54 protein-coding genes and 2 pseudogenes (2 of these 56 running past the window's edge) are annotated in these 56299 nt (G+C 74.7%); 41 read left to right on the forward strand and 15 right to left on the reverse strand.

Translation table 11 applies throughout. From position 1 onward, the window contains the following. From ACQPYN_RS10840 to ACQPYN_RS10880, 9 genes are all read left to right on the forward strand, one after another. On the forward strand, positions 1-341 hold the 3' end of the coding sequence (locus tag ACQPYN_RS10840) for a class I SAM-dependent methyltransferase (RefSeq protein ID WP_433036681.1). Its footprint begins 382 nt before the window's first position; the window shows 341 of its 723 coding nt (coding positions 383-723); its start codon lies beyond the left edge, outside the window; the stop codon is at positions 339-341. A gap of 157 nt (positions 342-498) precedes the next feature. Further along, positions 499-1749 (forward strand): glycine cleavage T C-terminal barrel domain-containing protein, encoded by a 1251-nt coding sequence (locus tag ACQPYN_RS10845; protein WP_433036683.1) that lies wholly within the window; start codon positions 499-501, stop codon positions 1747-1749. Positions 1750-1758: 9 nt separating this feature from the next. Further along, positions 1759-2577: a methylenetetrahydrofolate reductase gene (locus tag ACQPYN_RS10850; protein ID WP_433036685.1), complete on the forward strand. Its 819-nt coding sequence runs from the start codon at positions 1759-1761 to the stop codon at positions 2575-2577. A gap of 30 nt (positions 2578-2607) precedes the next feature. Next, positions 2608-5097, forward strand: a complete 2490-nt coding sequence (locus ACQPYN_RS10855; RefSeq protein ID WP_433036687.1) for a GcvT family protein — start codon at positions 2608-2610, stop codon at positions 5095-5097. A 7-nt stretch (positions 5098-5104) separates the two neighbouring features. Beyond that, positions 5105-5860, forward strand: a complete 756-nt coding sequence (locus ACQPYN_RS10860) for an electron transfer flavoprotein subunit beta/FixA family protein (RefSeq protein ID WP_433036689.1) — start codon at positions 5105-5107, stop codon at positions 5858-5860. Positions 5861-5876: 16 nt separating this feature from the next. Beyond that, positions 5877-6860 carry an electron transfer flavoprotein subunit alpha/FixB family protein gene (locus tag ACQPYN_RS10865; protein WP_433036691.1) on the forward strand — a complete coding sequence of 328 codons (984 nt, stop codon included), beginning with the start codon at positions 5877-5879 and terminating at the stop codon, positions 6858-6860. A 54-nt stretch (positions 6861-6914) separates the two neighbouring features. Then, on the forward strand, positions 6915-7508 hold the full coding sequence (locus tag ACQPYN_RS10870) for a hypothetical protein (RefSeq protein WP_433036693.1): 594 nt from the start codon (positions 6915-6917) through the stop codon (positions 7506-7508). Next, entirely contained in the window at positions 7505-8659 is a 1155-nt protein-coding gene (gene rlmN, locus ACQPYN_RS10875; protein ID WP_433036695.1) for a 23S rRNA (adenine(2503)-C(2))-methyltransferase RlmN, read from the forward strand. The genes ACQPYN_RS10870 and rlmN overlap by 4 nt, the downstream gene beginning before the upstream one ends. Continuing rightward, entirely contained in the window at positions 8656-9987 is a 1332-nt protein-coding gene (locus ACQPYN_RS10880) for a GNAT family N-acetyltransferase (protein WP_433036697.1), read from the forward strand. The genes rlmN and ACQPYN_RS10880 overlap by 4 nt, the downstream gene beginning before the upstream one ends. On the opposite strand, the gene ACQPYN_RS10885 is transcribed toward ACQPYN_RS10880, so the two are convergent. The 3 genes from ACQPYN_RS10885 to ACQPYN_RS10895 are packed head-to-tail and all read right to left on the reverse strand — an operon-like array spanning position 9896 to position 12851. Then, the gene (locus ACQPYN_RS10885; RefSeq protein WP_433036699.1) at positions 9896-10642 is read right to left on the reverse strand and encodes a maleate cis-trans isomerase family protein; all 747 of its coding nucleotides are present in this window, start codon (positions 10640-10642) and stop codon (positions 9896-9898) included. The genes ACQPYN_RS10880 and ACQPYN_RS10885 overlap by 92 nt on opposite strands. Further along, entirely contained in the window at positions 10639-11550 is a 912-nt protein-coding gene (locus ACQPYN_RS10890) for an ABC transporter substrate-binding protein (protein WP_433036701.1), read from the reverse strand. Before ACQPYN_RS10890 ends, ACQPYN_RS10885 begins: the two co-directional genes overlap by 4 nt. A gap of 44 nt (positions 11551-11594) precedes the next feature. Then, the gene (locus ACQPYN_RS10895; RefSeq protein ID WP_433036703.1) at positions 11595-12851 is read right to left on the reverse strand and encodes an MFS transporter; all 1257 of its coding nucleotides are present in this window, start codon (positions 12849-12851) and stop codon (positions 11595-11597) included. Positions 12852-12958: 107 nt separating this feature from the next. On the opposite strand from ACQPYN_RS10895, the gene ACQPYN_RS10900 reads away from it, so the two are divergent. Then, complete coding sequence (locus ACQPYN_RS10900) at positions 12959-13873, forward strand: LysR family transcriptional regulator (RefSeq protein WP_433036705.1); 915 nt, start codon at positions 12959-12961, stop codon at positions 13871-13873. Positions 13874-13944: 71 nt separating this feature from the next. After that, positions 13945-15450 (forward strand): serine/threonine-protein kinase, encoded by a 1506-nt coding sequence (locus tag ACQPYN_RS10905; RefSeq protein ID WP_433036707.1) that lies wholly within the window; start codon positions 13945-13947, stop codon positions 15448-15450. A 22-nt stretch (positions 15451-15472) separates the two neighbouring features. On the opposite strand, the gene ligD is transcribed toward ACQPYN_RS10905, so the two are convergent. Then, the gene (gene ligD / locus ACQPYN_RS10910; protein ID WP_433036709.1) at positions 15473-16453 is read right to left on the reverse strand and encodes a non-homologous end-joining DNA ligase; all 981 of its coding nucleotides are present in this window, start codon (positions 16451-16453) and stop codon (positions 15473-15475) included. On the opposite strand from ligD, the gene ACQPYN_RS10915 reads away from it, so the two are divergent. Then, positions 16452-17834, forward strand: coding sequence for an FAD-dependent oxidoreductase (locus tag ACQPYN_RS10915; RefSeq protein WP_433036711.1), 1383 nt, complete (start codon positions 16452-16454; stop codon positions 17832-17834). The genes ligD and ACQPYN_RS10915 overlap by 2 nt on opposite strands. Positions 17835-17895: 61 nt before the next feature. On the opposite strand, the gene ACQPYN_RS10920 is transcribed toward ACQPYN_RS10915, so the two are convergent. After that, entirely contained in the window at positions 17896-19869 is a 1974-nt protein-coding gene (locus ACQPYN_RS10920; protein WP_433036713.1) for an amino acid transporter, read from the reverse strand. Then, complete coding sequence (locus ACQPYN_RS10925; RefSeq protein WP_433036715.1) at positions 19866-20168, reverse strand: DUF2631 domain-containing protein; 303 nt, start codon at positions 20166-20168, stop codon at positions 19866-19868. Before ACQPYN_RS10925 ends, ACQPYN_RS10920 begins: the two co-directional genes overlap by 4 nt. 78 nt (positions 20169-20246) lie before the next feature. On the opposite strand from ACQPYN_RS10925, the gene dxr reads away from it, so the two are divergent. The 3 genes from dxr (at position 20247) to ispG (ending at position 24038) form a co-directional block, all read left to right on the forward strand. Continuing rightward, positions 20247-21425, forward strand: coding sequence for a 1-deoxy-D-xylulose-5-phosphate reductoisomerase (dxr, locus tag ACQPYN_RS10930; RefSeq protein WP_433036717.1), 1179 nt, complete (start codon positions 20247-20249; stop codon positions 21423-21425). A gap of 65 nt (positions 21426-21490) precedes the next feature. Beyond that, the gene (locus tag ACQPYN_RS10935; RefSeq protein WP_433038831.1) at positions 21491-22786 is read left to right on the forward strand and encodes a M50 family metallopeptidase; all 1296 of its coding nucleotides are present in this window, start codon (positions 21491-21493) and stop codon (positions 22784-22786) included. Between the two features lie 88 nt (positions 22787-22874). Then, the gene (gene ispG, locus ACQPYN_RS10940; protein ID WP_433036719.1) at positions 22875-24038 is read left to right on the forward strand and encodes a flavodoxin-dependent (E)-4-hydroxy-3-methylbut-2-enyl-diphosphate synthase; all 1164 of its coding nucleotides are present in this window, start codon (positions 22875-22877) and stop codon (positions 24036-24038) included. A gap of 38 nt (positions 24039-24076) precedes the next feature. On the opposite strand, the gene ACQPYN_RS10945 is transcribed toward ispG, so the two are convergent. Next, a complete protein-coding gene (locus ACQPYN_RS10945) occupies positions 24077-25072 on the reverse strand; it encodes an NAD(P)-dependent alcohol dehydrogenase (protein WP_433036721.1) in 996 nt (331 codons plus the stop codon). Positions 25073-25156: 84 nt separating this feature from the next. On the opposite strand from ACQPYN_RS10945, the gene ACQPYN_RS10950 reads away from it, so the two are divergent. From ACQPYN_RS10950 to ACQPYN_RS10970, 5 genes are read left to right on the forward strand one after another with little or no spacing between them, the layout of a single operon-like run. Continuing rightward, a complete protein-coding gene (locus tag ACQPYN_RS10950; protein WP_433036723.1) occupies positions 25157-25825 on the forward strand; it encodes a TetR/AcrR family transcriptional regulator in 669 nt (222 codons plus the stop codon). Next, positions 25822-26685, forward strand: a complete 864-nt coding sequence (locus ACQPYN_RS10955; RefSeq protein WP_433036725.1) for a hypothetical protein — start codon at positions 25822-25824, stop codon at positions 26683-26685. The genes ACQPYN_RS10950 and ACQPYN_RS10955 overlap by 4 nt, the downstream gene beginning before the upstream one ends. Then, positions 26670-27824 (forward strand): alpha/beta hydrolase family protein, encoded by a 1155-nt coding sequence (locus ACQPYN_RS10960; protein WP_433038833.1) that lies wholly within the window; start codon positions 26670-26672, stop codon positions 27822-27824. Before ACQPYN_RS10955 ends, ACQPYN_RS10960 begins: the two co-directional genes overlap by 16 nt. Before the next feature lie 50 nt (positions 27825-27874). Next, on the forward strand, positions 27875-28708 hold the full coding sequence (locus ACQPYN_RS10965; RefSeq protein WP_433036727.1) for a GNAT family N-acetyltransferase: 834 nt from the start codon (positions 27875-27877) through the stop codon (positions 28706-28708). Positions 28709-28734: 26 nt separating this feature from the next. Beyond that, positions 28735-29109 carry a DUF3054 domain-containing protein gene (locus tag ACQPYN_RS10970; RefSeq protein WP_433036729.1) on the forward strand — a complete coding sequence of 125 codons (375 nt, stop codon included), beginning with the start codon at positions 28735-28737 and terminating at the stop codon, positions 29107-29109. Between the two features lie 184 nt (positions 29110-29293). On the opposite strand, the gene ACQPYN_RS10975 is transcribed toward ACQPYN_RS10970, so the two are convergent. After that, complete coding sequence (locus ACQPYN_RS10975; RefSeq protein ID WP_433036731.1) at positions 29294-29533, reverse strand: hypothetical protein; 240 nt, start codon at positions 29531-29533, stop codon at positions 29294-29296. 256 nt (positions 29534-29789) lie between these two features. Here ACQPYN_RS10975 and map point away from each other — a divergent pair, with 256 nt between their 5' ends. The 5 genes from map to ACQPYN_RS11000 all read left to right on the forward strand — a co-directional run bounded on the left by map (position 29790) and on the right by ACQPYN_RS11000 (position 34407). Beyond that, positions 29790-30647 (forward strand): type I methionyl aminopeptidase, encoded by an 858-nt coding sequence (map, locus tag ACQPYN_RS10980; RefSeq protein WP_433036733.1) that lies wholly within the window; start codon positions 29790-29792, stop codon positions 30645-30647. A 79-nt stretch (positions 30648-30726) separates the two neighbouring features. Then, complete coding sequence (locus tag ACQPYN_RS10985) at positions 30727-31737, forward strand: dihydrofolate reductase family protein (protein ID WP_433036735.1); 1011 nt, start codon at positions 30727-30729, stop codon at positions 31735-31737. Positions 31738-31770: 33 nt separating this feature from the next. After that, the gene (locus tag ACQPYN_RS10990; RefSeq protein ID WP_433036737.1) at positions 31771-32238 is read left to right on the forward strand and encodes a hypothetical protein; all 468 of its coding nucleotides are present in this window, start codon (positions 31771-31773) and stop codon (positions 32236-32238) included. 55 nt (positions 32239-32293) lie between these two features. Then, positions 32294-32869, forward strand: a complete 576-nt coding sequence (locus tag ACQPYN_RS10995; protein ID WP_433036739.1) for a pyridoxamine 5'-phosphate oxidase family protein — start codon at positions 32294-32296, stop codon at positions 32867-32869. Next, entirely contained in the window at positions 32863-34407 is a 1545-nt protein-coding gene (locus tag ACQPYN_RS11000) for a cobyric acid synthase (RefSeq protein ID WP_433036741.1), read from the forward strand. Before ACQPYN_RS10995 ends, ACQPYN_RS11000 begins: the two co-directional genes overlap by 7 nt. A gap of 51 nt (positions 34408-34458) precedes the next feature. Here the strand turns inward: ACQPYN_RS11000 and ACQPYN_RS11005 are convergent, their stop codons facing one another. Continuing rightward, complete coding sequence (locus ACQPYN_RS11005) at positions 34459-35682, reverse strand: saccharopine dehydrogenase family protein (protein WP_433036743.1); 1224 nt, start codon at positions 35680-35682, stop codon at positions 34459-34461. A gap of 82 nt (positions 35683-35764) precedes the next feature. Next, positions 35765-36214: a nitroreductase family deazaflavin-dependent oxidoreductase gene (locus ACQPYN_RS11010; protein WP_433036745.1), complete on the reverse strand. Its 450-nt coding sequence runs from the start codon at positions 36212-36214 to the stop codon at positions 35765-35767. Between the two features lie 109 nt (positions 36215-36323). On the opposite strand from ACQPYN_RS11010, the gene ACQPYN_RS11015 reads away from it, so the two are divergent. Then, the gene (locus ACQPYN_RS11015) at positions 36324-36992 is read left to right on the forward strand and encodes a TetR/AcrR family transcriptional regulator (protein WP_433036747.1); all 669 of its coding nucleotides are present in this window, start codon (positions 36324-36326) and stop codon (positions 36990-36992) included. A 93-nt stretch (positions 36993-37085) separates the two neighbouring features. Next, positions 37086-37358, forward strand: a complete 273-nt coding sequence (locus tag ACQPYN_RS11020; RefSeq protein WP_433036749.1) for a hypothetical protein — start codon at positions 37086-37088, stop codon at positions 37356-37358. A gap of 10 nt (positions 37359-37368) precedes the next feature. On the opposite strand, the gene ACQPYN_RS11025 is transcribed toward ACQPYN_RS11020, so the two are convergent. Further along, positions 37369-38004 (reverse strand): TetR/AcrR family transcriptional regulator C-terminal domain-containing protein, encoded by a 636-nt coding sequence (locus ACQPYN_RS11025; protein ID WP_433036751.1) that lies wholly within the window; start codon positions 38002-38004, stop codon positions 37369-37371. A 65-nt stretch (positions 38005-38069) separates the two neighbouring features. On the opposite strand from ACQPYN_RS11025, the gene ACQPYN_RS11030 reads away from it, so the two are divergent. Together ACQPYN_RS11030 and ACQPYN_RS11035 are read left to right on the forward strand one after the other, a co-directional pair. Further along, entirely contained in the window at positions 38070-39053 is a 984-nt protein-coding gene (locus ACQPYN_RS11030) for an ATP-binding cassette domain-containing protein (protein ID WP_433036753.1), read from the forward strand. After that, positions 39053-39919, forward strand: coding sequence for an ABC transporter permease (locus ACQPYN_RS11035; RefSeq protein WP_433036755.1), 867 nt, complete (start codon positions 39053-39055; stop codon positions 39917-39919). The genes ACQPYN_RS11030 and ACQPYN_RS11035 overlap by 1 nt, the downstream gene beginning before the upstream one ends. A 16-nt stretch (positions 39920-39935) precedes the next feature. Here the strand turns inward: ACQPYN_RS11035 and ACQPYN_RS11040 are convergent, their stop codons facing one another. Next, positions 39936-41324, reverse strand: coding sequence for a mycothione reductase (locus tag ACQPYN_RS11040; protein WP_433036757.1), 1389 nt, complete (start codon positions 41322-41324; stop codon positions 39936-39938). Positions 41325-41621: 297 nt separating this feature from the next. Here ACQPYN_RS11040 and ACQPYN_RS11045 point away from each other — a divergent pair, with 297 nt between their 5' ends. The 10 genes and pseudogenes from ACQPYN_RS11045 to ACQPYN_RS11090 all read left to right on the forward strand — a co-directional run bounded on the left by ACQPYN_RS11045 (position 41622) and on the right by ACQPYN_RS11090 (position 51137). Continuing rightward, on the forward strand, positions 41622-42476 hold the full coding sequence (locus ACQPYN_RS11045; protein ID WP_433036759.1) for a S1 family peptidase: 855 nt from the start codon (positions 41622-41624) through the stop codon (positions 42474-42476). Positions 42477-42740: 264 nt separating this feature from the next. Then, positions 42741-44786 carry a VWA domain-containing protein gene (locus ACQPYN_RS11050; protein WP_433038835.1) on the forward strand — a complete coding sequence of 682 codons (2046 nt, stop codon included), beginning with the start codon at positions 42741-42743 and terminating at the stop codon, positions 44784-44786. Between the two features lie 55 nt (positions 44787-44841). Next, positions 44842-45456 carry a cob(I)yrinic acid a,c-diamide adenosyltransferase gene (gene cobO, locus ACQPYN_RS11055; protein ID WP_433036761.1) on the forward strand — a complete coding sequence of 205 codons (615 nt, stop codon included), beginning with the start codon at positions 44842-44844 and terminating at the stop codon, positions 45454-45456. 2 nt (positions 45457-45458) lie between these two features. After that, complete coding sequence (locus ACQPYN_RS11060) at positions 45459-46847, forward strand: cobyrinate a,c-diamide synthase (protein ID WP_433038837.1); 1389 nt, start codon at positions 45459-45461, stop codon at positions 46845-46847. After that, the gene (locus ACQPYN_RS11065) at positions 46844-47701 is read left to right on the forward strand and encodes an alpha/beta fold hydrolase (protein ID WP_433036763.1); all 858 of its coding nucleotides are present in this window, start codon (positions 46844-46846) and stop codon (positions 47699-47701) included. Before ACQPYN_RS11060 ends, ACQPYN_RS11065 begins: the two co-directional genes overlap by 4 nt. 62 nt (positions 47702-47763) lie before the next feature. Then, positions 47764-48053, forward strand: a pseudogene (locus tag ACQPYN_RS11070) (cobalamin biosynthesis protein). A gap of 52 nt (positions 48054-48105) precedes the next feature. Next, positions 48106-48573 carry a LapA family protein gene (locus tag ACQPYN_RS11075; RefSeq protein ID WP_433036765.1) on the forward strand — a complete coding sequence of 156 codons (468 nt, stop codon included), beginning with the start codon at positions 48106-48108 and terminating at the stop codon, positions 48571-48573. Between the two features lie 8 nt (positions 48574-48581). Then, a complete protein-coding gene (locus ACQPYN_RS11080; RefSeq protein WP_433036767.1) occupies positions 48582-49661 on the forward strand; it encodes a cysteine--tRNA ligase in 1080 nt (359 codons plus the stop codon). Positions 49662-49799: 138 nt separating this feature from the next. Beyond that, a complete protein-coding gene (locus ACQPYN_RS11085) occupies positions 49800-50399 on the forward strand; it encodes a hypothetical protein (protein WP_433036769.1) in 600 nt (199 codons plus the stop codon). A 396-nt stretch (positions 50400-50795) separates the two neighbouring features. Next, positions 50796-51137, forward strand: a complete 342-nt coding sequence (locus tag ACQPYN_RS11090) for a hypothetical protein (RefSeq protein WP_433036771.1) — start codon at positions 50796-50798, stop codon at positions 51135-51137. 152 nt (positions 51138-51289) lie between these two features. Here the strand turns inward: ACQPYN_RS11090 and ACQPYN_RS11095 are convergent, their stop codons facing one another. Next, on the reverse strand, positions 51290-51964 hold the full coding sequence (locus ACQPYN_RS11095; protein WP_433036773.1) for a hypothetical protein: 675 nt from the start codon (positions 51962-51964) through the stop codon (positions 51290-51292). A 68-nt stretch (positions 51965-52032) separates the two neighbouring features. Here ACQPYN_RS11095 and ACQPYN_RS11100 point away from each other — a divergent pair, with 68 nt between their 5' ends. Beyond that, positions 52033-53793 carry a proline--tRNA ligase gene (locus ACQPYN_RS11100; protein ID WP_433036775.1) on the forward strand — a complete coding sequence of 587 codons (1761 nt, stop codon included), beginning with the start codon at positions 52033-52035 and terminating at the stop codon, positions 53791-53793. Here the strand turns inward: ACQPYN_RS11100 and ACQPYN_RS11105 are convergent, their stop codons facing one another. Both ACQPYN_RS11105 and ACQPYN_RS11110 read right to left on the reverse strand, forming a co-directional pair. After that, positions 53794-55035 (reverse strand): MFS transporter, encoded by a 1242-nt coding sequence (locus tag ACQPYN_RS11105; RefSeq protein WP_433036777.1) that lies wholly within the window; start codon positions 55033-55035, stop codon positions 53794-53796. It abuts the gene before it with no gap. Continuing rightward, on the reverse strand, positions 55032-55700 hold the full coding sequence (locus ACQPYN_RS11110) for an HAD-IA family hydrolase (protein ID WP_433036779.1): 669 nt from the start codon (positions 55698-55700) through the stop codon (positions 55032-55034). The genes ACQPYN_RS11105 and ACQPYN_RS11110 overlap by 4 nt, the downstream gene beginning before the upstream one ends. 54 nt (positions 55701-55754) lie before the next feature. Between ACQPYN_RS11110 and ACQPYN_RS11115 the strand changes: the two are divergent. Next, a pseudogene (locus ACQPYN_RS11115) lies at positions 55755-56299 on the forward strand (ROK family protein) (its annotated part continues 223 nt past the right edge of the window); the annotation flags it as partial.

Consider the following 56299-nt stretch of genomic DNA (forward strand, 5'->3'; position numbering starts at 1 on the left):
CGGGGCTCGCCGAGGCCTCGCGCGTGCTGCGTCCCGGCGGGGTGCTCGTGATCGTCGACCTCGACGCCACCCGCCACTCCTACGGCGCGTGGATGCGAGCGTCGGCGCCCCGCTACGACCCGAACGCCGCCGAGCGCTTCTTCGCCGGCGAGGGGTTCGCCGTGCGCCGCGTCGACACGCAGTGGCGCTTCCCGGACCGCACGACGCTCGCCGACGTCCTGCGCATCGAGTTCACCCCCGCCGTCGCGCAGAAGGCCGTCGACGGCACCCCCGGGCTCGCCCTCTCGGTGGGCTACCGGGTGCACACGCGTCGTGAGCCCGCCGGGCTCCTGCGGCCCTGACGCGCGTCCGGATATATCAGTCCTTCAGTACCCCTTGACGTGATCTCGCTCACGGTCGCAGACTCGTTGCGTCAACGACAACCGGTTGCGTATACCGCAACATCGTCCGAGCGGTTCAGTGGAGGTGCCTTCGGACGCACGATGAAGTGGAGTGCCGATGACGGACGTCCTGCCCAGCCGGGCCGCGGTCGACATCGCGCCGGGACCAGCCCCGACGGTGGTCACCGATCCGGCGGTCCTGCTGTATCCCCGCCTGCGGAAGTCGCCCTACTTCTGGAAGTCCCGGGCGCACGGCGTGGCGATGTACAGCGTCTACAACCACACCTACCACCCCCGGCACTACGGCGACCCGGTCGCCGAGTACTGGGCGCTGCTCGAGGGCGTGACCCTCTGGGACGTCGGCGTCGAGCGCCAGATCGAGATCACCGGGCCGGACGCCTTCGCGTTCACCAACATGCTCGTGCCCCGCGACCTGACGAAGTGCGCCGTCGGGCAGTGCAAGTACGTGTTCATCACCGCCCCGGACGGCGGGATCATCAACGACCCGGTCCTGCTGCGCGTCGAGTCCGACCGGTTCTGGCTCTCGCTCGCCGACTCCGACGTCGGGCTCTGGGCGACGGGGCTGGCCCACGCCGGGGGCTGGGACGTGTCGGTCCGGGAGATCGACGTCGCTCCGGTGCAGGTCCAGGGCCCGAAGGCCAAGGCCCTCGTCACCGACCTCTTCGGGGCCGACGTCGCCGAGATGCCCTACTACCACCTGCGCCACGCCGTGCTGGACGACATGGAGGTCGTCATCAGCCGCACCGGCTACAGCGCGGAGATCGGGTACGAGATCTACCTGCACCACGCCACCCGCGACGCGGGGAAGCTGTGGGACCGGGTGTGGGAGGCGGGCCTGCCGCACGACCTGCGCCCGATCGGCCCGTGCCACATCCGGCGCATCGAGGGCGGCATGCTCGCCTACGGCTGCGACATCACCCTCGACACCAACCCGCTCGAGGTCGGCTACGACTACACGTGGATGGTCGACCTCGACCAGGAGGCCGACTTCGTCGGCAAGGACGCCCTCATCCGGGCCAAGCAGCGGGGCCTGGACCGCTCGCTGGTCGGTGTGGAGATCGGCGGGGCGCAGCTCGGCACGTTCAACGACGGGTCGATGATCGAGCCGTTCACGGTGCGGGACGGCTCGGGTGCCGTGGTCGGTTCCGTGACCAGCGCCTGCTGGTCACCGCGGCTCGAGCGCAACATCGGGCTGGCGATGGTCGCCACGCCGTCGACACCGCTGGGGACGGCGCTGGTGGTGGACGCCGGCGCGGGGGACGGCGGGACGCTGGGGCGTGACGTCCGCGAGGCCGTCGTGGTCGAGAAGCCCTTCGTCGACCCGCGCAAGCAGACGCCCAAGGGCTGAGTGGCCGTCATGGAGCCGGGGACCCTCGCCGCGCTGCTCGACCGGCCGCGCTACGAGGTGGCGCCGGTCGCGGGCGTGCTCGGGGCCGCCGCCGATCTCCCAGCGGGGGCGACGGTGGCCGTCACCGCCTCGCCGAGCCGGGGCCCGGAGGCGACGGTGGCGGTCGCCGAGGGGCTCGCCGGCCTCGGGTTCGCCCCGGTGCCGCACCTCGCGGCGCGCAGCCTGCGCGACCGCGGTGAGCTCGCCGGGTACCTCGACCGGCTCGCCGGGGTCGGCGTCCGCGACGTGTTCGTCGTGGGCGGCGACGCCCGGGAGCCGGCCGGGGAGTTCCCCGACGGGCTCGCGGTGCTCCGGGCGATGGAGGACCTGGGCCGGCGGCCGCCGCGGCTGGGCGTGCCGTCGTACCCGGACGGCCACCACCGGATCGCCACCGACGTCCTCTGGACCGACCTGGCGGTCAAGGCACGGCACGCCGACTACACCGTCACGCAGCTGTGCTTCGACGCCGATCTCGTCGGGGCGTTCGTCGACGAGGCCCACGGGCGGGGGATCCGCCTGCCCGTGATCGCCGGCGTCCCCGGCGTCGTCGACGCCGCGCGCCTGGTGCGTGTGAGCGTCCGCATCGGCGTCGCCGACGCCGTGCGCTTCGCCCGCTCGCACCGCGGGACCGCGGGCTCGCTGCTGCGGTCGCGCTCGCACCGTCCCGACGACCTCGTCGAGGCCCTCGCCGCCGGCGGGAGCGACCTCGCGGGGCTGCACGTCTTCACGTTCAACCAGATCGAGCCGACCGTGCGGTGGCTGACCGAGGCCCGCCGCGCGGCCGCCTGAGGCTGGACACCACGCTGGGAAGGACCCGCCGTGACACCGTTCCCTGACCGTGCCCAGGTCGTCGTGATCGGGGCCGGCATCGTCGGCAACTCCGTGGTGCACCACCTCGCGCGGCTGGGCTGGCGCGACATCCTGCTGGTGGACAAGGGCCCGCTGCCCGACCCGGGCGGCTCGACCGGCCACGCGTCGAACTTCGTGTTCCCCGTCGACCACTCGCGCGAGATCACGCAGCTCACCGCGGACTCGTCGCGGCAGTACGCGGAGCTCGGGACGCTGACGACGTGCGGCGGCATCGAGGTCGCGCGCACCCCGGAGCGCGTCCAGGAGCTGCACCGGCGCATGTCGTCGGCGCGCGCGTGGGGCATCGACGCAGAGCTGATCACGGCGGGCGAGGTGGCGGAGAAGGTCCCGTTCCTCGACCCGACGGTCGTGCTGCGGGGGTTCTGGACGCCGTCGGTGGCGGTCGTGGACCCGCTGCGGGCCGGTGAGCTGATGCGCGAGCGGGCCACGGCCGCGGGCGCGCTCACCGTGTCGGCGATGACCGAGGTGCTGGCCGTCGACACCGACGACGGGCGCGTGACCCGGGTGCGCACCGACCGCGGCGACGTCGACACCGAGTACGTCGTCGTCGCGTGCGGGGTGTGGAGCCCGCGCATCGCGGCACTGGCGGGGGCGGCGATCCCGCTGACGCCCGCGGTGCACCAGATGATCGACGTCGGCCCGATCGCCGAGCTCGCCGCCACCGGGCGGGAGATCGCGTTCCCGATCGTGCGCGACATGGACCCGCTGATGTACGAGCGGCAGAGCGGCGCGGACCTGGAGATCGGGTCGTACGCCCACCGCCCGATCCTCTGCGAGCCCGACGACATCCCGTCGCTGGCGGCCGCGGCGCTCTCGCCGACGCAGCTGCCGTTCACCCCCGACGACTTCGACCCGCAGATGGAGGCGGCGCTCGAGCTGTTCCACCCCGTCCTCGACCGCCCCGACGCCGGCATCCGGCACGCCATCAACGGGCTGCTCTCCCTCACCCCCGACGGGCACCCGCTGCTGGGGGAGACCCCGGAGGTGCGCGGCCTCTGGTCCGCCGCCGCCGTGTGGATCAAGGAGGGGCCGGGTGTCGGGCGGCTGATCGCCGAGTGGATGACCGAGGGCGCCCCCGAGATCGACGCGGCCGCCTCCGACATCGCCCGCTTCGCCCCGCACGAGCGCACCCGCCACCACGTGCGCGCCCGCGCGTCCGAGGGCTTCAACAAGACCTACGGGATCACGCACCCGCGCGAGCAGTGGAGCTCCGACCGCGGGGTGCGCCGCTCGCCCTTCCACGAGCGCGAGGTGGCCCTGGGCGCGGAGTTCTTCGAGGTGGCGGGCTGGGAGCGCCCGCAGTGGTACGCGTCGAACGCGCCGCTGGTGGCGGAGCTCGGCGTGGCCGACCGCCCGCACGAGTGGGACGCGCGCTGGTGGTCGCCGATCATCAACGCCGAGCACCTGGCGATGCGCCGGGGTGCGGCGATGATCGACCTCAGCGCGTTCTCCCAGTTCGACGTCCGCGGCCCCGGAGCGCTCGCGTACGTCCAGCACCTCACGGTGGCGCAGATGGACCGGCCCGCCGGGCGGGTGATCTACACGCCGGTGCTCGGCCCGGACGGCGGGTTCCGCAGCGACCTGACCGTCGTGCGGCTCGGCGACCGGCACTTCCGGGTGGTCACCGGCGGCTCCGACGGCGCGCGGGACCTCGCGTGGTTCCGACGCCACCTGCCGGGCGACGGGTCGGTCTCGCTGACGGACGTGACCTCGGCGGTCGGCACCCTCGGGCTCTGGGGTCCGCGGGCCCGCGACGTCCTCGCGGCCGTCACCGACGACGACGTGTCCGACGCCGCCTTCCCGTTCGCCACCGGGCGCACGATCACGATCGGCTCGATCCCGGTCCTCGCGCTGCGCCTGTCCTACGTCGGCGAGCTCGGGTGGGAGCTGCACGCGCCCTTCGAGTGCGGCCTGCGGCTGTGGGACGCCATCGCCGAGGCGGGCGCGCCGCACGGCCTCGTGCCCGCCGGCATCGGCGTCTACGGCGCCACCGCGCGCATGGAGAAGGGCTACCGGCTCGTCGGCCACGAGCTCGACGCCGAGCACGGGCCGGTGGAGGCAGGGCTCGCCCTGCCCGGCCTGAAGTCCCAGGACTTCGTCGGCAAGGCCGCGTACACCAAGGCCCGCGAGGGCGAGCCCGAGGCGACGCTGTGCACGCTGACGCTCGACGACACGTCCCGCTTCCCGCAGGGCGGCGAGCCGGTCCTCACGCCCGACGGCGCCCGTATCACCGACCGCCGGGGCCGGCCGTCGTTCGTCACCAGCGCGGGCGCAGGCCCGTCGCTCGGGACGTACCTGCTGATGGCCTACCTGCCGCCCTGGCACGCCGTCGAGGGCACCGGGCTGCTCGTCGAGTACCTGGGGGAGCGCTACCCGGTCACGGTCGCGCGGGCCGGCCGGACGCCGCTGTTCGACCCCGACGACACGCGGATGAGGTGACGGGCCGATGGACGTCCTGGTCTGCGTCAAGCGCGTCCCGGCCGTGGGCGCGGAGATCCTGCTGACCCCCGACGCGACGGCGATCGACACCCGCCACCTGGGCTTCACCATCGGGCCGCACGAGGAGTGCGCGGTCGAGGAGGCGGTGCGCATCGCCGAGCGCACCGGCGGCTCGGCGGGCGTGCTCACCGTCGGGCCGCCCGAGACCGAGGAGCAGCTGCGCTACGCGCTGTCGATGGGCGCCGACCACGCCGTCCGGGTCGAGAGCCCCGAGACGGACCCGGACCCCGAGGCCACCGCAGCGGCCGTGACGGGCGCGCTGGGCGAGCTGCCGCCCTACGACCTCGTCCTGTTCGGCGAGGCCTCGGCCGACGCCGGGCACGCGCAGGTCGGGTTCCGGGTCGCCTGCGCGCTGCGGCGCCCGGTCGTCGGCGGGGTGAAGGGGATCGAGCTCGGCAGGGAGACGGTGACGCTGCGCCGCGAGTCGCCCGACGGGGTCGAGGTCCACGAGGCGCCGTTGCCCGCCGTCGCCGCCGTGCTGGAGGGCCTCAACCTGCCCCGTTATCCGACGATCAAGGGCCGGTTGCGGGCGAAGAAGGCGCCGATCCGCGTCCTGGACGGCCCGGGAACGACCGGTGGCCTGCGCACCCTGCGGCTGCGCCACCGGCCCGAGGCGCGGGCGCAGACCGTCGTGCTGGGCCGCGGGGCCGCGGCGGCGCCGGCGGTCGTGGACGTGCTCGCCGAGCTGGGGATCGTGCCCTGAGGGAGATGGTGCACTGATGGTGCTGGTCGTGGTCGAGAGGGACGGCGACGGGACGCTGACCGAGGGGTCCGCCGAGGTCCTCGCCGCCGCGCGGGACCTCGCCGAGTCCCTCGGCGTCCCGGTGGAGGCCGTCGCGGTGGGAGAGCCCGGGGATCTCCCGGACGACCTCGTCAAACGGGGGGTCGGGCGTCTCCACCTGCTGACCCACGAGCTGCTCGACGACGGGTCGCCGTCGTGCCTGGGCGAGGCGCTCGCCGGGCTCGTGGCCGAGCTGCGCCCCGCCGCCGTGCTCGCTCCGAGCACCGACCGGAGCACCGAGGCGATGGCGTGGGCGGCCGCGGAGCTGGGGATGCCGCTGGCCACCGCGTGCACGGAGGTCCGCCCCGGCCAGAACGGGGACGACGGCGCCTGGGAGGTCACCCGGGAACGGGCGGGCGGGATCCTGCTCGAGGACGCGGCCCTGACCGCGCCGATCCGGCTGTGCACGCTGCGCCCCGGGAGCCCGGCGCCGAGCGAGACGGCCGCGGCGGACCAGATGACGGTGCACGTCGTCGTCCCGGAACTGCGGGCGGTGCCGCGGGCCCGGCTGGTCGAGCGCCGGGAGCGCGCCGCCGGGATGACGCTGACCACCGCCCCCGTGGTGGTCGCGGGCGGGCGCGGGGTCGGCAGCTCCGAGGGCTACGCGGTGCTCGAGGAGCTGGCCGGTCTGGTCGGCGGGGCGGTCGGGTGCTCGCGGGTCGCGACCAACAACGGCTGGCGCCCCCACGCCGACCAGGTCGGGCTCACCGGCACCCGCATCAGCCCGGACCTCTACGTCGCGTGCGGGATCAGCGGCGCCACCCAGCACTGGGTCGGCTGCATGAACGCGCGCTCGATCCTCGCGGTGAACACCGATCCCGAGGCGCCGATGGTCACCCGCGCGACGTGGGCGGTGATCGGCGACGTGCACGAGGTGCTGCCGGCCGTGGTGGACGAGATCCGGCGGCGATCCGGGCGCTGACCACGGTGGGGCCGCTCGCGAGGTGGTGGCGTCCGCGGGGTTACCGTGGAGGTCGTGTCCGCGTATCCGCCTCCCCGTCCGCCCGGGCGTGGCTTCCAGGGTTCTCCGCCGCCGCGACGCGGCGGCCGGGCCGTCCGCGTCGACCCCGTGCTCGTCGAGCTCGCGGCCGGGCTCGTGTGGCTGGCGGTGGGCACCCTGGGCCTCGGTGCCGACGGGGTCGGCACGCTGATCCTCGCGATCGGCATCGCCGTCGCCATCGGCATCGGGGTGGAGAACCGCCGTCGGGGGCCGCGCCCGTTCGACACCTCGCGCTCCACCGAGGTGCTGCGCCTCGCCGCGGGCGTGGTCGTCATCGTGATCGTCGCGTCCATCGTGCTGGGCCTGCTCAGCGCCTCGGACCTCCTGCCCGGCCTGGCGCTGCTGCTCACCGGCGCCGTGTTCGTGCTGCTCAGCCGCTCCACCGGGCAGCGGCCGACGCGCTGGCTGGGCTTCCTGCTCGTCGGCGCGGGCCTGCTCTCGGCGCTGGTCTCGACGATGGCGGCCGGCGGCTTCGTCTCGCAGGGCCTGCTCGGGCTGCTCGCGGGCGTCGTCATCCTGCTCTCCGCGGCCGACCGCGTGGGCCTCGTGGAGATGTTGAGGGACCGATGACCGAGCCCGCCGTGACCCCGGATGCCGGGAGCGCTCCCGGGCCGGTGCTCACGCTCTCGCCGCGCGGCTCGCGCCGCACCCGGCCCGCGCAGCACCTCGCCGACCTCGACACCGAGGGCCGCCGTGCCGCGGTCGCCGAGCTGGGGCTGCCGGCCTTCCGCGCCGACCAGCTCTCGCGCCACTACTTCTCGCGCCTCGAGAGCGATCCGGCGACGATGACCGACCTGCCCGCCGCGGCGCGCGAGACGCTCGGGCCGGCGCTGCTGCCCTCGCTGCTCACCCCCACCTGGGAGCAGGACTGCGACGGCGGCACCACCCGCAAGACGCTGTGGCGCGCTAACGACGGGGCGCTCGTCGAGAGCGTGCTCATGGGCTACACGGACCGCGCCACCGTCTGCATCTCCAGCCAGGCCGGGTGCGGCATGGCGTGCCCGTTCTGCGCCACCGGCCAGAACGGCCTGGAGCGCAACCTGTCGACCGCCGAGATCGTCGAGCAGGTCCGCGCCGCGGCCGCCGTCGTGCGGGAAGGCGGGCTGGGCGCGAACCTCAGCCGGCTGTCGAACGTGGTCTTCATGGGCATGGGCGAGCCGCTGGCGAACTACCGCCGCGTCGTCGACGCCGTGCACCGCCTGTGCGACGCCCCGCCCGCCGGGCTCGGGCTCTCGCAGCGCTCGGTCACCGTCTCGACGGTGGGCCTCGTGCCGGCGATCCACCGCCTCGCCGAGGAGAACCTGCAGGTGACGCTCGCGGTGTCGCTGCACACCCCGGACGACGAGCTGCGCGACACCCTGGTGCCGGTCAACACCCGCTGGCCGGTGGCCGACGTGTTCGCCGCCGCGCGGCACTACGCCGACGTCACCGGGCGCCGCGTCTCCATCGAGTACGCGCTGATCCGCGACGTCAACGACCAGCCGTGGCGCGCCGACCTGCTGGCCAAGCTGGCGTCGAAGCACCTCGGCCGGCTGGTGCACGTCAACCTCATCCCGCTCAACCCGACGCCGGGCAGCAAGTGGGACGCGAGCCCCGCGCCGGTGCAGGCGGAGTTCCTGCGGCGCGTGCGCGAGGGCGGCGTGGCGTGCACGGTGCGCGACACCCGCGGCCGCGAGATCGCCGCCGCCTGCGGGCAGCTCGCGGCCACCGCCCGGCCGTGACCTGGCAGGTCCACCGGCTCGTGCCCTCGCTCACGGAGGGCGCTCCCGACGCGGACACCGCGACCTGGATCCGGGCCATGATGGCGGCGTTCCTGGGGCCCCGGCCGGGGCCCGAGGAGATCGCGACGATGGCGGCGTCCTACGCCGGGCAGCGCCTGCGCGGGGTGTACGAGACCGCGGACACGTCCCCGGTGGCCACCCTGCGCTCCTGGGACACCGCGATGACCGTGCCGGGCGGCGAGGTGGCCGTCGACGCGATCTCCTCGATCGGCGTCCGCGCCACGCACCGGCGCCGTGGCCTGCTGCGCGCGTTGCTCGTCGACGACCTCGCCGAGGCGGTGCGCGCCGGCACCCCGGTCGCGGCGCTCACGTCCACGCAGGGCTCGCTCTACGAGCGCTTCGGCTTCGGGCTCGCCGCCTGGACGCGGTCGCTCACGCTCGACACCCGCGCGGCCCGGTTCCGCGACGCCGGGCCCACCGGCCGCCTCCGGACGCTCGACCCGGCGGGCTTCGCGTCGGTCGCCGGGCCGATCCAGGACCGCGCGCGGCGCCGGCACCCGGGGTCGATGGACCGGTCCGCCGCGTCGTGGCACGCGCTGATCACCGGCGGCCTGTACGACTCCTCGCCCCGCTCCGCGATCGCCTGGGCCGACGCGACCGGTCGCCCCGCCGGCTACGTCGTCTACGGGGTGGCCGAGTCCTGGTGGGGCACCGGTTCGGCGACGCTCGCCGTCCACGACCTGCAGGCGACGACCCCGGAGTCCTACCGCGAGCTGTGGCGGCACCTGGGCTCGCTCGATCTCGTCGGCGAGGTGGGGTGGGCGAACGCCTCGCTCGACGAACCGCTCCCGTGGCTGCTCACCGACCACCGCGCGGTGGGCTCCGGCGGGCCGCGCGACATGCTCTGGTTGCGCGTCCTCGACGTCCCGGCCGCGCTGGGGGCCCGCCGCTACCCCGTCACCGACCGGATCGTGCTGCGCGTGCACGACCCCGACCGCCACGCCGAGGGCGGCTGGGCGCTCGACACGACCGACCCGGTCACCCCCGCCGTGGCCGCGACGACCGACGCCCCCGACGTCGAGATGGACGCCGCGGCGCTCGGGTCGCTCTACCTCGGGGGCGTCGACCCCGGGTCCTCGCCCGGGCCGGGCGGCTCTCCGAGCACAGCCCCGGCGCCGCCGGCCGCCTCGCCCGGCTCGTCGCCGCGCCCGGGGTGCCCTGGAACGGGATCCGCTTCTAACCGGTCAGCAGCCGGCCGAAACGCGGCACGACGTCGCCGACCCCCGCCCGGCGCAGGGCGTGCCACACGGCGGCCTGGTTGCTGGTGACCACCGGCCGGCCGGTGAGCTGCTCGAGCACCTCGATGGTCGGCGCCGAGCGCAGCGCGGTGCAGCTGAGCAGGTAGGCCTCCGCCTCGGGGTGGGCGTGGCGCGCGACGAAGTCGACCAGGTCCGGCGGCGGCACGCGGGCCATCTCGGTGTTGGTGTCGAGGCCCAGCGCCGCGTCGACGACGACCTCGACACCGTGCTCGGCGAGGAAGGCCTTCTCGCGGTCGTGGACCGCCGGGACGTACGGGGTCAGCAGGCCCACGCGCGTCGCGGCGAGCGCGCGCAGCGCGGCGACGAGCGCGGCCCCGGTGGTCACGGCGGGCACGCCCGTGCGGCGCTCCATGGTCGTGCGCAGCCGCTCCTCGAGCTCCGGGGCGATGGTCGTGACCGCCGTGCAGTGGAACAGCACCAGGTCCGGGTGGGCGTCCGCCAGCAGCTCGGCCGCGGCGTCGACACCGTCGGCCATCCGCGCCAACGCCTCGGGGGAGCTGCCCACCAGGGGGAGCCGCGTCACGTGCGCGACCACCCCGGGCGGCAGCATCGCCGCGATCTCGGGCTCGGCCACGGTGTTGCCCGAGGGCAGGACGATGCCGAGCCGGAGCCGGTCGCCGTAGTCGACGGTCGTGGTCGACGGCGCCGGGGTCGCGGTGCTCACGACGCCACCAGGCTCGCGCGGGCGGCCTGCAGGTAGCGCCGGTCGATGTAGTCCGCGGGCCGGGTCCCGGCGCGGCGGTCGAGGGCCCGGATCAGGGCGCTGACCTCGATCAGCGTGGCCACCGCGGCGTCGCTCGCGTCGCCGTCGCGCGGGAAGATCTCGTCGCGCGTGTAGTCGTCCCAGGCCCGCAGGGTGTACTCCCGGGCGACGCCGGTCTCGGCCACCGCGATGTCGGTGGCGGCCTCCCGGTTCTCGTAGAACCAGGCGTGCGCGCGCACGCAGGCCCGCAGCACCCGCACGAGCGTGTCCTCGTTCGCCCGCGCCCACTCGCGGTCGACGTTGAGGCTGGTGAACTGGAAGTCCGGGAAGGTCTCGCGCGGCTGCGCGAGCGTGGTGTACCCGGCGTCGAGGGCGACGTAGTTGAGCGGGATGCCCTGGAGGCCGGCCTGGATGCGGCCCGCCCGCAGCTCGTCCCAGCGGGCGAGGATCGGTCCGACGGCGCGCATCTCGTAGTCCTCGGGATGGTGCAGCCCGTGGGCCTCGAAGAGCTTCATGACCAGCGAGGAGCTGCCGGCCTCGAGGGAGGAGACCCCGACCGTCCGCCCGCGCATGTCGGCGAAGGAGTGCACGTCCGGCGCCGCGACGAGGTCGAAGGGCAGCTTGTTGACGTTGCCGCCGACGATCACGAGCGAGCCGCCCTGCTCGGCGTCGAGGATGACCTGCTCGGTGACCCCGCACCCGACCTGGGCCCGGCCGTCGCGCAGCCGCTCGACGATCGCGTCGATCGGCTCGTGCAGCTCGACGGTCACGTCGAGCCCCTCGTCGGCGAAGAAGCCGACGTGGTCGGCCACCCACAACGGCATGTTGAAGTAGTTGCGGGACACGGTCACGAGCGTGAGTGGCTCCACCTGGGCTCCTCCTCGTCGGGGGTGTCGGGACGTGGCGCCGGGGATCAGGCGGCCACCCGCGGGCGCGGCGTGCCGGCGGCCGGGGCGTCGAGCGGACGTCGGGTGAGGGTCAGGACGGTCACGGCGCCCGAGAGCAGCAGGACGCCCGCCAGGACGAACGCGGCGCTGTAGGACCCCGACAGCGCCAGGACGTAGCCGGTGACGATCGGCGCGAGCAGGCCGAACGTGTTGCCGCCGAAGATCACGCAGCTGATCGCGACGCCGGCGCGGCGGCCGTCGCGCAGCAGGTCGCCGGTCAGCGCGAGGCAGAGGCCCATCGCCGTCGAGACGCAGGTCAGCGCGATGCTGAAGAGGGTCAGCAGCACCCAGGTCTCCGACACGAGCGGCGTCGCGAGGATGACCGACGAGACGAGCAGGCAGCCCGCGATCAGGCGCCGCCGCGCGTCGATGCCGGCGGACGAGCGGCGCAGGTAGACGTCGCTGACCCGTCCGAGCAGCAGGCCCAGCACCACCGCGACGGCGTAGGGCACGGCGGTGAACGCCCCGGAGCGCACCACGTCGAGATCGCGGGTGTCGGCCAGGTAGCTCGGCAGCCAGGTCATGAACAGGTAGAGGGTGTAGCCGGCGCACCCCTGGGTCAGCGCGAGACCCCAGATGCTGCGGCGGCGCAGCAGGCCCGCCAGCGCCGTCCGGGCCGGCAGCGCTTCCGGGACGTCGGCCGTGGGCGGAGCCTCGGGTGTCGACGGCCGCCGGTAGAGCGCCCACCACCCGGCGGCGACGAGCACCCCCGCCGCCCCCGTGACCACGAACGACGCCCGCCAGCCGACCTCCGAGATCAGCCAGCCGACGACGAGGGCCCCGACGGCGAGACCGGCGTAGGCCCCGCTGTTGAGCCAGGCCGCCGCGCGCCCGCGCTCTTCCGGGGGCGCCCACTCCTGGATGGCACGTCCGCCGACCGGGTAGCTGGCCGCCTCGCCGGCGCCGAGCACCATCCGCGTCGCCACGAGCGAGCCGAACCCGCCCGTGAGGCCGGTGAGGGCGCCGCCGATCGACCACACCACGAGCGAGCCCGCACCGACCGCCCGCGCGCCCCAGCGGTCGACCGCGATGCCGACCGGGACGAGGAACACCAGGTAGGTCCACAGGTACGAGGACAGCGCGTACCCCGTGCCCACCGGGCCCAGGCCGAACTCGCGCGCGATCGTCGGCGTCGCGACCGAGAGGTTGACCCGGTCGATGTAGCTGATCGCCATCATCACGAACATGGCCCCGTAGACCAGGTACCGCCGCTGTGTGTGCATCGCTCCACCTCGAGCCGATCGACCACGGGACCGTGGCCCACCGACCGTAAGTGGCCTGCACCACATGACACCAACGCATGGTGTGCATGGCGCTATGCACGTCACTCATGGACCTGCGGTCGGTCGACCTGAACCTCCTGGTCACGCTCGAGGCGGTGATCTCGGAGCGCAGCGTCACGCGCGCCGCGGCGACGCTGGGCCTGACGCAGTCCGCCGTGAGCCACGCGCTCGCCCGGCTGCGCCGGACCTTCCGCGACGACCTGCTGGTGCGCGGCCCCGAGGGCATGGTCCCCACCGCGCGGGCCCGGGAGATCGCCGCGGTCCTCGGGCGGAGCTTCAGCGAGATCGAACGGGTCCTGGAGGACGAGTGGCAGTTCGATCCTGCGACGTCGTCCCGGCGGTTCACCGTCCGGGCGTCGGACTACGTCGCCCCGTTCCTGCTGACCGAGCTGTGCGCCCGGCTGCGTCGCGAGGCGCCCCGCGTCGCGCTCGACGTCCGGCACTTCCGGTCGCCCGACGAGCGGGTGGAGCAGCAGGAGCTGCACCTGCGGGTCGGCGGCCCGGGCGGCGTCGACGACCCGGCGATCGAGAGCGTCCAGCTCCTCGCCGACGAGTACGTCGTGCTCATGAGCGGGGACCATCCGCACGCGCACACGGAGCTGACCCTCGAGCGCTACCTCGACCTGAGCCACATCAAGGTCTCGCCCTACGCGCTGGGCACCGCCGTCATCGACGACGCCCTGGCCGACCGCGGGCTCCGGCGCCACGTCGCGATCACCGTGCCGAGCTGGTTCGAGATGCGCAACGTCGTCGCCGGGACCGATCTGGTGGTGGCCATGCCCCGCCGCTGGGCGGGGGCGCCGTTCTTCGCCGCGGGCTGTGTGTGGCGTCCGCTGCCCCTGCCCGAGGTCACCTTCACCGTCGACGTGTGCTGGCGACGACGGGACCGCCACGAGCCCGGGCTGCGGTGGCTGCGGGACCTCGTCCTCGGCACCTTCACCGAGGCTCCGGAGGCCAAATAGGATTCCCCCTCCAGGCCGGCGTCCACGGACGTGACGGGCGTGCGAGGCACGGAGGGGGACTGAGGGGGAACGTGGCGAGCGAACGCTTCGGCCCGTACCGGATCGAGGGGATGATCGGGCGCGGGTCCATGGGCGAGGTGCACCGGGCCACCGACCTGCGCAAGGAGCGCACGGTCGCGCTCAAGCGCCTCTCCGTCGCCCACAGCGGCGACGAGGGGTTCGCCACGCGCTTCCGGCGCGAGGCCGAGATGACCGCCCGGCTGCACGAGCCCCACGTCATCCCCATCCACGACTACGGCGAGATCGACGGACAGCTCTACCTGGACATGCGCCTCGTCGAGGGCATCGACCTCAGCGGCGCGATCGCCGCCTCCGGGCCGCTGGACCCGCAGCGGGCGGTCGCGGTCGTCGAGCAGGTCGCGGCGGCGCTCGACGCCGCCCACCGCGCCGCGCTGATCCACCGCGACGTCAAGCCCTCGAACATCCTGCTGGCGCAGCCGGAGGGGTCGGGGCCCGAGTTCGCCTACCTCATCGACTTCGGGATCGCGGCGAGCCTGCGCGACTCCCGCCTCACCGAGCAGAGCACGCTGATCGGCACCGCTGCCTACATGGCACCCGAACGGTTCATGCCCGGGGCCGGCGGCGACCACCGCGTCGACGTCTACGCCCTGGGCTGCGTGCTGCACGAGACGCTGGTGGGCAAGCAGCCCTTCCCGTCCGGGAGCATCCACCAGCTGATGCACGCCCACGTCCACGAGCCGGCGCCCCGGCCCGGCAGCCTGCGGGCCGGCCTGCCGCAGGCGCTCGACGAGGTCGTCGCCACCGCGATGGCCAAGGACCCCGACCAGCGCTACCAGCGTGCCGGCGAGCTCGCCGCCGCCGCCCGCGCGGCGGCGGTCTCGGGCGCCGGGGCGGTGGTCCCGGGGTCACCGAGCTCGCCCACCATTCCGGGGGCGGGCGGGCCTGCCGGTCCCGGCGGGACACCCGGCCGGTCGGACTCGACCGACGAGTTCGCGCGCCCGGCCCTCTCGGGCACGAAGCCGGGCACGAGCCCGGGGACGGCCTCGAGGACTTCCTCGGGGACGGCCTCGGGGACGCAGACGCCGCCGCCGTCCTCGCGGCCGTCCCGCCGCCCCCGGCTGTGGCTGGTCGCCGCGGTGCTGCTGGCGCTGGTCGTGCTCGGCGGCACGGCCTACCTGCTCGCGCGGGACTACCTGCCCGTCGGCCAGGCCGCCCCACCCGGCCCGGCCGCCGCCCGGCTGCCCGACGGCCTCGTCGGGACGTGGAACGGCACCCAGAACGAGCCCGCCTCGGGTCGCGACTTCGGCGTCCGCGTCGACCTGACGGCGGGGGCGGTGGGCGAGCGCGTGGGGCAGATGTCGTTCTCCGTCTTCGACTGCCGCTTCGACCTGGTCCTCAACAGCGTCCAGGGCACCACCGACATGGCGGCCCGGCCGATCGCGGGCCCGTGCTCCGAGGGCGTCGTGCGCGCCACCGAGGCCGGGCCGGACCGCTTCACCTACGAGACCCTCGCCGGCGACCAGGTCGTCGCGACCGGGGACCTCACGCGGGGCTGAGGGCCGAGATCGTCGGGAGGGCTCAGACCTCGGGCGGCTCGTCGGGCACGCCCTCGTCGCGCTCGGCCCACTCGAGCAGGGCGCGCAGGTCGAACACCGACTCGTCGATGCCGGCCGTGAGGTCGCCGACCTCGGCGTAGCGGGCGGGCATCGTCGCGATCGTGAAGTCGCCCGGCTCGGCGTCGGGGACCTCGTCCCAGCGCAGCGGCGCCGACACCCGCGCCTCCGGCGTCCCGCGCACCGAGTAGGCCGAGGCGATCGTGTGGTCGCGGGTGTTCTGGTTCCAGTCGAGGAAGACCGTCCCGGGCTCGCGGTCCTTGCGCCACCAGGCGGTGGTGACGAGGTCGGGCGCCCGGCGCTCGACCTCGCGGGCGAACGCGAGCGCCGCCCGGCGCACCTCGGTGAACGAGTGCTCGGGGCGGATCCGCACGTAGATGTGCAGGCCCTTGCCGCCCGAGGTCTTGGGGAAGCCGACGGCGCCGAGGTCGTCGAGCACCTCCCGGGCGACCGCGGCCACCCGGCGCACGGTGGGGAACTCGACGTCGGGCATGGGGTCGAGGTCGATGCGCCACTCGTCGGGGGTCTCGACGTCGGCCGCGCGGCTGTTCCAGGGGTGGAACTCCACGGTCGACATCTGCACGGCCCAGATGACGTCGGCGGGGCTGGTGACGCACAGCTCGTCGGCGGTGCGGTTGTAGCGCGGGAAGTGCACGCGCACGGTCTTCACCCAGTCCGGGGCGCCCTTGGGGAGGCGCTTCTGGTGCACCTTCTCGCCGTCGGTGCCGGTGGGGAAGCGGTGCATCATGCAGGGCCGTTCCCGCAGGGCCCGGACGATGCCGTCGGAGACGGCGAGGTAGTACCGGGCGAGATCGAGTTTCGTTTCCCCGCGCGCCGAGAAGTACACCCTGTCGGGGTTCGACAGGCGCACGGTCCGTCCGTCGACCTCGATCTCCGCGGCCTCGGTCACGGCGGCACGATACTCCCGGAGCGGACGGAGGCTCATGACCAAGCGCATCGTGGTGATCGGCGGGGACGCCACCGGCATGTCGGCGGCGTCGACGGCGCTGCGCCACGCCGAGGAAGGCGCCCTCGAGGTCGTCGTGCTCGAGCGGGGTCACTACACGTCGTACTCGGCCTGCGGCATCCCGTACTGGATCGCCGGGGACGTCGGCAGCCGCGACGAGCTCATCGCGCGCACCCCCGAGCAGCACCGCGACGCCGGGATCGACCTGCGGATGCGCACCGAGGCGACGGCGATCGACCTCGACGAGCGGTCGGTGAGCGTGCGCGGGGTGGACGACGGCGACACCTACGAGCTCGGCTACGACGAGCTGGTCATCGCCACCGGCGCGGTGCCGACGGTGCCGCCGCTGGAGGGGGCCGAGGCCGAGGGCATCTTCGGTGTGCAGTCCCTGGAGCAGGGCGAGCAGATCGTCAAGGACCTCGGCGACGGGGAGCGACGGCGCGCCGTGGTCGTGGGCGCGGGCTACATCGGCGTCGAGATGGCCGAGGCCATGGTCAACCGCGGGCTCGAGACCACGATCGTCGACCAGGCGCCCGAGCCGTTCACCCAGGTCGACCCCGACATGGGCGCGCTGATCCGCGAGGCCATGGAGGGCATGGGCATCACCGTGCTCACCGGGGTCTCGGTCGACGGCTTCGACGTCGGCGAGGACGGGCGGGTGCGCGCGGTGCGCGCCGGCGACACCGTGCTCCCCGCCGACATCGTGATCATCGGTCTCGGGGTGAAGCCGAACGCGTCCCTCGCGGCCGACGCGGGGCTGAGGATCGGCGCGTCGGGCGGGATCACCACCGACGTGCGGATGCAGGCCGCGCCCGGCGTGTGGGCGGGCGGCGACTGCGTCGAGGTGCACCACAAGCTGGCCGGGAAGCCCGTGCACATCGCGCTCGGCACCCACGCCAACAAGCACGGCCGGATCATCGGCACCAACATCTCCGGCGGCTACGGCGCGTTCCCCGGCGTGATCGGCACGGCGATCAGCAAGGTCTGCTCGCTGGAGATCGGGCGCACGGGGCTCGGCCAGTCGGAGGCGGACGCCGCGGGGTTCGGCTACGTCACTGCCACCGTCGAGTCGACGACGACGGCCGGGTACTGGCCGGGCGCCGAGATGATGACGGTCAAGGTGCTCGCCGAGCAGCGCACCGGCCGGCTCCTGGGTGCCCAGATCGTGGGCCGCGCGGGGTCGGCGAAGCGGATCGACGTCTTCGCCACGGCGATCTGGAACGGCATGACCGTCGAGGAGATGACGTTCATGGACCTCTCCTACGCCCCGCCGTTCTCGCCGGTCTGGGACGCCGTCCTCGTCGCCGCCCGCAAGGCCGCCAAGGAGGTCCAGGCCGCCGTCCCGGCCTCACCGGTCTGACCCACGTGAGCGAAGTTCCCGGCTATAGCCGGGAACTTCGCTCACGGGTCAGGCGGCCGGGTCAGCCGACGTGGACCGCGGGTCGGCGGTTGCGGTCGGGCTCGGCCTCGCGGAGCACCTCGCGCGTCACCGGGGCCACCTCGCCGACGCCGAAGAGCAGGTAGCGGGCGATGTTGGTGGCCGGGCTGCCCTCGTCCCACTCGAAGTAGACGTGCGGGACGCGCCCGGTGAGGTCGCGCAGGTGCAGCAGGAGCGCCGCGATGGCGTTGGGCACCGTCGCGCTGCGGGCGCGCAGGATCCGGTACCCGTGGCGCTCCTCGCCGAGCACGTACAGCTCGGACTCGAAGTTCGACGGGTCGTCCACGGTGATCTCGACGAAGATCACCACGTCGCCGGACGGGATGTGGTGGTCGGCGCGCTCCTCGAGCTCCTTCTCCTCGTACTCGCGCTTGTCGCGCCGGTCCGGCTCGTTGGCCACCAGCCGGATCGTCGCCTCCGGGTCCTCCTCGTGGGCCTCACGCACGATCCGGCGGGCGGTCTTGTCGAGGTGCACGGCGGTGATCCGCAGCTCGGTGCTGCGCAGCGCCCGCGACGCGAACGACACGATGAAGATCGCCGCCACGAAGAGCAGGCCGATCTTGAGGCCCTCCGGGCGCTCGATCATGTTCGCCACGGTCGTGTAGACGAAGACGATCGCGATGATCCCGAAGCCGACCGTCGCCGCCTTCTGACCCTTGTGCCGGGCCGAGAGGGTCACCGAGATCGACGCCGACGTGATGAGCACCAGGACGCCCGTGGCGTAGGCGCCGCTCTGCGCGTCGACGCTCGCGTCGAAGATGATCGTGATCAGGATGCCGAGGGTCGTGAACACCAGCACCATCGGCCGCACGGCGCGCGCCCAGTTCGGCGCCATGCCGTAGCGCGGGAGGTAGCGCGGCACGAGGTTGAGCAGCCCCGCCATCGCCGACGCCCCGGCGAACCACAGGATCGTGATGGTCGACAGGTCGTAGGCCGTGCCGATGACCTCGCCGAACTGCTCGTGCGCGAGGTAGGCGAGCGCCCGCCCGTTGGCCTGGCCGCCGGGCCCGAACTGGTCGAGCGGGATGAGCAGCGTCGTGGCGAAGCTCGACGTGATGAGGAACCCGCTCATGATCAGGGCCGCGGTGGTGAGCAGTTTGCGGGCGCCGGCGATGCGTCCCTCGGGGTGCTTCTCGGTGTCGCCCTCGGCGCCCTTGACCAGCGGCATCACCGCGACCCCGGTCTCGAAGCCGGACAGGCCCAGCGCGAGCTTGGGGAACACCACGAGGGCGATCGCGACGACGATCAGCGGGTTGCCGTGCTGGGTGAGCAGGGCGTCGCCCCAGTTGGCGATGAGCACCGGCTCGGTGAATACCCGGTAGAGCGCGCCGCCCACGACCACGAGGTTGAGCAGCAGGAACGTCGCCACCACGACCACCGCAATGTTGACGGCCTCGGCGAAGCCCATGAGGAAGACGACGCCGAGCAGCACGACGAGCGCGCAGGTCAGCGGCACCTCCCATCCGTGCAGCGCGCTGCTGACCAGGGGATTCTCGACGATGTGCGCGGTGGCGTCCGCGGTGGAGAGCGTGATCGTGATGAGGAAGTCGGTGACCGCGAAGCCCAGCAGGACGAGCACCAGCAGCTTCGACCACCAGTACGACAGCAGCCGCTCGAGCATGGCCACCGAGCCCTCGCCGTGCGGGCTCTCGCGGGCCACGCGCCGGTAGACCGGCAGGGCGCCCGCGAGCGTGACCACCACGAGGACGAGCGTCGCGATCGGCGAGATCAGGCCGGCGGCGACGACGGCGACGGCGGGCTGGTAGCCCAGTGTCGAGAAGTAGTCGACCCCGGTGAGGCACATGACGCGCCACCACGGCTTGCCGCGGGAGGTCTCCCGCGGCCTCGCGTGGGGCCCGGAGTACTGGGAACTGCGGTCGGCCAGGCCGTCGAGCAGCCACCGTCGTACGGCCGACGGCTCCCGGTGTTGTTCGGGCGGCGCCGGCGGGGCGCTCACCGCCGCCAGGACGTCCGGGCGCGGATGATCGAGCCGAGCGACAGCGCGAAGAACCCGATCGCGAGGACGACCAGCCAGATGTCCTCCTGGGCGCCCACGTGGTTGCCCCAGAGCATGATCAGCAGGATCGCCGCGACCAGGAAGCCCGCGAAGCGCGCGAGCCTCGGGTAGTGCCCGTGCCAGCCCCACTCCACCGAGGGCTCGTCGTCCGAGGACACACCGTTGACCACCACGGCCTCGTGGTCGTGGTGCGCGACTCCGCCGCCGCGCTCCTGCTTGGCAGGGCTGTTCGAGGCCACGGGGCACTCCTGTCGTCTCGCTCGTCCGGGCGCGCCCAACCTACCGCCCCGGGCCCGCGCCCGTGATGATGAGCCGCGATGAGCACACCGTCCGGGTCCCCCTCCGCGCCTCGCCGCGTCGTCCTCCTGGGCTCCACCGGATCGATCGGCACCCAGGCCCTCGACATCGTGCGGGCCCACCCCGAGCGCTTCGTCGTCACCGGGCTCGCCGCCGGTGGCGGCCGTCCCGACCTGCTCGCCCAGCAGGCCGCCGAGTTCGGGGTGCCGACGCTCGCCGTCGCCGACCCGGCGTCCGCGCCGGACCTGCGGGAGCGCACGGGGGCCGACGTCCTCGTCGGCCCGGAGGCGGCCGCCGAGCTGGCCGGCTCGGGCGCCGATGTCGTGCTCAACGCCATGGACGGCTCGCGCGGCCTCGCCCCGACGCTCGCCGCGCTCGCCGCGGGCCCGACGCTCGCGCTGGCCAACAAGGAGTCGCTGGTGGCCGGCGGGCCGCTGGTGACGCGCACGGCGACCCCCGGCCAGCTCGTCCCGGTGGACTCCGAGCACTCCGCGCTCGCGCAGTGCCTGCGGGGAGGCCGCGCCGAGGAGGTCGGGCGCCTCGTGCTCACCGCGTCCGGCGGCCCGTTCCGCGGACGATCCCGCAGCGAGCTCGCCGGCGTCACCGTCGACCAGGCGCTGGCCCACCCCACCTGGGCGATGGGGCCGGTGGTGACGCTGAACTCGTCGACGCTGGTGAACAAGGGGCTCGAGCTGATCGAGGCCCACCTGCTGTTCGGCGTGCCCTACGCGCGCATCGACGTCGTCGTGCACCCGCAGTCGATGATCCACTCGATGGTCACCTTCGTGGACGGCGCGACGATCGCCCAGGTCAGCCCGCCCGACATGCACATGCCGATCGCGCTCGCCCTCGCCTGGCCCGAGCGCCTCGCCGGCGCGAGCCGGCCCGAGACGTTCGCCGACCCGACGAGCTGGACCTTCGAGCCCGTCGACGCCCACGCGTTCCCCGCCCTCGACCTCGCCCGCGCCGCGGGCAGCGCCGGGGGATGCCTGCCCGCGGTCTACAACGCCGCGAACGAGGAGGCCGTCGCGGCCTTCCTCGCCGGTCGCTGCGCCTGGACCGGGATCGACGAGACGCTCGCCGCGGTGCTCGACGACGCGGGGGAGTGGGTGGCCGACCCGGGCACCGTCGCCGACGTGCTCGCCGCCGAGGACTGGGCCCGCGCCCGGGCCCGCGAGCGCCTCGTGCCGGTGTCCTGAGCGGTGTCCTGACCCGGGGCGCCCACGCAGGGCACATCCCCGGCCGTCTACCGTCCTGACCCGTGATGCTCGTCCTGGGGATCGTGCTCTTCGCGCTGGGTCTGCTGCTCTCCATCGCGTGGCACGAGCTCGGCCACTACACGGCGGCCCGGCGGTTCGGCATCCGCGTGCCCGAGTTCATGGTCGGGTTCGGGCCGACGGTGCTCTCGGTCAAGAAGGGCGAGACCCGCTTCGGCCTGAAGGCCGTCCCGCTCGGCGGCTACATCCGGATGATCGGGATGATCCCGCCCGCCCCCGGCGAGCGCATCGGTCGCAGCCGCCGGTCGGGGCCGTTCCAGGGGATGGTCGACGACGTCCGCGCCGACTCGGTCCGCGACTTCGAGCCCGGCGACGAGGACCGCCAGTTCTGGACCCGCAAGCCCTGGCAGCGGATCATCGTCATGCTCGCCGGACCGTTCATGAACCTGATCCTGGCGATCGTGCTGTTCGCCGTCGTGCTCATGGGCTTCGGCGTCGCGACCCCGCAGCCGGTGGTCAACGCCGTGAGCGAGTGCGTCGTCCCGGCCTCGTCGCAGACCGGTCCCGGCTGCCCGCCCGGCGCCCCGCCGACGCCCGCCGCGCAGGCGGGCTTCCTGCCCGGCGACCGCATCGTGAGCTTCGCCGGCCAGACCTACCCGGACTGGCCGAGCCTCCAGCGCGCCATCCGTGACGCGCGCGGCACCGTGCCCGTGGTCGTCGACCGGAACGGCAGCGAGCTCACGCTCTACCCGACGCTGATCGAGAACCAGGTGCCCGACCTGGACACCCCGCTCGGCGCCGACCCCCGCTACATCACCGCGTCGTTCCTCGGCCTCGAGCCGATCCAGCCGGTGATGCGCCAGAGCGTGGGGCAGGTCACCGAGCGCATGGGGGAGATGCTCGAGGGCTCCGTCTACGCGATCGCGCGCCTGCCCGAGAAGGTGCCGGCGCTGTTCGGGGCGGTGTTCCTCGGCGAGGAGCGCGAGGTCAACGGCCCGGTGAGCCTCGTCGGCGTCTCGGTCATGGGCGGCCAGGTGCTCGAGCAGGAGCGGCCGGTGGCGGTCGAGATCTCGATCTTCCTCAACCTGCTCGCCGCGGTGAACCTGTCGCTGTGCCTGCTCAACCTGCTGCCGATCCTGCCGCTGGACGGCGGGCACGTGCTGCCGGCCCTGTGGGAGGCCGTCAAGAAGCGGATCGCGCGGCTGCGGGGGCGCCCCGACCCCGGCCCGGTCGACCTCGCCCGCCTGATGCCGATCGGCGTCGGGTTCGCGGCGGTGATCATGGCCTACGGGCTGCTGGTGATCGTGGCCGACATCGTCAACCCGATCGACCTGGGGTTGTAGCTCACTCCCGGACGTGTCACGGCCCACCGGCGGGGGCCTCGCGGCTGTAGGACACTGGAGAGGTCAGGTCCTCCAGCACGGGAGAGAGATGACCATCGATCTCGGCCTGCCCGAAGCCCCTGCGGTGCTCGCGCCCCGGCGCAAGACCCGCCAGCTCGACGTGGGCGGCGTCGGTGTGGGCAGCGACCACCCGGTGTCGGTCCAGTCGATGACCACCACGCTGACCTCCGACGTCAACGCCACCCTCCAGCAGATCGCCGAGCTCACCGCGGCCGGCTGCGACATCGTCCGCGTCGCCGTGCCCTCGGCCGACGACGCCGAGGTGCTGCCGGCCATCGCGAAGAAGTCGAACATCCCGGTGATCGCCGACATCCACTTCCAGCCGAAGTACGTGTTCGCCGCGATCGACGCCGGCTGTGCCGCCGTCCGCGTGAACCCGGGCAACATCAAGCGCTTCGACGACAAGGTCGGCGAGATCGCGCGCGCCGCCAAGGACGCGGGCACCCCGATCCGCATCGGCGTCAACGCCGGCTCGCTCGAGCCCGGGATCATGGCGAAGTACGGCAAGGCGACGCCCGAGGCGCTCGTCGAGTCGGCGCTGTGGGAGGCCTCGCTCTTCGCCGAGCACGACTTCCACGACATCAAGATCTCGGTGAAGCACCACGACCCGGTGACGATGGTGCGCGCCTACGAGCTGCTCGCCGAGCAGTGCGACTACCCGCTGCACCTCGGCGTCACCGAGGCCGGGCCGACGTTCCAGGGGACGATCAAGTCCGCGACGGCGTTCGGCGCCCTGCTCAGCCGGGGCATCGGCGACACCATCCGCGTCTCGCTCTCGGCTCCGCCGATCGAGGAGGTCCGGGTCGGGCTCTCGATCCTCGAGTCGATGAACCTGCGCCCGCGCAAGCTCGAGATCGTCTCCTGCCCGTCCTGCGGGCGCGCGCAGGTCGACGTCTACAAGCTCGCCGACGAGGTGACCGCCGGGCTCGAGGGCATGGAGGTGCCGCTGCGCGTCGCCGTCATGGGCTGCGTCGTCAACGGTCCGGGCGAGGCCCGCGACGCCGACCTCGGCGTGGCGTCGGGCAACGGCAAGGGCCAGATCTTCGTCAAGGGCGAGGTCATCAAGACCGTGCCCGAGGCCCAGATCGTCGAGACCCTCATCGAGGAGGCCCTGCGCCTCGCCGAGGAGGCCGGCGAGGACGAGCTCGCGGGCGGCCAGGCCGGCAACGCGCCGACCGTCACGGTGGGCTAGGTCCTGGGCGGCTCAGGGTCGGGCCGTCGCGTGAGGGCTCACCGGGGGGCCTCCGCCGCTCGCTGATCGCGGGTGACCGACGGCCCCGCGCCCATGGTCAGGACGGACTTGCCCGCGGCGGGGCCCTGCTCGAGGTGGTGCATCGCGGCGACGACGTCGTCGAGCGCGAAGCGCCGGTCGACGACCGTGCGCAGACGCCCCTCGTCGAACCACTGCGCCAGGGTGGTAAGCAGCTCCGCGTCCGGGGCCGCGGTGAACGTCGCCAGCCGCCGGTCGCGGGACGACCGGAGCCGGGCGAACGCCAGCGCCTCGAGCATCTGGCGGGTCGTGCCGCCGACCATGAGGTAGCGGCCGCCCGGGGCGAGCAGGTCCCGGTAGCGACTCAACGGCCGGTCGCCGTTGACGCCCAGGACGACGTCGAAGAGCCCGTCGCGGGGGTCCTCGACGACCTCGTCGGCACCGAGCGAGCGGACCAGGTCGACATGGTGCGGACGGCACGTCGCGGTGACGTGGGCACCGAGGGCCCGGGCGATCTGCACGGCGAACGTGCCGACGCCACCCGAGGCACCGTCGACCAGCACCCGCTCGCCGTCGGCGACCCCGGCCGCGCGCAGGGCGCCCAGCGCCGTGCCGCCGGCGAGCGGGAGCGTCGCCGCCTCCTCGAACGAGGCCCGGCGCGGGAGGGGCGCGGCGAGGCGTTCGGGGAGGCGGACGTAGTCGGCGAACGCGCCCCAGCCGCTCGACGACACGTCGGCCATGACGGCGTCGCCGACCCGGAACCGCTCGGTGCCCGGGCCCAGGGCCGCGACGGTGCCGGCGACCTCGCAGCCCACCGCGGTGACCCGGGGGACGCGGAGACCGCGGGCCAGGCGCACCAGCCAGGGGTCGGCGCGCATGAGGCGCCGGTCGGCGGCGTTGAGGCCCGCGGCGCGCACGGCCACGAGGACCTCCCCGTCGCGGGGCTCGGGTGCCGGGACCTCGCGGACCTCGAGCACCTCCGGGGGTCCGTACCGGGGACAGACGACGGCGCGCACGGCGGCTCCTCTCGAGGGCGATACGTACAACGTACGTGACACGTACAACGTACGTCCATGGCGCTGTCGCGCTACCGTGCTCCCGTGTCCGCGGCCGACGATCAGGAGACGTTCCGCCCGCCACTGAACCGCCCGCGGGTCCTGCGCGCGGCGGTGGCCGTCGCCGACGCCAACGGCCTCGGTGCCCTGACCATGCGGGGGCTCGCGGCCGAGCTCGGCTTCGAGGTCATGTCGCTCTACAACCACGTCGCCAACAAGAACGACCTGCTCGCCGGCATGGTCGACCTGGTCGTCGCCGAGGCCGGGCTCCCGGCCGCCGATGACGAGTGGCGAGCGGCGATGCGCCGGTCGGTGCTGTCGACCCACGAGGTGCTCTCCCGGCACCCGTGGGCCGCACCGCTCTGGGCGGGCGGCCTCCCGGGCCCCGCCCTGCTGACCCTGATGGACGCGTGGCTCGCCACGCTCGCCCGCTCGGGACTCGACCCGGAGACCGCCCACCGGGGATTCCACGCGCTGAGCAACCACGTCGTCGGGTTCGCCCTGCAGGAGCCGGGTGTGGCGCGCGGCCAGGGCGGCCGGCAGGACGGTGCCCGCGCGTTCGTCGACGGGCTGCCGTTCGGCGCGTACCCGCACTTCGTGGCCCACGTCCACGAGCACCTGGCCGGGCGGCCGGGCGGGAACAGCTTCGCGTTCGTCCTCGACCTCATCCTGGACGGGCTCGCCGCGGCACGCCGTGATCGGATGGGGGCGTGAGCACGTTCGACGACCTCGACGCCTTCGTCGCCACCCGCCGCTGCGCCGGGCTCGCGCTGTCACCGGACGGCACGCGCCTCGTCACCACAGTCTCGGAGCTCTCCGCGGACGGGAAGAAGTACGGCACCTCGCTGTGGGAGCTCGACCCCGGCGGTGACCGGGCGCCGCGGCGCCTGACGCGGTCGTCGACCGGCGAGTCGTCGGCGACGTTCACCCCGGACGGTGACCTGCTCTTCACCTCGCGACGCGCCGACCCGACGGCGGAGAAGCAGACCGAGGACCGGACCGCCCTGTGGCTGCTGCCCGCCCGGGGCGGCGAGGCCCGGCCGGTGGCCGAGCGTCCCGGCGGCGTCAGCGGTTTCGCCGTCGCGCGGGAGGCCGGCACGCTCGCGCTGGTCACCCCGAAGCCGGTGGAGGGCGACGCCGCCGAGCAGCGGGAGGCGCGCGAGACCGCGGGCGTCGCGGCGCGGCTGCACACCCAGTTCCCGGTCCGCTTCTGGGACCACGACCTCGGCCCCGGCCGCGCGCACCTGCAGCGGTGCGCACCCCGGACCCGGCCGACCCCGACGCCGGCTACGGCGAGCCCGAGCACGTCGCCCCCGGCGCCGACCACCGCTTCGGCGGGAGCGCGATCAGCCCCGACGGGCGGACCGTCGCGGTGGTCGCGGAGGTGCCCGACCCCGTCGATCCGGCGTCGCGGCGCCGCCGCCTCGAGCTGCACACCGAGGACGGGCGCGTCGTCGTCGGCGACGAGCCGGGGGCCGACCACGAGGCGCCCACCATCACCCCGGACGGCCGGTGGCTGCTCTGGGTCCGCGAGCGGCACCCCCGGCCGGGGCGCGGGATGGCGCACACGCTGAAGGCGCGCTCCCTGGAGGACGGGAGCGAGCGCGACGTCCTCCCCGAGGAGGCCGTCCAGGTCCGGGGCGTCACCGGGGCCCCGGGCGGCGACGTCGTGTACGTCGTCGTCGACGAGGCCGGCCACGGGCCGGTGCTGCGCGTGTCGATCACCGACGGCACCGTCACCCGCCTGACCCGCTCCGGGGCGTACACCGACGTCGTCGCCGCCCGGGACGGCTCGGCGCTCTACGCGCTGCGTTCGGGGGTGGACGCGCCCCCGACGCCGGTGCGCCTCGACCCGGAGGCCGCTGACCAGGAGCCCACGGCGCTGAGGGGAGTGACGCAGCTCGACCCGCTGCCCGGGACGCTCACCGAGGTGCACGCCACCGCCGCGGACGGCACGGCGCTGCGCTCGTGGCTGGTGCTGCCCGGGGGTGCGTCGGCGGCGTCCCCGGCCCCGCTGGTCCTCTGGATCCACGGCGGGCCGCTGTCGAGCTGGAACGCGTGGTCGTGGCGCTGGAACCCGTGGCTGATGGCGGCGCGCGGCTGGGCGGTGCTCCTGCCCGACCCGCGCCTGTCCACCGGCTACGGCCAGGAGTTCCTCGACCCCGCCACGGGGGCGTGGGGCGAGCTGCCCTACACCGACCTCATGACGGCCACCGAGGCCGCGGTGGCGCGCGAGGACATCGACGCCACGCACGTGGCCGCGATGGGCGGGTCCTTCGGCGGCTACATGGCCAACTGGATGGCCGGGCACACCGACCGCTTCGCCGCGATCGTCACCCACGCCAGCATCTGGCACCTCGACGGCTTCGTCGGCACCACCGACGCCTCGTTCCACTGGCGCCGGGAGTGGGGCGACCCCCTCGACGAGCGCGAGCGCTACGACGCCCACTCGCCCCACCGCCACGTGCGGTCGATCTCCACGCCGATGCTGGTGATCCACGGCGACAAGGACTACCGCGTGCCGATCTCCGAGGGTCTGCGGCTCTGGTACGACCTGCAGCGCTCCGGGGTGGAGTCGCAGTTCCTGTACTTCCCCGACGAGAACCACTGGGTGCTCCAGCCCGGGGACGCGAAGCTCTGGTACCGCACGGTGTGGGCGTTCCTCGACCACCACGTCCTGCACCGTCCCTGGGAGCGGCCGGCCCTCGTCTGACGGAGGGACGCGATCTCCCCTGCGGACCGTGGACGTGGCACGCTTGGGAGGTGCTCCGTACCGCCGGTGCGCGGCTGCTCGACGACCGGGACCGGTCGAAGGTGCGGAGCGCCCTCGACGCCGATCCCGTCGCCGCCTGCATGGTCGCCTCGCGCGTCGAGACGGTCGGGGTCGAGCCGTGGCGCCTGGGCGGTGAGCTGTGGGGCGTCGGCGGTCGGCTCGACGGTCTGTGCTTCTCCGGGGCCAACCTCGTGCCCCTGCGCGGCGACCGCGCGGAGGTGCGTCACTTCGCCGACCGGGCCCGTCGCCAGCGGCGCTCGTGCTCGTCGCTGGTCGGGCGCCGGGAGCTGGTGCTCCCGCTGTGGGAGGAGCTCTCCGAGCACTGGGACAGCGCCCGCGAGGTGCGTCCCGACCAGCCGTTGATGGCGACCGCGGTCGCCCCGACGGTGACGCCCGACCCCGCGGTGCGCCAGACCCGCCCGGACGAGCTCGAGCGCTACCTGCCCGCCGCGATCGCGATGTTCCTCGAGGAGGTCGGGGTCGACCCGCGCCTCGGGGACGGCGGCGCGGGCTACCGGGCGCGGGTGGCGGAGCTGATCGGCGCCGGGCGGGCGTTCGTGCGCTTCGAGCAGGGCGAGGTCGTGTTCAAGGCCGAGATCGGCGCCCTGTCGTCGCGGGTCGGGCAGATCCAGGGCGTCTGGGTGCACCCCGAGTGGCGGGGCCGGGGGCTCGGGCAGTCGGGGACCGCGGCCGTCGTCGCCCACCTCGTGCGGGCGCGCCGGGTCGCGAGCCTCTACGTCAACGCCTTCAACACCCCCGCCCGGCGCGCCTACGAGCGCATCGGGTTCGAGCAGGTCGGCTCGTTCGCCACCGTGCTGTTCTGAGTCCCGGACCTGATTAACCTCGGGTCGTGACCACCGCGACGCCCACCCGCGCCTCCTGGATCGCGCTCGACGCCGCGGCGGTGCTGGCCTTCGCGGCGATCGGCCGGGCGAGCCACACCGAGGACCTCGCCGGCACGCTGCTCACCGCCGCGCCCTTCGCCGTCGGCGCCGCCGTCGCGACGCTGGCCGCCCGCACGTGGCGCGAACCGCTCGCCTGGCGTGCGGGGCTCGCCGTGTGGGCGGGCGCCGTCGTGATCGGGCTGCCGTTGCGCGCCGCGATCACCGGACGCCTGCCCCTGTCGTTCGCGATCGTGGCCACCGTCGCGCTCGGCGTCCTGGTGCTGGGGTGGCGTGGCGTCGTCCGCCTGCTCGGCCGGTCGGTGACACGCCGTCACCGTTGAGCCTCGTCGGAGGGACGGCGGACCCTGATCCGGTGGACCGGTCGATGCACGGGACGACGTCCCCGGAATCGCCGATCGGCGGGGTGTCCCGGCACCCGGGGGCGATCCCGATGATCGAGGTGCCGACGTCGGGGAGCCCTTCCGCCCCGAGAGGCCGACGCGGGCGGGGCCGAGGATCGCGCGGTCAGCCCGGGTCGGCCGCGGGGCGGGTCGTCGCCTCCACGCCGACGTCCGCGGGCGTCCCTGTGGCAGCGTCCTCGCTGGTCGAGCAGCCCGGAGCGCCGATCGGCCACGCCGGACCGACGGGACCGGACGGGCCGGCCGGCGGCGGGGGGACGGCGCCCGCGTAGGCGGTGGCCCCCGTGACCGCGAGCGCTCCGGCCGCGACGGCGGAGACGATGGCGGCGGCCGTTTTCTTGTTCACGATCGTTCCCCCCGAGTGCCTCCTGCTCGCGCCCGATCGACCCGGCGGTGGAATCGATCCTGTCGTCGCGAACCGTCGACGACTATGGGGTTCGTTCACACAGCGTCGCCAGGAGTGGTGCGTCGGTCTCACCGGATCGTGTGCCGAACCCTGGTGGCGACGGCTCGTTGCTGCTCCACCGGTGGAGACACCGGCCCGGATCTGTCCACGACACGAGACGACGGCGGCCCGCGAGCGGGGCGCCTAGGGTGGGGGTATGCCGGTCCGCGCCCCGTTGCGGCCCGGGCAGCAGACCCCGCTGCGCCCGGTGCCCCCGCACATCACCCGCCCCGAGTACGTCGGGAAGCCCGCGCCCACGCGCAGCACCGATCCGTGGGTGCAGCCGCCCGAGGTCATCGAGGCCATGCGCCACGCCTCGAAGATCGGCGCGCAGGCGCTGCAGGCCGGCGGCGAGGCCGTCCGCCCGGGCGTCACCACCGACGAGGTCGACCGCGTCGTCCACGAGTTCCTCGTCGATCACGACGCCTACCCGTCGACGCTGGGCTACCGCGGCTTCCCGAAGTCGTGCTGCACCTCGCTCAACGAGGTCATCTGCCACGGCATCCCGGACTCCACGGTCATCAGCGACGGCGACATCGTCAACATCGACGTCACCGCCTACATCGGCGGCGTGCACGGGGACACCAACGCGACGTTCCTCGCCGGGGCCGTCGACGAGGAGGACCGCCTGCTCGTCGAGCGCACCCGAGAGGCGACGATGCGGGCGATCAAGGCGGTCAAGCCGGGGCGTGAGCTCAACGTCGTCGGGCGGGTCATCGAGTCGTACGCGAACCGGTTCGGCTACGGCGTCGTCCGCGACTTCACCGGCCACGGCATCGGGCGCGCGTTCCACTCGGGACTCGTCGTCGTCCACTACGACGACCCGGACCGCCACGAGATGCTCGAGCCGGGGATGACGTTCACGATCGAACCGATGATCACCCGCGGCTCCGTCGACTACGACGTCTGGGACGACGGCTGGACGGTGACGACCAAGGACAAGTCGCGCACCGCGCAGTTCGAGCACACGATCCTGGTCACCGACACCGGCAGCGAGATCCTCACGCTGCCGTGAGCACCTGCCGGTGCAAGCCCTGCGTCCTCGCTTGCACTGGACGCCAGGATCGCCACATCGTCGACTTCGCGACACGCCGATGAGGCTCCCGCACGTGCTCGCCTCCGCCGCGGTGTCGATCGACGGCTTCCTCGACGACGACACCCCCGAGCGGCTGGTGCTCTCCGGGCCCGCCGACCTCGACCGCGTCGACGCCGAGCGCGCGGGCGTCGACGCGATCCTCGTCGGCGGCGACACCGTGCGCGCCGACGACCCGCGCCTGCTCGTGCGCTCCCCGCAGCGCCGCGCCGACCGCCTCGCGCGCGGCCTGGGGCCCTCGCCGCTGCGGGTCGTGCTCTCGTCGCGCCCCGTCGACCCGGGCGCCCGCGTGCTGACCGAGGGCCGCGACCTCGCCGACACCGTCGTCCTGTGCGGCACGCCCGACGAGGTGCTCGACCACCTCGCCGCCCGCGGCGTCGTGCGCCTCATGATCGAGGGCGGCGCGCGCGTCCACCGCGACTTCCTCGCCGCCCGGGCCGTCGACGAACTGCAGCTGGCGATCGCGCCACGCCTGGTCGGCGCCGGGCCGCGGTTCACCGGTGTGCCCGCGCAGGGCCACCTGGTGGAGACTCGCCCGGTGGAGCAGGACGTGCTGCTGCGCTACCGGTTCGGTGACGCGGACACCCGCTGGCTCGCCGAGGCGTGCTCGCTGGCCGAGCGCTGCCCGCCGTCGGCGTCGGCGTTCTCGGTGGGCTGCGTGGTGGTCGCCGCCGACGGCACCGTGCTCGCGACCGGGCACAGCCGCCGCGACGACGTCCTCGACCACGCCGAGGAGGTCGCCCTGCGCGACGTCGACCACGCCGACCCGCGGCTGCCCGGCGCCACGATCTACACCTCGCTGGAGCCCTGCGGACAGCGCGCCTCGCGCCCGACGACCTGCACCCAGCACATCCTCGACGCCGGCGTCGGCCGGGTCGTCATGGCGTGGCGCGAGCCCCCGCTGTTCGTCGGGACGCCCTCGGGCGCGGCACGGCTCGCCGAGGCGGGCGTCGAGGTGGTCGAGCGCCCGGAGTTCGTGGAGCTCGCGCGCCGCCCCAACCTCCACCGCTGAGCCGATCACGCCCGCGTCGGTCATCGTGGTGGCGTGCGCTCGTTGCCGATCCTGCTGCCCGCCGCGGTGATCCGTGCCCGCGCCTGCCCGCTGGCCTCGATCCGCCAGGTCCGCACCTGGCGGCTGCGGTTCGTCGAGCACGCCACCGGGCCCGGCGACCGGCCGCGCGGCTGGTCCGACGTCGTCGACGCGGTGGCCGTGCCCGCGGTCGGGCGGCCGGGATCGACCGCCTGGTCCACCGAGCTCGCCGGCGACGGGTTCCGCGCGCTCTGGGACGCTCCGCGGCACGTGTCCGGGCCGGTGCGGCTGCGCGGCGACCTCGTCGTCGACCCGCTCGACGGGCTGCCCACCACCGGGCGCATCCACCGCCTGCGCCTGCTCACCGAGACGGTCCGCGACGAGCGCGTCGCGCTGGCCGCGCGCGACCTCTCGGCGGTGCCGAAGGCCGTCGACGACGCCGCCACGGGCGTCCTGGTCGACGTCGAGCTCGACGCCAGGTGAGCCACGTGAGCCACGCTGCTGCGCCGGGCGCACCCGGCGTGCGAGATTGCCGGGCGTGGCCAAGGTCTACGAGCGCATCGAGCCCCGGCTCGCCCGGTGGATCGGCGAGCAGCCGGTGTTCTTCGTCGGCACCGCCCCGCTGTCGGGCGACGGGCTGGTCAACGTCTCGCCGAAGGGCCTGCGCGGCACCTTCGGCGTCCTCGACGAGCACACGTTCGCCTACGTCGACATGACCGCGAGCGGCATCGAGACCACCGCCCACCTGCGGGAGAACGGGCGCATCTGCGTGATGTTCTGCTCCTTCGACGGCACACCCAACGTCGTGCGACTGCACGGCCGGGGCCGCGTCGTCACCCACGGCGAGGAGGGGTTCGACGAGGCGCTCGCGCCGTTCGCGATGGGGCTCGCGTCGCGGCGCACCGAGGCCCGCGGGGTGATCACCGTCGACGTCACCCGGGTCGCCGACGCCTGCGGCTACGCGGTGCCGCGGATGACCCTCGAGTCCGACCGCGAGCTGCTCGACTCGTGGGCGGAGCGCCGCAGCCCCGAGTGGCTGCGGAACTACCGCACCGAGAAGAACGAGCACTCCCTCGACGGGCTGCCCGGCCTCGCGGGGCTGCCGGGATGGTGACGGCCGGCGCGCTGCTCGTCGCGGGGACGACGTCCGACGCCGGCAAGAGCGTGCTGGTCGCCGGGATCTGCCGGTGGCTGCACCGTCGCGGCGTGGACGTGGCGCCGTTCAAGGCGCAGAACATGAGCAACAACTCGGTGGTGTGCGCCGACGGCGGGGAGATCGGGCGCGCCCAGGCGCTGCAGGCCGCCGCGTGCGGGCTGGCGCCGAGCGTCGGGTTCAACCCCGTGCTGCTCAAGCCGGGCAGCGACCGGACCTCGCAGGTGGTGGTCCGTGGCGTCGTCGACGGGACGGTGTCGGCGGCGAGCTACCGCGAGCGCAAGGCGGCGCTGCTCGAGGTCGTCACGTCGTCGCTGGTGTCGCTGCGCGAGCAGCACGAGGTCGTCATCTGCGAGGGCGCCGGCTCGCCCGCGGAGATCAACCTGCGGGCGACCGACATCGCCAACATGGGCCTCGCGCGCGCCGCCGACCTGCCGGTGATCGTCGTCGGCGACATCGACCGCGGCGGGGTGCTGGCGCACCTGTTCGGGACCCTGGCCGTTCTCGAGCCCGCCGACCAGGCGCTGATCGCGGGCTGGGTGGTGAACAAGTTCCGCGGCGACCCGGCGCTGCTCGAGCCCGGCCTCGAGCAGCTCCGGACGCTGACCGGCCGCCCGACGCTCGGCGTCGTGCCCTGGAGCCCGGAGCTGTGGCTCGACGCCGAGGACTCGCTGGGCCACGTCGCCGACGGGGTCGTGGGACGGCCCGCGCCGCCGGTCGGGCGCGACTGGCTGCGGGTGGCCGTGGTGCGCCTGCCGCGGGTGTCCAACGGCACGGACGTCGACGCGCTGGCCGCCGAGCCCGGGGTCGCCGTCCGCTACGTCACCGAGCCCTCGCGTCTCGCCGACGCCGACCTCGTCGTGCTGCCCGGCTCCAAGGCGACGGTGGCCGACCTCGCCTGGCTGCGCGCCCAGGGGCTCGCCGACGGGGTGCTCGCCCACGCCCGCGCCGGGCGACCGGTGCTCGGGGTCTGCGGCGGCTACCAGATGCTCTCCCGGCGCATCCACGACCCGCACGGCGTCGAGGCCGCGCCGGGCGCCGTCGAGGGCCTCGGATTGCTCGACGTCGAGGTGACCTTCGACGTCGCCAAGCACCTCGGGACGCCGACCGGCACGGCGCTGGAGGAGCCGGTGGCGTTCTACGAGATCCACCACGGGCGGGAGCTGCGCTCCGGTGTCGGACGATCTGGGCCTGCCCCGCTGGTGACGCTCGCCGACGGGACGCCGGAGGGGGTGGACGGCGGGCACGTGCTCGGCACGCACGCGCACGGGCTCCTCGAGAACGACGGGCTGCGCCGGCGCCTGCTCGTGCGCGCCGCGGCCGCCGCGGGCCGCGACTTCACCCCGGCGCCCGCGACGTCCTACGCGGCGACGCGCGCCGCCCAGCTCGATCTGCTCGGCGACCTCGTCGAGACCCACCTCGACACCGACGCCCTCGAGGCGCTCATCGCGAAGGGCGCGCCGGCCGGGCTGCCCGAGGTCCGCGTCTCGTCCTCATGATCGAGGTGGATTTCCTGGCGTCGAACGCCAGCGTGGACGCAGGGCTTGCACTCAGGCCCGGTCCACGTCGTACACGTGGCCCGCGGTGCGCAGGCGCTCCACGAGCGCCGGGCCCATCGCCGTGGCGGGGGTGAGCGAGCCGGCGCGGTCGGGCAGGCGGTCGCCGTCGAGGGCGAGGCAGAGCCCCGTCTCGCCGAACATCACGGCGGTGGCCGCGTAGCCCGGGTCGCCGGAGCCCGAGACGCGCCCGGTGTAGCGGGCGCCGGTGGTGGTCGTCGCGTCGATGTCGTGGCGGAACCACCCGGCGTTGCGGGTCTTCTCGCTCGGCCCCTCGCCCGGCTTGGGCAGGACGCGGTCGAGCACCTGTCGGACGCCGGGGGTGACGAATCCGGCGAGCAGGGCGCCCAGCCCGCCCGTGACCACGCCTGCGGTGATCGCGCCGACCGGCCCCTTGCCGGTGCCCATCACCTCGCCGTAGCGCAGGCCCTTGCCGTACGCGTAGCCCGCGATCGCGTTCGAGCGCCGCACGATGCGGGTGTTGTAGGACGCCATGACGAACGGCGCGACCCAGCGGCCCTCGACGCGGTGCGGCGCCGGGTTGTCGCTGGGCTGGCGGGTGTCGGGCTCGGCGTCGCGCTCCGGGCTCAGGCCGTAGGGATCGCGCATCAGCTTGGCGAGTGAACGGTCCGCCCGCGCCCCGTCGGCCAGCCCCCGCATGGAGTCGACCGTGCCGCCCGACACGCCGCCGCGGATGCGGGCGACGGTGGTGACGTCGGTGAGCTCGCCCTCGCCGTCGGCCTGGACGCGGCTGTGGAGCAGCAGCACCGAGAGGTCGGAGGGGATCGAGTCGTAGCCGCAGGAGTGCACGATCCGCGCGCCGCTCGCGCGGGCGGGCTCGTCGAAGCGGTCGATCGCCTCGCGGGCGAACTGGACCTCGCCGGTGAGGTCCGCGTAGTGCGTGCCGGCCGTCGCGCACGCCTCGACCACCGGCAGGCCGTACTTCGCGTAGGGGCCGACGGTGGTGAGGAGCGCCGTCGTCGAGGCGGCCATGCGCGCGAGGGCGTCGGGGTCGGTGGTGTCGGCGACGATCAGGGGCCAGTCCCCGCCGGGCGAGGGCAGGCGGTCGCGGACCTTCTCCAGGCGCTCGCGCGAGCGGCCCGCCAGCGCGATCCGGGTGCCGGCGGGCGCGTGGCGCGCGAGGTGGGCGGCGGTCAGCTCGCCGACGAAGCTCGTGGCGCCGAACAGGACCAGCTCGTGCTCGCGATCACCGGACATGGCGGCACGATAACCGCGCTCCCGTGCCCCGGCAGCCCCGTCCCCCGTGAGTGAAGTTCCCGGCTATAGCCGGGAACTTCGCTCACATAGGGGTGACCACGAAGATCGGGTGCCGGTCGGCGATCGCGGCGAGCTCGTCGTCGGACGAGTCGGCGTCGACGCCGTCGAAGAACGCGCCGACCTCCCACGCCCAGGCACGCAGGTAGGCGCGCAGCACCGGCGCCTTGTCGGCGTCGGCGAGCTCGGTGGCGCGCACGGTCTCGGTGCGCCGGCCCACGCGGAGCTCGGCCTCGCCCGCCACGCGCAGGTTGCGCACCCACTGCGTGTGCCCGCGGGCGGCCACGAGGTAGCGCCGGCCGTCGAGGCGCAGCGGGTTCACCGGGGTCGTGCGGACCTCGCCGCTCGTGCGGCCGCGGACCCCGAGGACGGCGGAGCCGGCGAGCGGGAGCCCGAGCCGGGTGAGGCCGGCGACCAGCGGGTTCATGATCGTGCGCGTGATGCGTCCGGGAGCCTGGTAGTGGGTCGCGGCCATGGTGTCCTCCTCGGTGGTGCGAGAGCACTGCTCTCGATGAGGAGCACTGTTCTCGCTCCGGAGGAGGTTGTCAAGAGCACTGCTCTCGCTGTGTGGCACGATGACCCGCATGCCCCCCGGGACCCGCGCACGGGCGCGCGCCGAGACCACCCGAGCGATCCTCGACGAGGCCCGCCGCCAGCTGGCCGAGCAGGGCGCGGCGGCGCTCTCGCTCCGCTCGGTGGCCCGCGAGGTCGGCATGGTGTCCTCGGCGGTCTACCGCTACGTCGCCAGCCGGGACGAGCTGCTCACGCGGCTGATCGTCGAGGCCTACGACGCCGTCGGGGAGCGCGCCGAGGCGGCCCGGGACCCGGAGGCGCCGCCGCGCGCCCAGTGGCGCGCCGTGTGGCGGGCGGTGCGCTCGTGGGGGCTCGAGCACCCCGCGGAGTACGCGCTGATCTACGGCTCGCCGGTGCCCGGCTACGCCGCGCCGGCCGAGACGATCCCGGCCGCCGGGCGCGTGGGCCTGCTCCTGGCCGCGATCGTCGCCGAGCACGGCGAGGCGCCGGCCGAGGAGGGGGACAGGGACGGGGCGAGGGACGGCGTGCTGCTCGACGGCCTGCTCCCCGGCGTGGCCCCGCCGCTCGTCCTGCCGGCGATCGCGGCCTGGACGCAGCTCTTCGGCACCGTCGGTTTCGAGCTCTTCGGCCAGTACGAGAACGTCGTCGTCGACCGCGCGGCCTTCCTCGACGCCGTCGCCGACACCACGGCGTCCTCGGTCGGGCTCCCTCCGTCCTGAGGCCCGCCGGAGGTGGGACCGTCCGGCTGCTTGACGCCGGGTGCCCTGTGCGCGGACGGTGACCGCGCCGACGTCGTCGAAAGGGAGCACCAGATGGCCGACCAGGATCACCGCGAGGAACCGCCGTCACTCCCCGAGACCGTGGCGCGCGAGCGCGCGAACGAGGAGGCCGCGGACGCCGACTCCGCCACGTCGATCGCCAGCACCGAGCGCCGCGGGCGGCACGCGACACCCGAGTCCGGGGACGACTCGCTGCCCGAGACCGAGCAGCGCGAGCGCGCTGCGGAGCCGGAGGCCGACGCCGAGCAGGCGCGGTCCGACAACCCGTCGATCCCGGGTACGGAGCAGCGCCGGCGGGAGGACTGACCGGAACGGGTCAGCGCGCCGCCAGGGCCACGCGCAGGCCGGCGATCATCAGGTCGAGCCCGTGGCGGAACAGGGCCTCGTGGGCGTCGGGGGTGCCCGTGTGCGCCGCGAGCGCCGGCCGGAGCGCGGCGAGGTGCGGGTAGACCTCGGGGTCGGTGGGCGGCGGGCGACCGTGGTCGGACGGCGGCCGCTCACGCTCGGCGTGGTACTCGATCGCCGAGCCGATGACGAGGTTGCCGATCGCCTGGACGGTCGAGAAGGCGTCGACGGGGGAGAGGCCCGCGTCGATGAGGGTGCCGAGCACCACCTCGACCGCGGGCAGCGACGCCTCCGTCGGACGGTTGCCGGCGACGACCAGCGCGGCATCGCGGTGGGCGACGAGGGCCCGGTACTGCACGACGGCGCGCTCGCGCAGCCAGTCCGCCCAGTCCTCGCCGGGCGCGGGGGGCGTCACCTGCCACTGGTCGGCGAGCAGGCGCTCGGCGACGTGGTCGAGCAGCGTGCGCTTGTCGGCGACGTGCCAGTAGAGCGTCGGCGCGCTGACCCCGAGGTCGCGGGCGAGCCGCCGCAGTGACAGGCCCTCGAGCCCCACCTCGCCGAGCAGGTCCACCGCGGCGTCGACGACGGCGTCGCGGGTCAGCGTCATGCGTCCTCCTTGCCCCCTCGAACGGTGTGAGAGTAGCGTCCCTAACGCTGTTAGAGGAGGGGGCCATGAACACACCCGCGGTCGCGGGCCGCGGCCTGGTCAAGCGCTACGGCGCGATCGAGGCGGTGCGCGGCATCCACCTCGAGGTGGCGCGCGGCGAGACGTTCGGCTTCCTCGGACCCAACGGGGCCGGGAAGTCCACCACGATCAACATCCTCTGCACCCTGGTCGAGCCGACCGACGGCGAGGCCGAGGTCGTCGGGCTCGACGTCGTGCGCGAGCGCGCCGCCGTGCGCCGGCGCATCGGGCTCGTGTTCCAGGACCCGACGCTCGACGCCCCGATGTCGGGCGAGCAGAACCTGCGGTTCCACCAGGAGCTCTACGGCGTCGACCGGCGGCGGGCGCCGGCCCGGCGCGAGGAGGTGATGCGCATGGTCGGCCTCTGGGACCGCCGGGCCGACCCCGTCGCCACCTATTCCGGCGGCATGCGGCGGCGCCTCGAGATCGCGCGCGGGCTGCTGCACTCGCCGCAGGTGCTCTTCCTCGACGAGCCGACGATCGGCCTGGACCCGCAGACCCGCGGCACCATCTGGGACTACGTGGCGGAGCTCCACCGGACGGAAGAGATCACCGTCTTCGTCACCACCCACTACATGGACGAGGCCGAGCACTGCGACCGGATCGCGATCATGAACGAGGGCCGGATCGTCGCCCTCGACACCCCGGACGCGCTCAAGGCCCAGGTGGGCGCCGACCGCGTCACGATCACCACGGACGACGACGAGGTCGCCCTGCGCGCGCTGCGCACCGAGTTCGGGCTCGAGGGCGCCGTGCGTGAGGGCGCGGTGTCGATCGCCGTGGCCGACGGGGCGGGCTTCGTGCCGCGCCTGTTCGACCGTCTCGGCAGCCACCGCGTGACGATCCGCTCGGTCACCGTGACCCGGCCCAGCCTCGACGACGTCTTCCTGGCCCACACCGGCACCACGATCCGCGACGCGGAGGCCGGGCCGAGCATGCATCCCATGGCGATGCGGATGAGGGGACGCTGATGACCACCACGATGACCCCGGAGGCCGTGCGGGTCCCCGTGAGCAGTCTCGTCACCGAGGCGCGCGCCGCGGCGGTCGTCTGGCAGCGGGAGATGATCCGCTTCGTCAAGGACCGCTCGCGCATCCTGTCGTCGCTGGCCCAGCCGCTGCTGTTCCTGTTCGTGCTGGGTACGGGTCTGGGCTCGCTGCTGGGGAGCAGTGAGGGCGCCGGGTCCGTCGCGTTCACGACGTTCCTGTTCCCGGGCGTGATGGCGATCTCGGTGCTCTTCACCGCGGCCTTCGCCGGCATCTCGATCGTCTGGGACCGGGAGTTCGGCTTCCTGCGCGAGATGCTCGTCGCGCCGGTGTCGACCGCCTCGATCCTCATCGGGAAGGCCCTCGGCGGCGCGACCGTGGCGACGCTGCAGTGCTTCGTGCTCCTGGCCCTCGCCGGCCTGGTCGGTGTGCCCTACGACCCGCTGATGCTGCTGGCGATGGTCGGGCTGATCTTCCTGATGGGCTTCATGATCACGTCGCTCGGCCTGCTGCTGGCGGCGCGCGTGAAGCAGATCCAGACGGCGATGCCGCTGGTCCAGCTCGTCATCACGCCCCTGATGTTCCTGTCCGGGGCGCTCTTCCCGCTCTCGGGGCTGCCGACGTGGCTCGCCGTGCTCACGCACATCAACCCCATGACCTACGCCGTCGAGCCCCTGCGCTCGGTGGTCTTCGACCACCTCGACGTCGACGCCGCGACCCGCGCGCGCTTCGACCCCGGCATCGTCTGGGGGACCTGGGTCGTGCCCGTGGGCGTGCAGATCCTCATGACGATCGGGTTCTGCGTCCTGCTGCTGTCCCTGGCGGTGTGGCGGTTCCGCCGGACGGAGTGAGACCCCGACCCGGGTTTCAGAGCTCGGGGTCGAGCGGGAGTCCGAGCAGGGCGTTCTCCAGCACCTCGGGCAGTGCCGGGTGGATCCAGTACTGCTTCTCCGCCATGGTGCGGGCGTCCAGGCCGAAGGTGATCGCCTGGATCATCGGCTGGATGAGCGAGGACGCCTCCGGGCCCATGAGGTGGGCGCCGAGCAGGGTGCCGTCCGGCGAGGCGACGAGCTTGACGACGCCGGTGGTGTCCTCCATGGCCCAGCCGAAGGCGACGTCGCCGTAGTTCTGGATCTTGGTGACGTAGGGGATGCCGCGGTCGCGGCAGTCCTGCTCGCGGAGCCCGATCGAGGCGATCTGCGGGTCGGTGAACACCGCGGCCGGCACGTGCCGGTTGTTCGTCTCCCGCGGGTCGTCGGGGTAGAGCAGGTTGTGGCGCACGATCGCGGCCTCGTGGTTGGCGACGTGCTTGAGCTGGAACTCCGAGCTGATGTCGCCGAGCGCGTAGACGCCGGGCACCGAGGTCCGCTGCTGCTCGTCGACGACGATGCGCCCGTCGGAGTGCAGCGCGAGCCCGCCCGCGGCGGCGTCGAGGAGGTCGGAGTTGGGGATGCGCCCGGCGGCCACGAGCAGGGCGTCGCCCTCGATGGGGCCGTGCTGGCAGTGGACGACGATCGTGCCGTCGGCGCGCTGCTCGGGCGGGGCGGTGGGCGCGGCGTCGCAGTAGAGGGTCCAGCGCTGGGCGGCCAGCGAGGTGAACCGGCTCGAGATGTCCTCGTCCTGCTCGCGCAGCAGCGCCGGGCCGCGGGTGGCGACGGTGACCTCGGCGCCCAGCGCCGAGAACACGTGGGCGAACTCCGCGGCGATGTAGCCGCCGCCGACGATCGTCAGGCGGCGGGGGACCTCGTCGATGCGCATGACGTCGTCGGAGGTGTGGAAGTCCACGCCGCTCGAGGCGATCAGGTGCGGGATCGCGGGACGCGCGCCGGCGGCGACGACGATGCGGTCGCCGGTGAGGGTGACCGGCTCGCTGCCGTCGGTCGGGGCCACCTCGAGCGCCCGCTCGCCGGTGAAACGGGCGTGGCCGAGGTAGACCGTCGAGTTCGGGGCCTCGTACTGGCGGTAGTGCTGCCCCCCGGCGGCGATCGGGTCGATGCGGGAGAACACCCGGTCGCGGATGTCGGTCCAGCGGATCTTGTCGATGCTCGCGTCCACGCCGTAGATGCCCGCCCGGCGGATCGTCTCGGCGACGTCGGCGGCGTAGACGTACATCTTGGTCGGGATGCAGCCGACGTTCAGGCAGGTCCCACCGAACACCCCGTGCTCGACGATCGCCACGTCCATGTCCGCGAACCGTTCGTCCGGGATCGTGTTGCCGGAGCCGGTGCCGATGATGACGAGGTCGTGGTGGGGCACGCCGTCCACGGTAGTGCGCGACCGAACCGGGCGTGGCCCCGCCGTCCCACGACGAGCGGTCCCGAGATCGCCGTTCACCGGCCAGTGCTGACCGTTCATCGTCCCGCGACCACTCCATGGTGACGTTTGTCGACGGAAATCGACCGCTCGTCGTCGCTCGGCGGAGCGAACTATGCCCGCTCGGCCTTGTCCGAGGTCGGCCCGACTGCTGGTCTCTTCCCCCGAAGGCACCCCACCGCTGCGCCGAACGGCCCCCGGTAGAGCGCCGAACGGACCTGAGCGGGAGGGGCAGTACGGATGTCGAACGGCGTGCGCGACGGGATCACCACGGTCGGGAGGATCCTCGTGCTCGCCGGGACGGCCCTGCTGATCGTCCTCGCCGGGGCGGCGGGCGCGAGGGCCTCCGAGGGCACGACCCCCGGTGGGGACGACTCCGGAGACGGCGGCTCGGGCGTGGTCGTCGACGCGGGCGTCCGGGTCGTCGGCGGGGCGCGCACGACCACCGACGAGCACCCGTGGGCGGTGTTCCTCACCGACGGCGCGGGGTTCCAGTTCTGCGGGGGCACGCTCGTCGCCCCCACCAAGGTCCTCACCGCCGCGCACTGCATGGCCACCACGACGCCGAAGCAGGTGATGGTGGTCGCGGGGCGCGACGACAAGCAGTCGACCACCGGCGACACCTCCGCGGTCACCTCGGCGTGGGTCAGCCCCGAGTTCGAGGGCGTCGGCAAGGGCGCCGACCTCGCGGTCCTGACGCTCGCGACCCCCAGCACCCGCACGCCGCTGCCGCTCGCCGGGCCGGGCGACGAGGCGCTCTACCAGGACGGGCGCGCCGCCCAGATCTACGGCTGGGGCGCGACCTCGGAGAGCGCCACGCCCTCGCGCTACCTGCTGACGGCGACCGTGCCGATGCGCGGCGACGACTACTGCCGCGCCGGCGACCGGACCTTCGACGCCCGCCGTCTCACCTGCGCCGGCTTCGACCAGGGCGGCGTCGACTCGTGCCAGGGCGACTCGGGCGGCCCGCTCGTCGCGGCCGGGAAGCTCATCGGGGTCACGTCCTTCGGCGACGGCTGCGCCCGCGCCGGGCGCCCCGGCTACTACGTGCGCGTCGCGGCCCTGCGCGATGCGTTGCGTTCCCAGCTCACGTGAGCGGAATTCACGGCTATAGCCGTGAATTCCGCTCACGGGGGAGAGACGACGGACCGGCGGGCAGGCCGGTCCGGCGAGACGGAGACGGGACCCGGACCACAGCCCCCGGTCCGGGTCCCGCTCCGCGGAGTCGCACTCATCTCAGCGATCGCTCAGATGTTGTGGGTTAGGGTCCGTCGAACCTCGACTCCCGATCCGTGAGGACACCCCTTGGGCTTCCCGTTCTCGGCCGTCGTCGGCCACGAGGACCTGCGTCTCGCCCTGATGCTCACCGCGGTCGACCCGGGGATCGGCGGCGTCCTGGTGCGCGGGGAGAAGGGCACCGCGAAGACGACGATCGTGCGCGCGCTGGCCACGCTGCTGCCGCCGGTCGAGGTCGTCGCGGGGGACCGGTTCTCGGTCGACGTCGACGCCGGGGAGCAGAGCCCCGACGGCCCGTTCCCGTCCGACGCCTCGCGCGAGCGCCGGGACGTGCGCCTGGTGGAGCTGCCGGTCGGCGCCTCGGAGGACCGCGTCACCGGGTCGCTCGACCTCGAGGAGGTGCTCGCCCACGGGCGGACCTCCGTGCGCCCGGGCCTGCTCGCCGCCGCGCATCGCGGGGTGCTCTACGTCGACGAGGTCAACCTGCTCCACGACCACCTCGTCGACCTCCTGCTCGACGCCGCCGCCACCGGACGCGCGCACGTCGAGCGCGACGGTGTCTCGCTGACCCACCCGGCGGCGTTCCTGCTGGTCGGCACCATGAACCCGGAGGAGGGCGAGCTGCGTCCGCAGCTGCTCGACCGCTTCGGGCTCACCGTGCGGGTCGCCGCGTCCCGCGACGTCGCCGAGCGCACCGAGGTCGTGCGCCGGCGCCTCGCCCACGACGCCGATCCCGACGCCTTCGCCGCGCGCTTCGCCGGCGACGAGGACGCCCTGCGGGCCCGGCTCGTCGAGGCCCGTAGCCGGCTGGCGTCGGTTGCCCTGCCCGACGCCGAGCTCGTGCGGATCTCCGCGCTGTGCGCCGAGGTGGAGGTCGACGGCATGCGCGCGGACGTCGTCCTCGCCCGCACCGCCGTCGCCCACGCCGCGTGGCGCGGGGCGGAGGCCGTCGACGCCTCCGACGTGCGCGTCGCGGCCCGCCTGGCCCTGCCGCACCGCCGTCGGCGCGACCCGTTCGACGAGCCGCACCTCGGTGAGGACGAGCTCGACGAGGCGATGCAGAAGGCGGACGAGGCGGCAGATTCCGCGGACTCCTCCGAGGACACCGAGCCGCCCCCCGAGGGCGGCGGCGAGGGACCGGACGACGACGGTCCCGACGACCCCGGCCCCGACGACCCCGGCCCCGACGATCCCGGGCCCGACGGCGGGGGTCCGGGGAGGGGCCCCGGTGGCGGGGCGCCGCCGCCCTCGTCGTCCGCCCCGTCATCCCCGCCGCCGTCGTCCGGGAACGGGACCGCGTCCGAGCCGCCTCCCGGCGCCGGGCGCGACGCGCCCGAGCCCGCCGGCGTGCCGGTCGGAGCACCGGCGTCGACGCGGCTGCGGGCGCGCCGGTTCGAGGTGCGCGGCACAGGGGAGGGCGCGCCGGGCCGGCGCTCGCGGGCGCGGGGCAAGCAGGGTCGCGTGGTGCGCGCGGTGCCCGACGCCCGCGACGACACCACGCTGCACGTGCCCGCCACGATGCTGGCGGCGGCCGGGCGGGGCGCCGCCGGTGTCGCGCGGACCGACCTGCGCCACGCCGTGCGCGAGGGCCGCGAGGGCAACCTCGTGCTCTTCTGCGTCGACGCGTCGGGATCGATGGCGGCGCGCAAGCGGATGAGCGCGGTCACCGGGGCCGTCGCCGCCCTCCTGCGCGACGCCTACCAGCGCCGCGACCGGGTCGGCGTGGTGACGTTCCGGGGGAGTGACGCCACGGTCGCCCTGCCGCCGACCACCTCGGTGCACGCCGCGCACGCCCGCCTGCACGACCTGCGCACCGGCGGGCGCACCCCGCTCGCCGAGGGCCTGCGCACGGCGCGGGCGGTCCTGCGCACCGAGCGGACCCGGGACGCCCGGCGCCGCGGCCTGCTCGTGGTCCTCACCGACGGGCGCGCGACGGCGTCCGGCGGGCTCGACGCCGCGCTGGAGGCGGCCCGGGGGCTCGCGCGCGACGCCGGCGCCGGCGGGCGGGGTGCGAGCGTGAGCACGGTCGTCGTCGACTGCGAGTCGGGGCCGGTGCGCCTGGGGCTCGCCGGGCGCCTCGCCCGCGTCGCCGGCGGCACCGTCGTCACCCTGGACGAGCTGACCGGCGAGTCCGTCGCCGGTGTCGTGGAGCAGTTCCGAGCCTCGTGAGTGAAGTTCCCGGCTATAGCCGGGAACTTCACTCACATACGGAAGGAGGGCAGCCGTGCCGCAGGGGGTCCCGAGCACCGTCCCCGCCGACGGGCTGACGACGCGCCAGCGCCGGCGTCGTCCGCTGCTGCTCGTGCACACCGGGCCGAACAAGGGGAAGTCGACGGCCGCGTTCGGGCTCGCGCTGCGCCAGTGGACGGCCGGGTCGTCGATCGCGGTGTTCCAGTTCGTGAAGTCGGCGAAGTGGCGGGTCGGCGAGGAGACCGCCCTGCGCGCCCTCGGCGACGTGCACCGCGACACCGGGCAGGGCGGGCCCGTCGAGTGGCACAAGATGGGCGAGGGCTGGTCGTGGTCGCGCAAGGCCGGGACCGAGTCCGACCACGCCGAGGCCGCGCGGGAGGGCTGGGCGGAGATCCGGCGCCGGCTCGAGGCGGGTGCGCACGACTTCTACGTGCTCGACGAGTTCACCTACCCGCTGAAGTGGGGCTGGATCGACGTCGACGAGGTGGTCGAGGTGTTCACCCACCGGCCCGGCTACCAGCACATCGTCGTCACCGGCCGGGACGCGCCGCCGGCGCTGACCGACGCCGCGGACCTCGTCACCGAGATGACCAAGATCAAGCACCCGATGGATGCCGGTCAGAAGGGGCAGAAGGGGATCGAGTGGTAGTGCTGCCGCCCCGGGTCGTCGTCGCGGCGCCCTCGTCCGGCAGCGGCAAGACCACCGTCGCCACCGGTCTGCTCGGCGCCCTCGCGGCGCGCGGGACGGCCGTGGCCCCGGCGAAGGTCGGGCCCGACTACGTCGACCCCGGCTACCACGCCCTCGCCGCCGGGCGCCCCGGTCGCAACCTGGACGGGGTGCTCGTCGACCCCGCGACGCTGCCGGGGCTCCTCGCGCACGGGGCGCGCGGCGCGGAGCTGGCCGTGGTCGAGGGTGTGATGGGGCTCTTCGACGGCCGGATCGCCGCCGACCCGAACGCCGACGGCTCGACCGCCCACGTCGCCCGGCTGCTCGAGGCGCCCGTGGTGCTGGTGGTCGACGCGCGCGGCCAGTCCCGCTCGGTCGCCGCGCTGCTCGCCGGGTTCCGGGACTTCGACCCGCGGCTGCGCCTCGGCGGCGTGATCCTCAACCGGGTCGGGTCGAACCGCCACGAGGAGGTCCTGCGCGCCGCGTGCGCCGAGGTCGGGCTCCCCGTGCTCGGGGTGCTGCCCCGGCGGGCGGAGCTGGCGGTGCCGTCGCGGCACCTGGGGCTGGTGACCGCCGCCGAGCACGGGAGCGCGGCGCGCGCGGCGGTGGACGCGATGGCGGCGCTGGTCGCCGGGCACGTGGACCTCGACGCCGTCGTGGCCCTCGCGCGCTCGGCGCCCGCGACAGCCACGACGCCGTGGGACCCGGCGGTCGGCGAGCGCGTCCCCGGCGCGCCGGTGGTCGCCGTCGCCGGCGGGGCCGCGTTCACGTTCGGCTACCCCGAGCACGCCGAGATGCTGGCGGCCGGGGGCGCCGACGTCGTCACCGTCGACCCCGCACGCGACGAGGCGCTGCCGCCCGGGACGGCCGGCCTCGTGCTGCCCGGCGGGTTCCCCGAGGAGCACGCCGAAACCCTGAGCGCCAACGCCCCGCTGCGCGCGGCGATCCGGGCGTTCGCGGCGTCCGGGGCCCCGGTCCACGCCGAGTGCGGCGGGCTGCTCTACCTCGCCCGCTCGCTGGACGGCGCGCCGATGTGCGGGGTGCTCGACGCCGACGCGGCGATGGGCCCGCGCCTGTCCCTGGGCTACCGCACCGCCACCGCCTGCGCGGACTCCCCGCTCGCCGCCGCCGGGGAGACGGTGACGGGGCACGAGTTCCACCGCACCGTCGCCACCCCGCGCGCCGGCACGTCCGCGGCCTGGCGGTGGGACGGCGCGGAGCCCGAGGGCTTCGTGACCGGCGGCGTCCACGCCTCCTACCTGCACACCCACCCCGTCAGCCGTCCGGGTGGCATCGCACGATGGCTGCGCCACGTGAGTGATAGGGGTCGTCCCGACGACCCAGATCCCTCACGTGGCCGGAGGCCCTCATGAACGTCACCGTCGACGGGCGCACCGTCGCCCTCGCCGAGCACGGCGACCCCGACGGCGCCCCGGTCTTCCTCTTCCACGGCACCCCCGACAGCCGCCTGGGCAAGGAGTTCACCGACGCCCCGGCGCGCGAGCGCGGGCTGCGCGTCCTGTGCCCCGACCGCGGCGGGATCGGTGGCTCCGACCCCCTCCCGGGACGGACGATCCCGGGCTACGCGGACGAGGTGCTCGCGCTGGCCGACGTGCTCGGCATCGACCGGTTCGCGACGATCGGCTACTCCGCCGGCGGTCCCTTCGCGCTGTCCTGCGCGGCGGGGTGCGGCCCGCGCGTCACCGGGACCGCGCTCATGGCCGGCGCCGGCCCGATCGACGACCGCCCCGGTGCCACGGAGGGCCTCGCGAAGTCCGACCTCGACATGCTCGAGCTCATCGACAAGAACCCGCGCCGCGAGGCGATGGCGCTGCGCGTCCAGAAATGGGCGACGCAGCTGGTGCCGGGCGCCGCGATCGGCCAGATCTCCGCGGAGCTCGCGCAGCCCGACAAGGACTTCCTCGCCCGGCGCCCCGCGAAGGAGGAGATGTCCTTCTTCGTGGAGTCGCTGCGCCAGGGACCGCGCGGCGTGATGGACGAGTACCGGCTCTGGGCGAACGCCTGGCACCTCGACTGGGACGCGGTGACGGCGCCTGTCGAGATCTTCCAGGGCGAGGACGACAAGATGGTGCCGATGCACCACGCCGAGGACATCGCCTCCCGCCTGCCGGCCGGGACGGCGCGGATCCACCGGCTGCCGGGCGTCGGGCACCTGTCGATCCAGGACCACGTCGCCGAGGTCCTCGACGCGCTGGTGACCCCGTAGGCGTGCTCGTCCTCGGGGTCGGCGTCGAGCCGGGCACGCCGCCGGAGCACCTGCTCGACGCGGTGGCGGCCCTCGGGCTGGTCGAGGACGTCGCCGTCGTCGCCACCATCGAGACCCGCGCGGGCGAGCCCGCGGTGACGACGCTGGCGGCGGGCCGGACCCTGCGCGCCTACCCCGCCTCGGTCCTCGACACCGTCGACGTCCCGCACCCTCGCCGGTCGTGCGCCGGCTGACCGGCACCGGGAGCGTCGCCGAGGCCGCCGCCCTGCTGGCCGCCCGCGAGCGGGGCGGGGGCGAGCTGGTCGTCGGCAAGCAGCGGGGTCGGGGGGTCACGGTGGCGGTGGCGCGCTGAGGGGTCCGACCGGGTCTGACGCGGGCGCGTGTGACGGGGGAGGATGACGACCATGAGCGAGCAGCCCCGGTACGGCGCGCCGTCGCCCGCCGACGGGCCCACCACCCCCGGCACGGGCGCCATCTCGCGGGCCGAGGTGGCCGGGTCGGGCACCGTCGACCCGATTCCGGCGGATCCGGGTTCGGCCGGCCGGACCCCGCCGTCGGAGCCCCTCACCATCCCGGACGCCGCCGCCGCCGCCCGGCCGCGCGTGCAGACGAGCCCCGGACGCACGCGCGTCGGCGGGGCCTGGATCGGGCTGATCCTCGGCGCCGTCGTCCTGGTGTTCCTGCTCGTGTTCATCCTCCAGAACCTCGATCCCGCCCGCGTGGCGTTCCTGGGGCTCGAGGCCACCCTGCCGCTGGGGATCTGGCTGCTCTTCGCCGCGATCGCCGGGGTGCTGCTGCTCGCGATCCCCGGTCTCGGGCGGATGGTGCAGTGGCGTCGCGCGGCCAAGCGCACGGGAAGGGTCCGCTCATGACGCCACCGATGACACTCCGCCTCGCCGGGGCCCCGCTGCCGCTCGTCGGCCGCGCCCGCGCCTACGTCTGCGGCATCACCCCGTACGACACGACCCACCTGGGCCACGCGGCCACGTTCGTCTGGGCCGACGTCGCCTCCCGGGTGCTGCGGCGCACCGGGGTCGAGCTCGTCACCTGCCGCAACGTCACCGACGTCGACGACGTCCTCGACGCCGCCGCCGAGCGGGCGGGGGCGCGGTTCGACAGCTTCGCCGCCGTGGGCCAGTTCCGCTTCGACCGCGACATGGCCGCCCTCGGGGTGCGCCCGCCGACCCACGAGCCGCGCGCCCACAACCACGTCGACGGGGTCGTCGCCCTCGCCGCTGCGCTGCTCGAGCGCGGCGCGGCCTACGAGCGCGACGGCGCCGTGCTGTTCCGCGCCGGTCAGGTGCCGGCGCCCGAGATCCCCGCCGACCCCGACGAGACGTCGAGCGAGACTCCCTGGCCGGGTGCCGACGACCCCGCCGACGCGCTGGTCTGGCGGCCGGCGTCGCCCGGCGAGGCGGCCTGGCCCAGCCCCTGGGGCGACGGGCGCCCGGGTTGGCACGCGGAGTGCGCGGCGATGGCGCTGACGATGCTCGGGCCGGCCGTCGACCTCCACATCGGCGGCGCCGACCTGCGCCACCCCCACCACACCCACCAGGCGGCGATGGTCGAGGCCGTCACCGCTGTGCGGCCCTTCGCCCGCGCGCGCCTGCACGTCGGGACGGTGCGGGTCGACGGGCAGAAGATGGCGAAGTCGGCCGGGAACCTCCTGCTCGTTGGCGAGCTGCTCGAGACCCACCCCGCCGCGGCCGTGCGTCTGCTGCTGCTCGACCGGCCGTGGGCGAGCGCCTGGGACATCGAGCCGGGGGCCCTCGACGCCGCCGCGGCCCGCCTCGAGCGGCTCTACGCCGCAGCGGCCCGGCCGGCGCGGGGCGTCGCGGCCGCGGACGCCGTGATGGAGCGCCTGCTCGACGACCTCGACGTGCCCGGCGCGCTCGCGGTGGCCGAGGACGAGGGCGGGGAGGCCGCCCGCGCGGCCCTCGCGGTGCTCGGCCTGGCCTGATCGGCTGGACGTGTCCCGGCGAACACCTCCCGCGTGTCCGGGCGCGGCGCGCCGTCTCCGACCGGGTGTCCACCTAACGTGGGCCCGCGTGCCGGTGGAGGCCTCGTGAGGCCGCGGCGGCGGAGGGGAGGTGGCCTCATGGGTGTCGGCACCCGGTGGTGGCGCCGTGTCGAGTCCGAGGAGGACAACGACGCGTGGGGTGGCCCGGACGACGTCACCGTCGCCCCCGACCCGCGCGCCCCGATCGAGGACGACGGCCGCGAGGCGCGGGAGGCCGCGGAGCGCGAGGCGCGCGAGGCCGCCGAGCGCGAGGCGCGCGAGACCGCGGAGCGCGAAGCGCGCGAGACCGCGGAACGCGAAGCGCGCGAGACCGCGGAACGCGAAGCGCGCGAGACCGCGGAGCGCGAGGCCCGCGAGCAGGCCGAGCGCCAGGCCCGCGAGCAGGCCGAACGCGAAGCGCGGGAGGCGGCGGAGCGGCAGGCCCGCGAGCAGGCCGAGCGCCAGGCCCGCGAGCAGGCCGAACGCGAGCGTCTCGAACGTGAGGCCCGCGAGCAGGCCGAACGCGAGCGCCGCGAGCGCGAGGAGACCGAGGCGCAGGACCTCGTGTCGACGCTGCCCGGTGCCGAGACCGTCCCCCGCCGCTGGCGCGCGAGGCCGCGGCCCGCGAGGCCGCGGCGCGCGAGGCGGCGAAGGCGAACCGCAGGCGTCGCCGGCGGCGGGTGCTCGCGATCTTCCTGATCGCGGCCCTCGCGGTGGCGGCTGTGTGGATCATTCCGCGGCTGATCGCCCTGGTGCTCGCACTCGCCGGTGCGCTGGGGGTGGGGCCGGCGCCGGAGCCGCCGCCGATCATCGCGGCCACGCCGGTGGCCGCGGTCGCCGGCCCACCGGCCGAGCTCCCCGGGGCGGGTCGACGATCCTGCCCGCGCAGCGGGTGGTCGCCCTGCGCGAGGCCCCGGGCAGCGGCCCGAGCGAGGCGAGCGCGGACCGTCTCGACGACGTCGCCGTCCCGTTCGGCACCAGCGACCGCGAGGTCCTGCCGGCCATGGAGCTGCCGGTGCGCGACGTCGCCGACGCCCCGCGGCGTGGCAACGCCTCGCGCTCACGCGGGCCCACCGCCAGCTCCTCGTGCTCGCCGTGCCCACCGGACCGACCGCCGTCCGCGACGCCCTCGAGCCCTGGGAGCGACTGCTGCGCGAGCCCGATGTCGGCCTCGCCCTCGACGCCCCGCCGCTCGCGCCGGAGGAGCTCGGCGCGGTCACCGGTTGGCTCGCCGACATGGTGCGCACCGGCAACCTGCCGCAGAAGCTCGTCGTCGTCCCGGGGACCGCGACCGCCGCGCCGTCCGAACTCGCCGTCATCGCCACCGACGGGGCGCAGGCGTCCGCGCCGCGCGGGGTGGTCCTCCCGCCGGGCGGCCCGTCGCCCACCGAGCTGCTGGCCGCCGACCCGGCCCCGGACGTCGTGCTCTACCGCTGACCGGGTTCCGACGCCGGATGCTTCGAAAACCGAAGCGTCGTCCGGGAGGGAGTCGAGCGCCGCGCGCGGATCCGGAGCCCGAGAAGGGCGCCGCGGCAGCACGACGCTTCGGAAATCGAAGCATTTCCGGCGAGGAGTCAGGACCCCCGAGCTCACGCCCGCCAGGTCGTCGAACGACGGACGCGGTCCCAGAGGACGTCCACCTCGCCGAACTCGAGCGTCGCCGGCAGCAGCGCGAGCCGCTCGGGCAGGGCCGACGCCGCGGCGGCGAGGATGTCGGGCGGGTCGGGGTCGCCGCCCTCGAGGCTGCCGAGCACCACGAGCACGCCGGTCAGGGGGAGCCCGCCGCGGTCACCGAGCACCGTGCGCACCCGGGCGACGGCCGCGCGCAGCTCGTCGACGTGGTCGGTGAGGTGACCGTCGACGCGCAGGACGCCGGCCCGGACGTCCGCCCGCGAACCCTCGACCGCGCGCGCCACGACCACGCCCGGGGCTCCGACCAGCAGGGTGCCGGCACCCCCGACCGGCACCTCGGGCACCACCCGCCAGCCCGGCTGCGCTGCGACGAACCGGGAGACCTTCGCCCAGCCCCGCGGGTGCACGACGGCGTCGACGGCGTCGGCGAGGGCGGGATCCACGGGTCGGGTGGACAGGTCCGTCCACCCCAGGCCCAGCACCTCGGCGAGCGCCCGGTGCCAGCGGGTGTGGCGGTCCCGGTCGGGGCCCAGGACGTTCGCCCCGCACAGCGAGCACGTCCGTCCCTCGCCGAAGGTGATCTCGTAATGGGGCTCGTCGGCGATCAGCACGCGGGCGGCCTCGTGGTCCACGCCGTGATCGTCCCGCGACCGTGAGCGCCGGGCGCAACCCTCTTCCCGCGCGTCGTTACGCTCGGTCCATGGCACGAGGCGTCACACGAATGTCGGGTCTGTTCCTGCACACGCTGCGCGAGGACCCGGCCGACGCCGAGGTGATCAGCCACAAGCTGCTCGTGCGCGCCGGGTACGTCCGTCGTGTCGCGCCGGGCATCTACTCGTGGTTGCCGCTGGGCATGAAGGTCCTGGCCCGGGTCGAGGCGATCATCCGCGAGGAGATGGACGGGATCGGCGGCCAGGAGGTGCACTTCCCGGCGCTGCTGCCCAAGGAGCCCTACGAGGCCACCGGGCGCTGGACCGAGTACGGCGACGCGCTCTTCCGCCTCAAGGACCGCAAGAAGGCCGACTACCTCCTCGGCCCCACGCACGAGGAGATGTTCACCCTCATGGTCAAGGGGGAGACGAGCTCCTACCGCGACTTCCCGGTGATCCTCTACCAGGTCCAGACCAAGTACCGCGACGAGGAGCGCCCGCGCGCGGGCATCCTGCGCGGGCGCGAGTTCACGATGAAGGACTCGTATTCGTTCGACCTCTCCGACGAGGGCCTGCAGGCGTCCTACGACCTGCATCGCGAGGCCTACCAGCGCATCTTCGCCCGGCTCGGGCTCGAGGTGCAGATCGTCTCGGCGATGTCGGGGGCCATGGGCGGCTCGGCGTCCGAGGAGTTCCTCGCGCCCTGCGCGTCGGGCGAGGACACCTACGTGCGCGCGCCCGCCACGGGCTACGCCGCCAACGTCGAGGCCGTGACGACGCCCGCGCCGCCGGAGCAGTCGACCGAGGACAAGCCCGAGGCGGTCGTCTACGACACCCCGGACACGCCCACCATCGAGACGCTGGTCGCGCACGTCAACGGGCTCGGCCTGCGTGATCAGGACGGGGCACGGGAGTTCACCGCCGCCGACACCCTCAAGAACGTCATGGTCAAGACCCGGCTGCCCGGGTCGACGGAGTGGACGCTGCTCGGGGTCGGCGTGCCCGGCGACCGCGAGGTGGACATGAAGCGCCTCGAGGCGTCGGTGTCGCCCGCGGAGGTCGCGCTGCTCGAGGACGCGGACTTCACCGCGAACCGCTTCCTCACCAAGGGCTACATCGGGCCGGTCGGGCTCGCGAAGAACGGCGTGCGCTACCTCGTCGACCCCCGGATCGTCACCGGCACCGCGTGGGTCACGGGCGCCGACGAGCCCGGGCGCCACGTCGTCGACCTCGTCGCCGGTCGCGACTTCACCCCCGACGGCACGATCGAGGCCGCCGAGGTGCGCGAGGGCGACCCCTCGCCCGACGGCGGCGGCCCGCTGGTCGCGGCCCGCGGCATCGAGATGGGCCACATCTTCCAGCTCGGCCGCAAGTACGCCGAGGCCCTCGGGCTGTCCGTGCAGGGCGCGGACGGCAAGCCGACCACGATCACGATGGGGTCCTACGGCGTCGGCGTGACCCGCGCGGTCGCGGCGATCACCGAGCAGCACGCCGACGACAAGGGACTGGTGTGGCCGGCGGAGGTCGCGCCGTACGCCGTGCACCTCGTGATCGCCGGCAAGGACCCGGCCCAGGCCGAGGCGGCCGACCGGATCGCGACCGGGCTCGCCGACGCGGGCCTCGAGGTGCTGCTCGACGACCGCAAGGCCTCGCCGGGCGTGAAGTTCGCCGACGCCGAGCTGCTCGGGATGCCGACCACCCTGACCGTCGGGCGGGGCCTGGCGAACGGGGTCGTCGAGGTCACCGACCGGGCCTCGGGCGAGCGGCGCGAGGTCCCGGTCGACGACGTCGTCGGGGAACTGACCCGCTGATCAGGCCGGCGACGGGGCGGCCGTCCGCCGCTCCAGCGCGACGGAGACCGCGAGCACGCCGAGACCGATCAGCGGCAGCACCGCGCCCACTGCGGCCGGGGCGTCGTAGCCCAGGCCGGCCGCGAGCACGACGCCGCCCAGCGCCGCGCCCACCGCGTTGGCGACGTTGAACGCCGAGTGGAAGCTCGCGGCGGCCAGCGACGGGCCCTCGGCGGCGAAGTCGATGAGCCGCCCCATGAGGGCCGGTCCCGCCGACATCCCGACGAAGCCCAGCGCGAAGAGCCCGACGGTCGCGGTGACCGCGTTGTGCGCAGCCATCGTGAAGGCCACCAGCACGGCCGCGTAGGCCACGAGGGCGATCGCGATCGTCGCCCGCGGGGCCTTCTCGGCGAAGCGGCCGCCGGCGATGTTGCCGATCGTCATGCCGACGCCGAGGGCGCCGAGCAGCAGCGGGATGGTCGTCGGCGCGACCCCGGCCTGGTTGGTCAGGATCGGGCTGATGTAGCTGTACACCGCGAACAGGCCGCCGAAGCCGGCGGAGATGACGCCGAGGGTCAGCCAGACCTGGGGCCTGCGCAGGGCGGTGAGCTCGCCGCCCAGGCTGCCGCCGTGGTCGCCGGCGGGGCTCGGCACGAGGGTGACGACGGCGAGCACGGTGATCAGGGCGACGACCGTGACGGCGACGTAGGCGCTGCGCCAGCCGAACATCTCGCCGAGCCACGTCGCGGCGGGCACGCCGATGATGTTCGCGATGGTCAGCCCGAGCATCACGGTCGCGAGGGCGCGAGCGCGCTTCGCCGGGGGCACGAGGGCCGACCCGAGGACGGCGGCGGCGCCGAAGTAGGCGCCGTGCGGCAGCCCGGAGAGGAAGCGCAGGCCCACGAAGGGCAGGAAGGACGGCGCGATCGCCGACAGGGCGTTGAAGACGACGAGGGCGACCGCCAGCACGACCACCATCTGCTTGCGGGGCCAGCGGGCCCCGATGAGCGTGATGAGCGGGGCGCCGACGACCACGCCGAGCGCGTAGGCGCTGATGGCGATGCCCGCGGTGGGCACCGACACCCCGAGGTCGGACGCGAAGCCGGGCAGCACGCCCATGCTGGCGAACTCGGTGGTGCCGATCGCGAGCCCGCCCAGCGCGAGCGCGGCGAGGCTCACGCCGGCGGGGGCGCGGGAGAGGCGCGTGGTGCGCTCCTCCTGCGGGACGATCGTGGGCGTCTCGGTGGCGGTGGGCGGGGTCACGCGATCACCTCCCGGGCGAGCAGGGTCGTGACGACGTCGTGCAGGGAGTCGACGGCGAGGTCGGCGTCCACGCCGCGCAGGCCGGCGACGGTCGCGCCCGCGGCGCGGCCGGCGGCGACACCCACGGGGGAGTCCTCGACGACGAGGCAGTCCTCGACGACGGCGCCCAGGAACTCGGCGGCCAGCAGGTAGCCCTCGGGGTCCGGCTTGCCGTGGGTCACCATGTCGCGGGGGACGAGCAGCGGGAGCGCGAGGCCGGCGGCGCCGAGGCGGGCCCGCGCCAGCCGGGTGTCGGCGCTGGTCACGACCGCGTACGGCGTGAACGTGCTCTCGAGGTGGGCGATGAGCTCGTGCGCGCCCGGCGCGGCGACGACGTCGTCGAGGTCGGTGCACTCGAGCTCGAGCTGATCGCGGGTCGCGGCGGCGACCCCGGCCTCGTCGAGGTCGGGGCGGACCCGGCGGACCGTGCTCTCGGCGGGGTTGCCGATCATGACGGCGAGCACTGCGGCGGGGTCGACGCCCCAGCGACGCGCCCACGTCCGCCAGGAGCGCTCGACGGCGGCGTCGGAGTCGACCAGGGTGCCGTCCATGTCCAGCAGCACGGCCGAGAAGGCTCCGACAGAGCCCTCTGCCGGACGGTCGAGCACCGCGGAGTGCAGTGACACGGCGGATCCTTCCTGCGGGTTGAATATCCTCGTTCTCCGAGCATAATCGTCACCATGACCGCGTCAACGGAGACCGGACGTGAGCCCGGTCGCGCCCGCGTCGACCGCTGGCGCACGAAGGCGGAGGTCCTGGGCGAGGTCCGGCGGACGCCGGGCCTGACCCGCGTCGAGCTCGCGCGCCGCCTCTCGCTGTCCAGCGCGTCGGTCACCGAGACCGTGGGCCGCCTGCGGGATGCCGGCTGGATCACCGAGTGCCGCGCGCCCGTGCAGGGCCGCGGGCGTCCCACCACCTGCCTGGACGCCTGCCCCGACGGCCCGCGCGTGGTCGCGGTGGACGTGCGCCACGAGGACTGGCGGGTGGGCCTCGCGGGCCTCGACGGCGAGGTCACCGGCGTCGTCGGCGCCCGCCACGGCCGCGACCCCTCGGCCGTGGCGGACACCCTGCGGGCCGCCGTCGCCGAGCTCGCCCGGGGGCACCGCGTCGTGGCGGTCGGCCTCGCCGCCCCCGCGCCCGTCTCCGGCGACGGCCTCGTGCGGGCGACCGAGCTGGCCTGGGACGCCGTCGACCTCGGCTCGGTCACCGCCGCGCTGGGCCCCGG

Origin of the sequence: Actinomycetospora sp. CA-053990 (assembly GCF_050948445.1) — a bacterium.
Taxonomy (GTDB): domain Bacteria; phylum Actinomycetota; class Actinomycetes; order Mycobacteriales; family Pseudonocardiaceae; genus Actinomycetospora; species Actinomycetospora callitridis.

Bases quoted from the DNA above. Each gene is read 5' to 3' on its own strand.
- ACQPYN_RS10845 (WP_433036683.1), top strand. From the start codon at position 499: ATGACGGACGTCCTGCCCAGCCGGGCCGCGGTCGACATCGCGCCGGGA.
- ACQPYN_RS10850 (WP_433036685.1), top strand. From the start codon at position 1,759: ATGGAGCCGGGGACCCTCGCCGCGCTGCTCGACCGGCCGCGCTACGAG.
- ACQPYN_RS10860 (WP_433036689.1), top strand. From the start codon at position 5,105: ATGGACGTCCTGGTCTGCGTCAAGCGCGTCCCGGCCGTGGGCGCGGAG.
- ACQPYN_RS10865 (WP_433036691.1), top strand. From the start codon at position 5,877: ATGGTGCTGGTCGTGGTCGAGAGGGACGGCGACGGGACGCTGACCGAG.
- rlmN (WP_433036695.1), top strand. From the start codon at position 7,505: ATGACCGAGCCCGCCGTGACCCCGGATGCCGGGAGCGCTCCCGGGCCG.
- ACQPYN_RS10895 (WP_433036703.1), bottom strand. From the start codon at position 12,851: ATGCACACACAGCGGCGGTACCTGGTCTACGGGGCCATGTTCGTGATG.
- ACQPYN_RS10900 (WP_433036705.1), top strand. From the start codon at position 12,959: ATGGACCTGCGGTCGGTCGACCTGAACCTCCTGGTCACGCTCGAGGCG.
- ACQPYN_RS10915 (WP_433036711.1), top strand. From the start codon at position 16,452: ATGACCAAGCGCATCGTGGTGATCGGCGGGGACGCCACCGGCATGTCG.
- ligD (WP_433036709.1), bottom strand. From the start codon at position 16,453: ATGAGCCTCCGTCCGCTCCGGGAGTATCGTGCCGCCGTGACCGAGGCC.
- dxr (WP_433036717.1), top strand. From the start codon at position 20,247: ATGAGCACACCGTCCGGGTCCCCCTCCGCGCCTCGCCGCGTCGTCCTC.
- ACQPYN_RS10935 (WP_433038831.1), top strand. From the start codon at position 21,491: ATGCTCGTCCTGGGGATCGTGCTCTTCGCGCTGGGTCTGCTGCTCTCC.
- ispG (WP_433036719.1), top strand. From the start codon at position 22,875: ATGACCATCGATCTCGGCCTGCCCGAAGCCCCTGCGGTGCTCGCGCCC.
- ACQPYN_RS10960 (WP_433038833.1), top strand. From the start codon at position 26,670: ATGGCGCACACGCTGAAGGCGCGCTCCCTGGAGGACGGGAGCGAGCGC.
- map (WP_433036733.1), top strand. From the start codon at position 29,790: ATGCCGGTCCGCGCCCCGTTGCGGCCCGGGCAGCAGACCCCGCTGCGC.
- ACQPYN_RS10985 (WP_433036735.1), top strand. From the start codon at position 30,727: ATGAGGCTCCCGCACGTGCTCGCCTCCGCCGCGGTGTCGATCGACGGC.
- ACQPYN_RS11000 (WP_433036741.1), top strand. From the start codon at position 32,863: ATGGTGACGGCCGGCGCGCTGCTCGTCGCGGGGACGACGTCCGACGCC.
- ACQPYN_RS11005 (WP_433036743.1), bottom strand. From the start codon at position 35,682: ATGTCCGGTGATCGCGAGCACGAGCTGGTCCTGTTCGGCGCCACGAGC.
- ACQPYN_RS11010 (WP_433036745.1), bottom strand. From the start codon at position 36,214: ATGGCCGCGACCCACTACCAGGCTCCCGGACGCATCACGCGCACGATC.
- ACQPYN_RS11015 (WP_433036747.1), top strand. From the start codon at position 36,324: ATGCCCCCCGGGACCCGCGCACGGGCGCGCGCCGAGACCACCCGAGCG.
- ACQPYN_RS11020 (WP_433036749.1), top strand. From the start codon at position 37,086: ATGGCCGACCAGGATCACCGCGAGGAACCGCCGTCACTCCCCGAGACC.
- ACQPYN_RS11025 (WP_433036751.1), bottom strand. From the start codon at position 38,004: ATGACGCTGACCCGCGACGCCGTCGTCGACGCCGCGGTGGACCTGCTC.
- ACQPYN_RS11030 (WP_433036753.1), top strand. From the start codon at position 38,070: ATGAACACACCCGCGGTCGCGGGCCGCGGCCTGGTCAAGCGCTACGGC.
- ACQPYN_RS11035 (WP_433036755.1), top strand. From the start codon at position 39,053: ATGACCACCACGATGACCCCGGAGGCCGTGCGGGTCCCCGTGAGCAGT.
- ACQPYN_RS11045 (WP_433036759.1), top strand. From the start codon at position 41,622: ATGTCGAACGGCGTGCGCGACGGGATCACCACGGTCGGGAGGATCCTC.
- ACQPYN_RS11050 (WP_433038835.1), top strand. From the start codon at position 42,741: ATGCTCACCGCGGTCGACCCGGGGATCGGCGGCGTCCTGGTGCGCGGG.
- ACQPYN_RS11065 (WP_433036763.1), top strand. From the start codon at position 46,844: ATGAACGTCACCGTCGACGGGCGCACCGTCGCCCTCGCCGAGCACGGC.
- ACQPYN_RS11075 (WP_433036765.1), top strand. From the start codon at position 48,106: ATGAGCGAGCAGCCCCGGTACGGCGCGCCGTCGCCCGCCGACGGGCCC.
- ACQPYN_RS11080 (WP_433036767.1), top strand. From the start codon at position 48,582: ATGACACTCCGCCTCGCCGGGGCCCCGCTGCCGCTCGTCGGCCGCGCC.
- ACQPYN_RS11085 (WP_433036769.1), top strand. From the start codon at position 49,800: ATGGGTGTCGGCACCCGGTGGTGGCGCCGTGTCGAGTCCGAGGAGGAC.
- ACQPYN_RS11100 (WP_433036775.1), top strand. From the start codon at position 52,033: ATGGCACGAGGCGTCACACGAATGTCGGGTCTGTTCCTGCACACGCTG.